Source organism: Neisseria sp. Marseille-Q1983, assembly GCF_018224585.1.
Lineage (GTDB): Bacteria > Pseudomonadota > Gammaproteobacteria > Burkholderiales > Neisseriaceae > Neisseria > Neisseria polysaccharea.
The window spans coordinates 1-55898 of sequence record NZ_JAGTUI010000008.1 but is presented as its reverse complement, the minus strand read 5'-3'; the positions used below and the strand labels follow the sequence as shown (position 1 = coordinate 55898).

Genomic DNA, 55898 nt, shown 5'->3' with positions numbered 1-55898 from the left:
GGCGGCAAGTGCCGACATCAGCAGGGTGTAAATCAGGCGGATCATAGCGGTTCGGACGGTGTCAGAGTGATTGTTCGGCAAACTTGTCCGGTGGGTTGCCGACGCTGATGCCGTCAAACCGCATATCGGTTTTGTCCCCTTGTTTTTCGTGCAGTTCGATGCGGCGGACGACGCTGTCCCCGCTGATGTCGATATGGTTGAAGATTTGTTTCATCAGCAGGGTTTTCGGTGTGAGTTGCAGCGTCCATTTTTGCGCCGACCCTTCGAGTTTCAGATCAAACTGTTTTTCCAGCCCTTGCGTATCGCCGCCGATCAGGTCGAGAAAGAGTTTGATTTGCCTGCTTTGTCCGGAAAATTTTCCGGTGTCGGGCATCATCCAGCCTTTGCCGTTCCATTGGCTGATGCCGTCTGAACGGACGCGCAGGGTGGCGGCAAACGGTTTCTGCATCTGCCAGAGCAGCCCGCGTTTGGGCATCAGTACGAATTTTCCGGTTGTAGCCATCGGTTTGGATAGGGATTTCAGATGGCGGTATTGGATAAAGCTGCCTTGGATGTTGTCGGGTTTTTGCAGTATCCGGGTCAGTTCGGCAGTGGAAAATGCCGAGGCGGAAAGGGCGGTTGCGGCAAGGAGTGCGGCAAGCAGGTATTTTTTCATGGTTGTCTGTCGGTGTGGTAATAATGGGGCGGAAAATGCCGTCTGAAAGCGGACGGCAGGGCTTATGCGGCTTGAAAAGTCGGATGACTCCGTACGGCTTCGAGCCAGCTTTCCGGCGTTTGGAACTGTGTTTCTCCGGTTTCCAAGGATACTGCCGCCTGCGTGGTCGATGCGCGGGTCAGTTTTTCGCCGGTTTGCTCATCGGACAAAGTGTAGTCGATACGCAGGCAAGTGTCGATTTCGACGATTGCCATATCGATGCGTATGGTTTGTCCGAACCGTGCGGGGCGTATGTATTTCAAGTCCATTTTGACGATGGGCCAGCCGAAGCTGAGCCGTCCCATTTCATCGTAGCCGTAGCCTATGCTGTCGAGGAAGGCGCAGCGTGCGACTTCGAGGTATTTGACGTAGTTGCCGTGCCAAACGATCCGCATCGGATCGACATCGAAAAACGGGACTCGGATGATGTGGCTGTGGCGGCAGAAAATGTGTTTTTTGTTCATCGGGGATGGTGCTCCGTGTGCCAAAAGTCGTAAAAATTGAACCATTGCAGCGGATTCAGACGGCATTCTTCTTCTAAAATGCGGGCGAAATGTTGCGCGGATTCTTTGATTTTTTGCGTGCGTTCCGCCCGCGTCCAATCCGATGTGTCGGTCATAGGGCGAAGTTTCAGGCGGTAGCGTCCGTCTTGTTTGATGCAAAACAGCGCGTTGACCTTGGTTTTCAGCAGCGATGCCAGAATCCACGCACCTTGCGGTATTTCGGTATGGTGTTGCAAAAAATCGACGGTTACGGTTTTTTCGCCCCGGACGGGAATGCGGTCGGCGGCGATTGCCAACCATTCCCCTGCTTCAATGCGCCGGTTAAGCGTCATCATCAGCGATGCGTCCAAGTCGCTTACCTGTATCAGTTGGATTTTGTCCGCGCCCGCCTGTTGCAGGGCTTCGTTGAACATTTGCGCGTGGCGGCTGTGTACGAGGACGTTGAGTTTGAAATTCCGGTGGTGGGAAACCAGTGCGCGGCAGATTTCCGTATTGCCCAAGTGCGAACAGGCAAAAATCTGTCCGCGCCCGTTTTGATACATGGCGGCGGTCAGGTTGTCGGGGTCTTCGATAATCAGGTCTTCGTAACGTATTTTGCGCTGCCATACGGCAAACCGGTCGCAAACGGCTTCGCCGAATGCCAAAAACTGCGCGAATATGCGGTTTTCAGACGGCATAGCATCAGGAAAGGTATGCCGCAGGCAGTTTTGGTAGGTATGGAGGTTTTTCCGCGCCTGGGGCGAGGTCAGGTAAAAATATAGGACGACAAACCAAATACACGGTTTCATTAAAAAAGGGGGCAGATAACGGACAATCACCGCCGTCAGCTTGAGGAACAGGCGGTTGCCGCGTTCGTTTTGTTCCGCCCAGTGCCGGGATGCGCCGTTCATCAGAATATGCCTTTCAAGATGCGCCAACGCCATTTGAGCATACCGAAAAACAGCCGTGTGTGCATTTGGCTGATAAGGATGTTGTCGGCAAGGGCGCGGAAGTGGGAAATGCCGTCTGCGGCGTAACGGACGGGCGTGGGTATCCACACGGTTTTGATGCCGCGCCAATATAGCCGGATTAGGATTTCGATGTCGAAGTCCATACGGTTGCCGATGTATTCTCCGCGTATGACCGCCAACGCAGGCGGCAACGGATAAAGGCGGAAGCCGCACATACCGTCTTTAATATCGGACGACCAGGTATGGACCATATTCCAAAAGTCGGTAATCTTGCGCCCGTACAATCGTGATTTGGGTGCGTCGCCGCCGTATTGCGGCTGACCGCAGATGAGGGCTTCTGGATTGAGTTGCGCGGCACGGACGAACTTCGGCACGTCGTCCAAACAGTGTTGGCCGTCGGCGTCGATTTGCAGGACGTGGCTGTATCCCAGCTCCGCCGCCGCCTCGAAACCTGTGCGTACTGCCGCGCCTTTGCCGCCGTTGCTTGTGCGGCGGATGACGCGGATGCCGTCTGAAGCCAGATTTTCTAAAACGGGTATGCAGTCGGGGCGGGAGCAGTCGTCCACGACCAACACGTCCAAACCGCAGGCGCGCAGGCCGTGCGCGACCGTGCCGACGGTTGTCGGGTGGTTGTAATGGGGGATGAGGGCGAGGATGTTCATATTTATATTAAGGTAAGGCGGTAATCTTATTTGCCTGTGCGAAGGCGGTTCATCGTTCTTCCCTTGCGGCCGGATCGGGACTGTCCTGCGGCGTGTCGAATACCAGCTTCCCCGAGGCGCAGGCGGCATCCTGTTTTCGGATGGTAAACGACAGTTTGTTTTTATCGGCATCGTATCCGAGTTCTACGGAAATGTCGTCATATGGACGGATAAATTGCTGGTATTTCAGGTTTTCGATACGGATAATGTTTTGCCTGCCGAAGGGGTGCCGTGCGGCAAGCCGACGTACCCATTCCAATTCGACTGCGCCGGGGACGAGTGGGAAGGTGGAAAAATGTCCGCCGAAATAGGGTAAATCTAGCGGTACGCGGGTTTGATAGCGCAACCGGTTTCCTTCGGGCGGCAAGGTGTGCCATTGCGGCGCGGCGGGTTCTGCCAATGCCGTCTGAAAGTCCGCTGCGGTAATTTTCCCTTGTCCGTTGCGCGGCAGACGGTCTGTAAAACGCCAGTAGCGCGGCAGGGCAGCCGTGTCTTGCGTTTGGGCAAGGTGTTGCTTGAGTGCGGCGATAACGGCGGTGCGCCCCTGTCCCAGCCACGCCGTGATGCCTTCCGTATCGAGTGCCGCCCAAACGGCAATGCGCCCGTGTTTCGGATGCAGGGCGCAATGTGCGTCGGCAATCCAAGGGTGTTTCAGTAATTCGTGTTCGATTTGGTTGAGCGAAATGCGTTTGTCTGCTAGTTTGACGATCCTATCCTGCCTGCCCAGCAGGGCAAAACCGTCTTCGTGTGTTTCGATGCAATCGGCAATGTATTGCACGCCGCCTGTCCACGGCGAGGATATTTCCACCGATTTGCCGGTATTGCGGACGGAGACGTTGGGGAACGGTTGCCATAAGGTCTGTTTTTGGCGGGATGCAATGATGCCGGTTTCCGTACTGCCGTAAACTTCATAAGGGCGTACCGCATATTGTTCCAACAGGGCGGCGGTTTCCGGTGGGAGTTCCCCGCCTGCGGAAACGATGCCGTCTATCCTTCCGTTTAACGTCGCCCAATCCCGATTTTCGCCGAAACGGTTGAGCAGGGCGGGGCTGGCAATCCAGACATTTTGATAATCGGACGGCACGTTCAGGCTTGCCGACAGCAGCAGTTCGGGATAGGCGTTTTGCCTGCGGATCATCGCCCACCCCATCAGCAGCGGAAGCGCGAAGCGGAAGGTGAACCCATACATATGTTGCGGCGATACGCTGCCGAGGACGGCGGTTTTGCCGCGTCCGAACGGGATTGTCGCAGCCAGCGCGCGGGCTTCCGATTCGATTTGCGCGGCGGTTTTGACGATTGTTTTGGCTTCCCCGCCGGAGCCTGATGTACGCAAATGCACTTCTGATTCGGGCGGGATGTCCAATGTTTTCGGTATGCGGCTTTCAGACGGCATACCGCCGCAAGGGGTTGGCATTTGCCAAACGCGGATGCCGTCTGAAACAATATCGGTGTCGGTCAGCAGGATTTGTGCGGATTTCGCCCAAGTCAGGTTTCCGGGCGCGGTATTCGGCAGCAGCAGGGCTTTGCCGCCGCTGCGCCAAACGGCAAGCAATGCGGCTGCGAACAGCGCGGCATCGTCAAACCACAATGCCGCCGAACGGATGTTGTTTTGCTTTAATTTTAACGACAGGGCGTGTACCGTGCGTATAAAATCGGCGCGGGTCCACAGCGGGTCGAGGGCAATCGGCGTATTGTCGGAGAAGTTGATGTCAAACATTCGGGTCATATATTCCAAATGGCAGGACGGAGGGTGTCGTGCCGGATAAAAAAACAGTATTGCAGTGCCGCCTTGCCGATGCGTCGGCGGCCGCCGCTTATCGGGAATCCTGTCTGGATGATGCGGACAGGGCACGTTTGCTGCGTGCGCCGAAATTGGCAGGGCGGACAGATTGGCGGGTCAGCCGCTTCCTGAAGCAGCAGGGCGGCAAGATATGTTCGCTTTCGCACAGCAAAGGGCGGGCGGCGGTTTTGGTCTGCGGCGGCGGCACGGTTTGCGGTGTCGATATTGAAACGGTCCGTCCGCGCAATTTTCAGGCACTTGCCGAATGGGTTTGTTCCCCTGAAGAACGGGTTTTTTTGGCACGTTCCGGTTGGCAGGCAGAGGCTTTTTACCGCCTGTGGTGCATTAAGGAAGCACTGCTCAAAGCCTGCGGTTTGGGTTTTCCGCAAGATATGGCGAAAGTCGGTTATCTGACCGACGGTTCGGCGGTTTGCGGCTTGCGTGCGGATGGCGGAACCGGTTGGCACGCCGTCAGCGCAATCTGGTGCGGCGACGCGGTTGTCGCCTGCGTGTGGCGCGGAGCTGCCGAATTGGATTGGCAGTATTGCGGAACGGATGCCGTCCGGACGGTTTGCCATATCGAGCGGATAGGCGGCAAGGAAGTCTGAAAGGGCAGTTTGTTGTTTTATTCCGTTTTAAATCAATATGATGTAATCGGATTGTGCGGCTTTATCCGTTTTTCCAATGTTTGAACACCAGTGAAGTGTTCACGCCGCCGAAGGCGAAATTGTTGCTCATCACATAATCCGTTTCGATTTCACGGCCGCCGCTTAAAATATAGTCTACCTTGCCGCAGCGCGGATCGATGTTGTTTAAATTTAGGGTAGGCGCAAACCAGCCGCCGTTCATCATTTCAATCGAGAACCACGCCTCCAGCGCGCCGCACGCGCCGAGCGTGTGTCCCAAATAGCTTTTTTGCGAACTGATGGGCACAAATCCGAACACGGCTTCAGTCGCCAGCGTTTCGGCGATGTCGCCTTTTTCGGTTGCTGTGCCGTGCCCGTTCACATAACCGATTTTGTCGGGCGTGATGCCCGCGTCTTGCAGCGCGAGTTCCATACATTTCTGCATCGTGTCTTTTTGCGGCTGGGTAACGTGGCTGCCGTCGCTGTTGGCGCCGTAGCCGACGAGTTCGGCGTAAATTTTCGCACCGCGCCGTTTGGCGTGTTCCAATTCTTCCAATACGAAAATCCCCGCGCCTTCTCCGATGACCAGCCCGTCGCGGTTCACGTCGTATGGGCGCGGGGTTTTTTCCGGTTCGCCGTTGCGGCGGCTGGCGGCATAAAGCGAGTCGAAAACATACACTTCGGACGGGCAAAATTCTTCGCCTCCGCCCGCCAGCATCATATCGGTCAGACCGTATTTGATGGCTTCGTAGGCATAACCTATGCCTTGGCTGCCGGACGAACACGCGCTCGATGTCGGGATGATGCGCCCTTTCAGCCCGAAAAAGATGCCGATATTGGCGGCGGTGGTGTGCGGCATCATACGTACATAGGTGTTGGCACTGAAGTTGCGCGACGTGCCGGTCAGCAATAATTCGCCCACATCGCCGATGTCTTTGGTGCTGCCGCTGGAAGAGCCGCAGGCAACGCCCATCCGCCCGTCGGTAATGCTTTCGTCTCCGAGCAAACCGGCATCCGCCAGCGCCTGCTCCGCCGCATCGACGCACAAATACGACACGCGCCCCATACTTCTGAGCTGCTTGCGCGTCCAATGTTTCGGCGGTGCGTAATCCTCAATCGGCGCACCCAGTTGCGCTTCCAATTCGGGGAAACGTTCGCGCCAATCCATATATTTGACGGCGTTTTTTTCGGCTTTGAATGCTGCCTGTATGCTTTGCCAATCCCGGCCGAAGGCGGTAATGCCGCCTATGCCTGTTACTGCGACCCTTCTGGTATTCAACACAAACCTCCGTTCACCGCAATCACCTGGCGCGTGATGTACGCCGCTTTTTCATCCATCAGGAAACGCACCGCGTGCGCCACTTCTTCCGGCAGCCCCATACGCGCGGCGGGGATGACCTTTAAGATTTCTTCGACAGGTACGTTCTCATCGATAATATCGGTATCGATGAGACCCGGCGCGACACAGTTGACGGTGATTTTGCGTTTCGCCAGTTCGACCGCCAAGGCCTTTGCCGCGCCGATAATGCCCGCTTTGGACGCGCTGTAATTGACCTGACCGCGGTTGCCCGTCAAACCGGACACCGATGCCATGCACACAATCCGTCCGGCTTTGCGGCGGCGTATCATCGGCATAACCAGCGGATGCAATACATTGTAAAAACCGTCCAAATTAGTCCGCAGCACCACATCCCAATCGTCGTCTGAAAACGCGGGGAAGGCATTGTCGCGCGTCAGTCCGGCGTTCAACACCACGCCGTAATACGCGCCGTTTGCTTCGATGTCGGCGGTCAAAATCTTGCGGCAGGCTTCGCGGTCGGACACGTCAAACTGCAACACGCGCGCATTTCTGCCCAAAGCGCGGATTTCTTCCGCTACGGCTTCGGCTTCGTCGCGGCGGCTGCGGCAGTGGACGGCGATATCAAAGCCGTCTTCCGCCAAGCCGAGTGCGGCGGCTTTGCCTATGCCCCTGTTGGAGCCGGTAATCAGGACGGTTTCGGTCATCGTTGTTCTCCGTATGTGTGTGCCTGTTCAGACGGCATCGGTTGTTCCGGCAGGGTGTTCGGGGCTGTACACGTTGAGTGAGGCGCGTGCCAAAATGCCGTCTGAAGGGAGTGTTTCGGACGAAGTTTCCGGCGCATCCGTCCAACGCAGTTCGCAGTCGAACACGCCCATTCCCCCGGCATCCTGAATAGACATATGCGCCGTTGCCAGCAGATGCGTGCCGACAGGGACGGATTGGGCGAAGATTTCAAGTTTGCGCGTGCCGAGCAGGAAGCCGAGCCGAACCGGTTGCGCGTTTTTTCGGGCTTGGATGCCGGCATATGCGCCGACAGCCTGCGCCATCAGTTCGATAAATGCCGTGTAGGGCAGTATGCCGCCGGCCAGCAGGATGTGGTCGGGTTTTATCTGCGCCCCTGCTTCGACAAAATCATCGCCGTATCGGGTAATGCGGTCTATCAGAACCATACGCCCGCTGTGCGGCAGCAGGGAGGCGGTGTCGGTAATCGGGCATTCTGGCAGTGTGTCCATATATTGCGGCGGCAGGCTGGCAAATACGGGCATTATAATGATAAATGTAAATTCAGGCTAATTCCGGCGGTTTGCCGAGAGGCAGCGTTGTCGGAGAAAATGGCGTGGATGCGTTTGAATTTCGGCATTGTCAGGGGAATGGGCTTTGGTTAGAATGCGGCACAGTGTAAATTTTTGAAAGAAACTATGCCGCCGATTATTTGCCGGTTTCACTTCGACATCGCCGACTGGCGGGTTTCGGGCAGCAAAATGCGCGATATGGCGCAGTGGGCAAAATGGGCGGAATGTCCGGATTTTGCCGACGGTTTGCCCGATGTCAGGCCGGAATTGCCGTTCCTGCCCGCTATGCAGCGCCGCCGTTTGAGTAAGGCGGCGCGTTTGGTATGCGACGCGGCTTGGGACATTGCCTCCGCCTATCCCGGCAGTCCGGTAGTTTATGCCTCGCACGACGGGGAAATGGCGCGCAGTTTCGATTTGTGGTTGGAACTGTTGAAATCGCATACCGTGTCGCCGACTTCGTTCGGTTTGTCGGTGCACAATGCAACGGCGGGGCAGTGGTCGATATTGCGTCAGGATATGAGCGAGCAGACGGCATTGGCCGTGTGTGCCGACGGTGTGGAGACGGCTTTGGCGGAAGCGGCATCACTGTTGAAAGAGGGATGCGGGTCGGTTTTGGTTTTGGTGGCGGACGATCCGCTGCCGGAAGGATATGCCGTATCGGCGACTCGCGCGCCGTTTGCTTATGCTTTGGCGATGGTTCTGACCAAAGGGACGCGTTACAGCCTGACTCTGTCTGCTTCGGACGATATGCCGTCTGAAGCCGGTATGCTGCCCGAGGCATATTGGAGCGGTTTGGAATGGGTGCGTTTTCTGCTGAACGGCAGTCGGGAATGCCGCCGGGTATATCGCAATCGTGAATGGCTGTGGCAGCGGAATGGATAAATTGGATTATTGCCGCCGTTTTTTGGCGACTTGGTTAGGATTTGTGATTTTCGGTGTCGGCGGCATTATGATGAAATTGGTTTTGCTGCCTTACACTTTGAACGGTACTTCAAGGTCTGTCGCCCGCCAATTGGCGGCGCGCCGGATTATCGGAACATCTTGGCGTTTGTTTGTCGCTTATCTGAAATGGTCGGGCGTGTTGGAGGTATCGTTCAAGGGTGTTGAAAAACTCAACCGCCCGGGACAGTTGATTTTGGCAAACCATCCGTCTTTGCTGGATGTGGTGCTGCTTGTTGGCTATGTGCCCGAAATGAACTGCATCGTGAAAAAAGATTTGCAGCACAATCCTGCAATGAGCAGCCAGATTAAAGGTGCGGGCTATATTCCGAACGAAGAGTCGGAAGCAATGCTGGAAACGGTAAAGGCGGTTTTTGACAGCGGGCAGAGCCTGCTGGTGTTCCCCGAAGGAACGAGAACAGGGTGGGACGGACGGGTAAAAATGCACCGAGGCGCGGTTTCTTTGGGGCTGCGCTATGCCGAAGTGATTACACCTGTATGTATCAAAATGAATCCGCCCAATTTTAAAAAGGGGCAGCCGTGGTACCGCATCCCCCCGAAAAGGATACGGTATGAAATTACCGTCGGAGACGACATCCTCCCCCAAGACTGGCTCGCCGAGAAACCGTTGCCGATTGCGGCGCGGCGGCTGAATGAATATCTGCAGGACTATTTTACAAGGAAAACCATATGAACGACTTGGAAAACCAAATCAAACAACTGATTATCGACAGTTTGGCTTTGGAGGATATAACCGCCGCCGACATCGGCAGCGAAGACGCGTTGTTCGGCGACGAAGGGCTGGGCTTGGATTCCGTCGATGCGCTGGAATTGGGCTTGGCGGTGCAAAAACATTTCGGTTTCCGATTGGACGGCGAGCAGGAGAACTTGCGCGAACATTTTGCCAATGTCAAAACACTCGCCGCCTTTGTCAAAAGCCGTCAAGCATAAGGATGAAACATATGACCGAACAAGAAATCTACCGGTTGTTGAGCGATACCCTGACCGAGTTGTTTGAAATCGAACCGGAACGGATTACGCCCGATACCAACCTTTACGAAGATTTGGAAATCGACAGTATCGATGCCATCGACCTGATCGACCGCATCAAGCGCGAAACCGGCCGCAAGCTGCAGGCTGAAGATTTCCGCAATGTCCGCACCGTCAACGACGTGGTACAGGCGGTATTGAAGATTCAGGCGGGATAGGCGGGTATTTCTGATTATTTTTCAGACGGCATATTATTATCGGATGCCGTCTGAAAACATTTGTGCGGATTCAAAATGAAACCCGGTTTTTTCGGACATATTTTTCTGACCGTATCGAGTATTGCCTATCCCGTTTTGTGGTATTACGGCAGGGAGGCGGGGTGGTTTGTCTGGCTGGCGGCGGCGATGTGCGGGTTGTGGCTGCTGCGCGCCCTGACTGCCAAACTGCCCCAACAGCGTTATGCGGCTTTGTTTATTACACTGTTTTTTGCCGCAGTATTGGTGTTCGGGCGGCGCGACTCAATGTATTGGTATCCCGTCCTCGTCAATCTGATGATGTTGGCGGTGTTCGGGGGAAGCCTGTTTGCCGGGCAGACGGTGATTGAAAAACTTGCGCGGCTGCAACAGCCCGACCTGCCTGAAAAAGCCGTGCGCTATACCCGCAGGGTAACGCAGGTTTGGTGCGTATTTTTTATAATCAACGGGACGCTTGCCGCTTTGTTGGTTTGGTTGGGGCGATATGACTGGTGGGCGGTTTATACCGGCGTGATTGCCTATGTATTGATGGGGATGCTGTTTGCCGGCGAATGGCTTTACCGCAAACTCGTTTTGAAAGTCTGAAACCTTATGTACACTTGCACTTCCTGCGGCGAAAACCACGAAGAAATGCCCGCAATCGGCTTTACCGCTCCCGATCCCTATAACCAACTCAGTGAAGAAGAACGCATTGCTTATCAAGCGGAATGCGATTCTGATTTCTGCATCATCCGCTATCCCGACCAAACCGACCGCTTTATCCGCGCGGTGCTGCCGATTCCGATTATCGGGCATCAGGAAACGCTGGAATACGGCGTGTGGGTATCTGTCAGCGAAAAGAGTTTTAACGACTATCAAAGCCGCTTTTACGACAACCCTGAAAACGCCGTTTATTTCGGTATGATCTGCAACCGGCTGCCCCCTTACGAATCCGACACCTTCGGTTTGCATTGTAATGTCATTACCCAATCCGATGGTCAACGTCCTTTGCTGCAACTCCATCAAGGCAGCGGACATCCGCTGGTACGCGACTTTTATCACGGCATAGGATATGCCGAAGCGCAGGCAAGGATAGGGGCGGTATCCGAATCAGATTGTTCAGGACAAAAAGGATAAATATGAAATACAAAGACCTGCGCGACTTCATCGCTATGCTCGAGCAGCAGGGCAAACTCAAACGCATCGCGCACCCCGTTTCCCCGCATTTGGAAATGACCGAAATCGCCGACCGCGTGCTGCGTGCCGAAGGGCCGGCGTTGCTGTTTGAACACCCGATTAAGCCCGACGGTACGCGCTACGGTTATCCCGTGTTGGCAAACCTGTTCGGCACGCCCGAACGCGTGGCGATGGGTATGGGCGCGGACAGCGTGTCCAAGCTGCGCGAAATCGGGCAGACGCTGGCGTATCTGAAAGAACCCGAACCGCCCAAAGGCATCAAAGACGCGTTTTCCAAACTGCCGCTGCTGAAAGACATTTGGAGCATGGCGCCGAACGTAGTGAAAAACGCGCCGTGTCAGGAAATTGTGTGGGAAGGTGAAGACGTTGATTTGTATAAACTTCCGATTCAACATTGCTGGCCGGAAGACGTTGCGCCGCTGGTAACGTGGGGCTTGACCGTCACGCGCGGGCCGCACAAAAAACGCCAAAACTTAGGCATTTACCGCCAACAATTAATCGGCAAAAACAAGCTGATTATGCGCTGGCTGTCGCATCGCGGCGGCGCGCTGGATTATCAGGAATTCCGCAAACTCAATCCCGATACGCCGTATCCCGTCGCCGTCGTACTCGGCTGCGACCCCGCCACCATTTTGGGCGCGGTAACGCCTGTTCCCGATACCTTGAGCGAATACCAGTTTGCCGGACTGCTGCGCGGTTCGCGGACGGAGCTGGTGAAATGTATCGGCAACGATTTGCAAGTGCCTGCACGCGCAGAAATCGTGTTGGAAGGTGTGATTCATCCGAACGAAACCGCGTTGGAAGGTCCATACGGCGACCACACGGGCTATTACAACGAGCAGGATTATTTCCCTGTGTTCACGGTCGAACGCATCACCATGCGCGAAAATCCGATTTACCATTCGACCTACACGGGCAAACCGCCCGATGAGCCTGCCGTTTTGGGCGTGGCGTTGAACGAAGTGTTCGTACCGCTTTTGCAAAAACAGTTCCCTGAAATCACTGATTTCTACCTACCGCCCGAAGGCTGCTCCTACCGCATGGCGGTGGTCAGCATGAAAAAACAATACGCCGGACACGCCAAGCGCGTGATGATGGGTTGCTGGTCGTTCCTGCGCCAGTTTATGTACACCAAATTCATCATCGTGGTCGATGACGATGTGAACGTGCGCGACTGGAAAGAAGTCATCTGGGCGGTAACCACGCGCATGGACCCAGTACGCGATACCGTGTTGGTGGAAAACACGCCCATCGACTATCTCGACTTCGCCAGCCCCGTCAGCGGACTCGGCGGCAAAATGGGTTTGGACGCAACCAACAAATGGCCGGGAGAAACCGACCGCGAATGGGGGCGGGTCATCAAAAAAGACCCTGCGGTTACGGCTAAGATTGATGGGATTTGGGAGGAATTGGGGTTGTAGGTTTTACGGTCTGCCGTCTGAAGCGCGGGGGCGTTTCAGACGGCATTTTTGTACGCAGGGTGTTTACGGTTCTTTAGGTTTGAGCCACTGCCATTGTTCCAGCAGGGTGTCTTCGAGGATTTTCTGTTTCTCTTTGCGCGAATTGATGCCGCCGGTCAGCCTGCCGTAATCGACGGTAATGGACGGTTTGTCCACCGTACCGGTGATTTTCAGGGGAATCGGTTTGTTTTTCGGATGGACGGCGTTGCGGATAAGGACATCTTCAGACAATTCCTGCGTATCCAGATTGGTATAGCCGTTGCTGGTAACATAGAGGCTGTCGGAGAAGAGTTCGGTATCGATGTGGCGGCTGATGCCGTCTGAAATTTCGCTGTTGAGCGTGAATCGGTGGAAGGGTGTGCTGGGTGCGGCATTGTCGGCAGTTTTGCCCGAAATGCCGTTTTTCAGGATATTGTCCATGTCGATACCGTGCCACGCGCCGTTGGAAATGTTCAGCGACAGGCTGCCCTGAAGCGAGCGGATAAGCTCTTTTCGGGTTTCGCCGCTCGCGGTCAGGTCGATGACCGCATCGCCGTTGCCGCTGAAGCTGTGGAAGCCGAACAGGTCTTGCAGCAGCGGTTGGATTTGGATGTTGCTTGCATTCTGTTGCAGGCGGTAAGTGGCGGGGCGAGTGTTGGCGATGCTGATGCCGCCTTCGGTATGGCCGCCGTAAAGCCCTGACTTGAAACGGCTGAGCGCGATATGGCCTTTGTCGGCATGGAGATAGGTTTCCATATCGTCCAGTTGCAGGCCGGGAAGTTGGACATTGCCGATTTTAAGGTGGGCCTCGATATCTCCGGACAGCCTGCCGAGGGTGTCGGGAAATATTTTGCCGTTTTGTTGCCGCACGTCGTCAAGATAGGGGGTCAGGTTCAATTTTTGCAGTGCGACGGCGGCTTCCAGGTGCGGTGCATCTTCATGTGTGTATCTGAATTTCGCGGCAACGGTTTGGCGGTCGAACGAACCGTTGAGTTCGGCATGCCACTGATGAAGGTTTTTTATGGACATCGAACCGTCGAGCTGGCTGATGAAACGGGGTTGCGGCAGGCGGTTGACGGTATCCTGAAGGGTCGATACATGCAGGCGCGGCGCCTCCAGACCGTTGTTCCGGCTCCAAACCAATGGCGAGCCGAGGGAAAAGTTGGTTTGAAGGCGGGGTGTTTTGACGTTGCCGGAGATTTCGGCGTTGCCGATGTTGCCGATGCCGGAGTGCAGGTTGGCCTTATCGAGTTTGAACGATCCGCCCCATTGGAAATTCCCGCCGTCGGCGGTAGCGGTAAATGTCCCGTTGACGGTTTCAATTTTAATGTTGTTGTTCCTGAGTGCCAGCGTAGGGATTTGGGCGGTCAGGTGGAGGTTGTGGAAGGCGGTGTCGGCACGCAGGCCGAGGTTGGCCGCATCCGCTCCGCCAGCGTTAAAACGGATAGTGGGGTTGCCGGTGGTGGAAACGGTAATGCCATGCCCGTTTAGGGCGGTCTCGGCTTCGAAATGGAACGGTGAGATTTCGGGTGGATTGATGCCGTCTGAAATGAAAAGCCCCCTGCTTTTCCACGGGACGGACAGCTTCCCCCAAACCAGTATGCCCGAACTTTCAAACTGCTGCCCCGACGAATCGGGGGATTGCAGGTTGAGGTTAACTTCCTTCAGGGTAAGCCGGTCTTGCGGCAAGTCGAGGCGGACGGTGCTGTTTTCGATAATGATGCGGTTTACCGAGGCTTTGCGTTTTGGGTTGTCGATCAGGTCTTGGATGTTCCAAACGCCTTTCTCGTCGCGCGTCAGAGCAAGTTCCGCACCCGAAACCACCCATTTTTCAACCTGTATCTGATCCGACCACAGATTTTTCCAGCTCAATCCGATTTTGGTTTCTTTGATGGAAACGGCAGTCCGGTTGCTGCCGGGTTCGGTAATGGTCAGGTTTTTCAGGATGACGGTCGGCCGGGGCAGAAGCCTGCGCTGTATATCCGCATCAAACGAGATTTTCCGGTGCGTATGAGCAATGCTTTGTTGGAGGCGGCTTCGGATGTTTTCAGGTGTGAAGATGCGATATACGGAAGCGTGCAGCCCGATTGCCGCCAAAAGCAGTATCGTCAGTACGGCTACCGCATATTTCAGACGGTATTTGTGGAAGACCGATAATAAATCCATAGCCTGAAAAGTCTGTAAAACACGCCACAGTATAACACGGCTTGTAGAAATCCTATTTTGTGCGGGCGGATTATCTTGTATAAAGGGGTAATGTCCATAAGCAGGCATACCGCCGGATCAGGTATCGCGGGTGTTGCCGCGTTTGCAGGGGCAGTGTATGTTTCATACGGCGGCGGATTCTGCAAGATACTTTTTTGAAATACCGATACCGTCTGAAATGGACAAGTTTTGTTCAGACGGCATATAATTTGCTTTTTATTCCGGAGGCGCAGATATGGTCGGATGCGTTTGGCAGGCAGGACGGTTTGAAATCGGTTTGGACAAACCGAAAATCATGGGTATCGTGAATCTCACGCCCAATTCTTTTTCCGACGGCGGCGCGTATTCGCAAAACGCCCAAACAGCTTTGGCGCATGCCGAACGGCTTTTGAAAGAGGGTGCGGACATTCTCGACATCGGCGGCGAATCGACGCGGTTGGGTGCGGATTATGTTTCGCCTGAAGAAGAATGGGCGCGGGTTGAGCCTGTATTGGCGGAAGTGGTTGGATGGGGCGTTCCCATCAGTTTGGACACGCGCCGCACGGTGGTTATGGAAAAAGCATTGGCACTCGGCGGCATCGATATTATTAACGATGTGGCGGCGTTGACCGACGAAGGCGCGGTCGAATTGCTGGCGTGTCAGGCGGATACGGGCATTTGCCTGATGCACATGCAGGGTTTGCCTGAAAACATGCAGATTAATCCGAAATATCAAGATGTTGTCGGTGAAGTAGCGCGGTATTTGAAAGCGCGCTCAGCGGAATGTATCGCGGCAGGCATCGCACCGCAACGCATCATACTCGACCCCGGCTTCGGCTCCGGCTTCGGCAAAACCTTGCAACACAATATCGCGCTGATGCGGCATTTGCCCGAATTGATGGCGGAAACAGGTTTTCCGCTGCTCATCGGCGTATCGCGCAAAAGCACGATAGGCGAGCTGACCGGCGAGGCAGACGCGGCGGCACGCGTACACGGCAGCGTGGCGGCAGCGTTGGCTTCCGTGGCGCGCGGCGCACAAATCGTGCGGGTGCATGATGTGAAGGCGACGGCGGACGCGTTGAAGGTGTGGGAAGCGTTGGGCATCAATCTGTAAACAGCGGTTCGCATACTTTATGCCGTCTGAAAAGGGCGGGGCGGCTTCAGACGGCATCAACGGTGCAGACAGCAAGGCACAAACTGACTGTATAATCTCGGACAACGGTTCACATGCTCGGAGCAAATGATGGCAAAAAAATATTTCGGCACGGACGGCGTGCGCGGCGAAGTCGGGCAGTTTCCGATTACGCCCGATTTTGTATTGAAACTCGGCTATGCGGCGGGTCAGGTGCTGGTGCAGCACGACACTGACCAGAAACCGACCATTTTAATCGGCAAGGATACGCGTATTTCCGGTTATATGCTGGAAGCCGCTTTGGTGGCAGGTTTTACCGCCGCAGGTGTCAACGTTATCCAAACCGGTCCGCTGCCTACGCCCGGCGTGGCTTATCTGACCCGTGCGCTGCGTTTATCCGCCGGTGTGATGATTTCCGCGTCGCACAATGCCTATTCCGACAACGGCATTAAATTCTTTGCCGAGGGCGGCGTGAAGCTTTCCGATGAAATCGAGTTGGAAATCGAAGCCAAAATCGACGAAGAAATGAAAACCCAGCCTTCTGCACGCCTCGGGCGCGCACGCCGTATCAGCGGTGCGGACGAACGCTATATCGAATTTTGCAAATCCACCTTTCCCAGCCATTCCGACCTTCGGGGTTTGAAGTTGGTTATCGATACCGCCAACGGCGCGGGGTACGGTGTCGCACCCAAAGTGTTTCACGAATTGGGCGCACAAGTTGTCAGCATCGGCGACGAACCCAACGGCTACAATATCAATGAAAAATGCGGTGCGACTTATACCAAGACACTCCAGGCCGCCGTTTTACAGCATGAAGCCGACTACGGCATCGCCTTGGACGGTGACGGCGACCGCCTGATGATGGTCGATAAAAACGGGCAGGTTTACGACGGCGACAGCCTGATTTACGTCATCGCCAAAGCCCGCGCCGGCGAAGGTGTCAACATCGGCGGCGTGGTCGGCACGGTGATGACCAATATGGCGATGGAAATCGCCCTGAAAGAGCAGGGCGTCGATTTCTGCCGCGCCAAAGTCGGCGACCGCTATGTGTTGGAACAGCTGAACCAACGCGGCTGGCTCATCGGCGGCGAAGCCAGCGGCCATATTTTGTGCATGGACAAACACAACACCGGCGACGGCATTATTTCCGCGCTGCAAGTTTTGGCGGCACTGCAAATCCTGAACCAAGACCTCGCCACCGTTTGCGCCGACTGGCAGCCGTATCCGCAAACGATGATTAACGTGCGCATCCAAAAAGGTCAGAAATGGCAGGAAGCTTCGAAAGACGTGTTGGCGGAAGTGGAAAAAGAACTCGAAGGCAAAGGAAGGGTTGTGTTGCGCGCTTCGGGAACTGAACCCGTCGTGCGCGTGATGGTTGAGGCGCGACAGGCGGATTGGGCGCGCGAAGGGGCGGAACGTATTGCTTCCGCCATCGGCAGCATTTAGGCAAAATCAGGAAAAATCGTTTCAACAGCGGCGGTTTTCCTGTTTAAATGCCGTCTGAACGTCCGGCGGGGGAGCGAATCTGCCCCCTGCCGCTTTCAGACGGCATAATCTTTGATAGAATGCCGTTTCGCGCAGAAAATGTTTCGGCTTGTTCTGACTTTTTATCTCCGACAATGGAATATCCGCTATGTTTGCCCTTTTGGAAGCCTTTTTTGTCGAATACGGCTATGCGGCCGTGTTTTTCGTTTTGGTCATCTGTGGTTTCGGCGTGCCGATTCCCGAAGATTTGACCTTGGTAACGGGCGGCGTGATTTCGGGTATGGGTTATACCAATCCGCATATTATGTTTGCGGTCGGTATGCTCGGCGTGTTGGCGGGCGACGGCGTGATGTTTGCCGCCGGACGAATCTGGGGGCAGAAAATCCTAAGGTTCAAACCTATTGCGCGCATCATGACGCCGAAACGTTACGCGCAGGTTCAGGAAAAATTCGATAAATACGGCAACTGGGTTCTGTTCGTCGCCCGCTTCCTGCCGGGTTTGCGGACTGCCGTTTTCGTTACCGCCGGCATCAGCCGCAAAGTATCGTATCTGCGCTTTCTGATTATGGACGGGCTGGCCGCGCTGATTTCCGTGCCCGTTTGGATTTACTTGGGCGAGTACGGCGCGCACAACATCGATTGGCTGATGGCGAAAATGCACAGCCTGCAATCGGGTATTTTTGTTATCTTGGGTATAGGTGCGGCCGTTGTCGCTTGGATTTGGTGGAAAAAACGCCAACGTATCCAGTTTTACCGCAGCAAATTGAAAGAAAAGCGGGCGCAACGCAAAGCCGCCAAGGCAGCCAAAAAAGCCGCGCGGAACAGGCAATAAGGCAGGGCCGCCGGTATTCGGCGGCTGCCGCGCCTTTTTGAGTTTGCCGGTTTTCAAATGCAAATCGCCGGGAAGGAGGAATATCGGCAGCTTCGGTGTTTTTTCATTTCAATGCCGTCTGAAAGCTGCTTCCGCCGCCAAATTGCCGGACGGTGCGAAATATAGTTAAATAAGCCGCATCATTAATGTTCAGACGGTACGACAACGCTATGAAACAAAAAATCTTCGTCCTTTACACGGGCGGCACAATCGGTATGACCCAAAGCAGCGAAGGCCTGCGCCCCGATACCGCGCTGGTCAGCCAAGCCCTTTCCCCTTTTTCAGACGGCCTCGACTTCGAGTGGCACGTCTGCAATCCCTTGATTGATTCCTCTTCCGTTACGCTGCAACACTGGTGCGATTGGCTGAACATCATTGCCGCCAAACTCTCTTCATGCGACGGCATCCTGGTGCTGCACGGCACGGACACGCTCGCCTATACCGCCAATCTGTTTGCGCTCGCCCTGCAAGGTTTGGACAAACCGATCGTCCTGACCGGTTCCCAATGGCCTTACGCCGCTGAAAACAGCGATGCCCCGCGCAATCTCTCCACCGCTGTTGCCGCTTTCAGCCTCAAGCTCAAACAAACCGTCATCGCGTTTGATGGCAAACTGTATCCCGCCGTTGGCAGCAGCAAAGTCAGCACCGAAACCGCCGCAGGCTTCGACAATCCGCATTTCGGCGCACTTGCCGAATGGGACGAAACCCGGGGTTGGCACAATCTCCGCATCCCGAACCAAGACGCGGCGGATGTTTCAGACGGCCTCAAAATCCGCTATCCCGACCCGCAGACAAAAATCGCCGTCCGTACGCTTATCCCCGGCTTTGCCGTCCAAGAACTTGCCGACGGACTCGGACAGCTTTCCGCCCACGCCCTTATCCTGCAAAGCTACGGACACGGCAACACGCCCGCAGACGAAGGTTTCATCCGCGCCGTCCGAGACTTCGCGCGGCAGGGCAAACTGCTGCTCAACATCAGCCAAGTCCGACAAGGCAAAACCGCCGCCGTTTACGCGCAAGGCAACGCGTTCCGCAACTCGGGCATCATCAACGGCGGCAAATGTAACCTCGAAACCGCCACCGCGCTGATGACCCTCGCCGTATCGCAAGGCTGGGGTAAGGAAGAGGTGGAAAAAGAGTTGGCAAGACTGCAATTATTGTGAAATCGAAATGAACTTCACCGACACCCACTGCCATCTCGCCGATCCCGCCTTACGCGAAAACCTGCCGCACATCCTGACCGCCGCGCGAAAAGTCGGGGTGAAGCGGTTTATCGTTCCCGCGACCCGGTCGCAGGATTGGCAGGACGTGGCGGATTTGGCGGAAATGCCGTCCGAACACGGCATCCGGGTTGCCTTCGGTATCCATCCTTGGTTTTCAGACGGCATTGCGGAACAGGATTTTGCCGGTTTGGCAGCCGTATTGGCGCGTTATCCCGGCGCGTGGGTCGGCGAAATCGGCTTGGATTTTTACGACAAAACCCAAACGCCGCAGCAGCGCGAACGGCAAATCCAAGTCTTCAGCCGCCAGCTTGAAATCGCGCAAACCCTGCGCCGCCGCGTGATTATCCACAATCTCAAAGCCGCCGCCGACATCGCCGCCGCCGTCAAACAGACGGGCTTTACCCGAGGCGGCATCGTTCACGCCTTCTCAGGCAGTGCGGAAGAAGCGTGCGTGTTGACGAAACTGGGTTTCAAAATCGGCATCGGTTCGCTGTTGCTCAATCCGAACGCGCGAAAAATACGCGATACGCTTAAAGCCTTGAACGACGGGGATTTCGTATTGGAAACGGATAGCCCGTTTATGCTGAAAAAGGAGATTAATACGCCTGCCAATATTCCGGGTATTGCAAAGATTGCTGCGGAAATCCGCGGAACCTGTGTAGAAGAAATTGCCAAGGTAACGGAGCGCAATGCCGATGCCCTGTTGGAACGGTAGGTTATCCATCTAAGATTATCTTTTTGAATATTCAGAAAATATATTATAATGACCGCGTTTTGATGCCGTCTGAATTTCAGGCGGCGTTTGTTATGGAAGAATTATGAAGCCGTCTATCTTAGAAAAACTGCAACAACTCGGCGACCGGTTGGAAGAAGTCACCCACTTGCTCGGACAACCCGAAGCCACGTCCGATATAGACAACTACCGCAAACTCACGCGCGAACACGCCGAACTGTCCCCCGTCGTCGAAGTATTCCAAAACTATCGGCTTGCCCAAAGCGACTTGGCGGATGCCGAAGAAATGTTGTCCGACCCCGAAATGAAAGACTTTGCCGCCGAAGAAATCGAAGCGGTAAAAGCCAAAATCGACGCGCTCGATACCGAACTGCAAAAACTGCTGCTGCCCAAAGATGCCGACGACGATAAAAACATCTTTATCGAAGTGCGCGCCGGAACGGGCGGCGACGAAGCCGCGCTGTTTGCCGGCGATTTGCTGCGTATGTACAGCCGCTACGCCGAACGCAACCGCTGGCAGGTTGAAATCGTGTCCGCCAACGAAAGCGAGTTGGGCGGCTATAAAGAAGTTATCGCACGTATTGTCGGACTCGGGGCGTACAGCCGTCTGAAATTTGAATCGGGCGGCCACCGCGTGCAGCGCGTCCCCGCCACCGAAAGCCAAGGCCGCATCCACACCTCCGCCTGCACCGTCGCCGTGATGCCCGAAGCGGACGAACTGGAAGACATCGAACTGAACCCCGCCGACCTGCGCATCGATACCTTCCGCGCATCCGGCGCCGGCGGTCAGCACATCAACAAAACCGATTCCGCCGTCCGCATCACCCACCTGCCCACCGGTATGGTGGTCGAATGCCAAGACGGTCGCAGCCAACACGCCAACAAAGCACAGGCGATGAAAGTCCTCGCCGCCCGCTTAAACGACGCACAAAAACGCGAAGCCCAAGCCAAAGAAGCCGCCGAACGCAAATCCCTGATCGGCAGCGGCGACCGCAGCGAACGCATCCGTACCTACAACTACCCCCAAGGCCGCGTTACCGACCACCGCATCAACCTCACCCTGCACAAGCTGGATTTTGTGATGGACGGTGACTTGGAAGAAATCACCGATGCCCTGATTGCCGAACATCAGGCCGAGCTTCTGGCGGCAATGGGCGATTGAGTTTTGTGTCCGGATAAAAAAATCGGTGTTTGAACAAGGGGCGGTTTTGCCTGTTTGCAAGAGTAAGACGGTTTCATTTGTTCGGATGGCGGGCGGTTTTGCCGGATAAAAAGAAATTTTTAAAACAAAACCGTATCTTTAATGGCTCTGTTGCAAGTGTAACAATCTCCACACTCCGCATCATTTGCATGATGCGGGATATTTTTTAAGGAAATTTTATGGAGTTTTTTTTAGCGGTTTGGCATTCAATATTTGATTTCATAACCGGTCTATTTATATTTAAACCATGGGAAGAAGATACGGCAGAAAATAAAATAAAAAGTTTAGCTTTACTTTTCTTTCTGACAATTTGCGGCTTTATTTTTTATATTTCAGTCTTTTAAGGCAAAGCACATAAAAAACATGAAAATAATGAAAAATCAATAGCAAAACCGGCGGCATATGGCGGACAGTCTGAAAAATGCCGTCTGAAAAAGAAATGCTTTTTCAGACGGCATTTTTCCGCAGATCGGATGATAAGCGGAAGGGATGCGCCCGCATATTCCCGGCTTTTTTGTTCGGAAATAAGGAAAAAAGGGGATTTGAACGTGCGCCCTCTTTCGGAAACATAAGGTGCAAACGGCGTTCGGACGGCATTTTGACGTGCCGGGCGGTCGGGCAGGGCGCGCCTGCGGCGCAAAACCGCGAAAACAAGCCGCCGGCTCTGCCCGAATCCAGTGTATGATGCCGTTTTCGACAACGGACAAGGGATAGGAATCTGGATGAAGATTGCGATTTACGGTACGAAAAGCTATGACCGCGAACATTTTGCCCGCGCCAACCGGCATTTCGGCTTCGAGCTGGAGTTTTTTGATTTCATGCTGGATGCGAAAACGGCGAAAATGGCGGAAGGTGCGGAGGCGGTCTGTATTTTTGTAAACGACGACGGCAGCCGGCCCGTGTTGGAAAAATTGGCGCAAATTGGCGTGAAAACTGTGGCGTTGCGTTGTGCCGGCTTCAATAATGTGGATTTGAAGACGGCTGAAGAGTTGGGTTTGAAGGTCGTGCGCGTGCCAGCCTATTCGCCCGAATCGGTTGCGGAACATACGGTCGGTCTGATGCTGACTTTGAACCGCCGTATCCACAAAGCCTATCAGCGTACCCGCGATGCGAATTTTTCGCTGGAAGGTCTGACCGGTTTCAATATGTACGGCAAAACGGCGGGCGTTATCGGCACGGGGAAAATCGGTATTGCAACCATGCGGATTTTAAAGGGTTTCGGCATGAACCTGCTGGCTTACGATCCGTTTTGCAACCCCGAAGTGGAAAAACTCGGCGGCAGGTATGTGGATTTGGACGAGCTGTATGCCCAGTCGGACATCATCACGCTGCATTGCCCCGCCACGCCGGAGAACCACTATATGCTGAACGAAGCGGCGTTCGATAAAATGAAAGACGGTGTGATGATTATCAACACCAGCCGTGGCGGTCTGATTGACAGTTCTGCCGCGATTGAGGCGTTGAAACGCCGGAAAATCGGCGCATTGGGCATGGATGTGTACGAGAACGAGCGCGAGCTGTTTTTTGAAGACAAATCCAACGATGTGATTACCGACGACGTGTTCCGCCGCCTGTCGTCCTGCCATAACGTGCTGTTTACCGGCCATCAGGCATTTTTGACGGAAGAGGCGTTGGGTAATATTTCGGAAGTTACGCTGTCCAATATCCGCGAGGTCGGACAGACCGGCGATTGCGGCAATGCGGTTCGTGCCGACGGCTGATGTGTTTTAAGAGTTTAAAGGAAATGCCGTCTGAAACAGGTTTCAGACGGCATTTATGTTCAGGGTTAAGGCTTATTTCACTTCCAACTTGGCAACGCCACCCATATAAGGCTGCAAAGCGGCTGGGATATTGATACTGCCGTCGGCGTTTTGATGGTTTTCCAATACGGCGACCAGCGTTCTGCCGACTGCCAAGCCGGAGCCGTTCAAAGTATGTACCAAGCGGTTTTTGCCGTTTTCGTCTTTGAAACGCGCCTTCATGCGGCGGGCTTGGAAATCTTCGCAGTTGGAGCAGCTTGAGATTTCGCGGTAGGTATTTTGCGCCGGCACCCAAACTTCCAAGTCATACGTTTTTGCCGCGCCGAAGCCCATGTCGCCGGTACACAGGGTAATCACGCGGTAGGGCAGTTCCAAAGCCTTCAGGATATTTTCGGCATGGCCGATCATTTCTTCCAGCGCTTCGTATGATTTGTCGGGATGAACGATTTGCACCATTTCCACTTTGTCGAACTGGTGTTGGCGGATCAGACCGCGCGTGTCTTTGCCGTACGAACCCGCCTCGCTGCGGAAGCAGGGCGAGTGGGCGGTCAGTTTCAGCGGCAGTCCTCCTTCGTCCAAAATACTGCCTGCAACGGTGTTGGTCAGGGTAACTTCGGCTGTCGGAATCAGATATTGCGTGGTTTTGGTTTCGTCGCCGCCACGGGTAACGTGGAACAAATCTTCTGCAAATTTAGGCAGTTGGCCCGTGCCTTGCAGCGTCGTATCGTCAACGATATAAGGCGTGTAATGCTCGGTGTAGCCGTGTTTCAGCGTGTGCGTATCGAGCATGAATTGCGCCAGCGCGCGGTGCAGGCGGGCGATTTGTCCGCGCATCACGGTAAATCGTGCGCCGGAAAGTTTCGCACCGCCTTCGAAATCCAAGCCCAAAGGCTCGCCCAAATCGACATGGTCTTTGATTTCAAAGTCAAATTCGCGTGGCGTGCCGACTTTGCGGACTTCGACGTTTTCGGTTTCGTCTTTACCGGCGGGTACGCTTTCGTGCGGCAGGTTGGGTATGCTCAACAACCATGCGTCCAATTCTTTTTGAACGGCATCCAAATCGGCGGCAGCCTGTTCCAAATCGGTTTTGATTTGGGCGACTTGATCCATGGCCGCCTGCGCCTCTTCATGTTTACCCTGACCTTTCAGTGCGCCGATTTGTTTAGAAATGCTGTTACGCGAGGCTTGTAGTTCTTCGGTTTTCACCTGAACGGACTTGCGTCGTTCTTCCAGTGCGTCAAAACGTGCGGTATCAAAGTCATAACCGCGCCGTGCAAGCCGTTCGGCAACGGCGGCGGTGTTGCTGCGGAGCAATTGGATATCTAACATGGTCTGATTCCCGAATAATTTGAAATACATTATTGTAAACCAAATTTAAGATATTTTCCCAAATCCCCCCATGTTTCGGCACGCGTACCGCCATGCCGTCTGATTTGTCAAAACCGTCCGATTTGTGGGAAAATCCTAAGATTGAATTTAACGGAGGGCGACACCGTGTTGGACAGAGAAGGCTATCGCCCCAATGTCGGTATCATCTTAATCAACAACCGCAACGAGGTCTTTTGGGGCAAGCGCGTACGCGAACATTCATGGCAGTTTCCGCAAGGCGGCATCAAGCCGGGCGAAAGTCCCGAAACCGCGATGTACCGCGAGTTGTACGAAGAAGTCGGGCTTTTGCCGCAACACATCAAAATCGTCGGGCGGACGCGCGACTGGCTGCGTTACGACGTGCCGAACAACTGGGTGCGCCGCGAATGGCGCGGCTCTTATCGCGGGCAGAAGCAGATTTGGTATCTCCTGCGCCTGACCGGCCGGGATTGCGATGTCAACCTGCGCGCCACCCGCCACCCCGAATTTGACGGCTGGCGTTGGCATCAATATTGGGCACCCGTTGACGAAGTGATTGATTTCAAACGCGACGTTTACTTGGGGGCATTAAAAGAACTCTCCGCCCGCTTCCTGCGCGGTATGGAAAGTTATGAAGACTTTGCCGCCCGCCAACCTTCCGACAACCGCTAAAACAACGGAACGCAACGCTTTCAGGCCGTCTGAAAGCGTTGTTTTTCTTACTTTCAGATTATTCCTATGGCTAAAAACAACCAATACAGCGAATCCAGCATCACCGTCCTCAAAGGCTTGGAGCCGGTCAAAGAACGTCCCGGCATGTACACCCGCACTGACAGCCCGACCCATATCTGCCAAGAAGTCATCGACAACGCGGCGGATGAAGCGTTGGGCGGTTTCGCTACGGCAATCGACGTGCAAATTCATGAAGACGGTTCGCTTTCCGTACGCGACAACGGCCGCGGCATTCCCGTCGGTCTGCACCCTGAAGAAGGCGTACCCGTGGTCGAACTCGTGTTTACCCGTCTGCACGCGGGCGGCAAGTTCAACAAAAAAGACGGCGGCAGCGCGTATGCCTTTTCAGGCGGCCTGCACGGCGTGGGCGTATCCGTCACCAACGCCCTTTCCACCCGCCTTGAAGTAACGGTCAAACGCGAAGGCAAAATTCACCGCATCGTGTTTGCCGGCGGCGACGTGGTCGAACCGTTGGCACAAGTGGGCAAATGCGCCGTCAAAGACAGCGGTACAGAAGTGCGCGTCTGGCCGGACGGCAAATATTTTGAAAGCCCGAATTACAGCATTCCCGAACTCGAACGCCTGCTGCGTGCCAAAGCCGTGCTGCTGCCGGGTGTGCGCGTTTCCCTGACCCGTCCGGTCAAAGGCGAAGACGAAGCGCGCACTCAAACCTGGCATTACCCCGACGGTCTGAAAAGCTACCTGACCGACCTGATTGCCGACGCGCAGGAAGCCGTACCGCTGTTCTCTTGCGAAAACTACATTTCAGACGACCACAACGGCGATTTCAGCATCGGCGAAGGCGCCGCCTTTGCCCTGACCTGGCTGGAAGAAGGCTCGTGCGCCAACGAAAGCTACGTCAACCTCATCCCCACCCCGCTGGGTGGCACGCACGAAGCGGGCTTGAAACAAGCCGTGTTCAATGCCGTCAACAACTTCATCAACCTGCACAACCTTTTACCGCGCGGCGTGAAAGTACAAAGCGACGACGTGTTCGGCAAAACCGCCTTCGTCCTCTCCGCCCGTGTCCTCGACCCGCAATTTCAAGGTCAGACCAAAGACAAACTGACCAACCGCGACGCGTTGAAACTCGTCGCCGCCGTATCGGGCGACCCTTTGGAATTGTGGCTGAACCAAAACGTGGACTTCGGCAAAAAAATCGCCGAACTCGCCATCCGTCAGGCGCAGGCGCGGATGCGTTCGGTTAAGAAAATCGAAAAGAAAAAAGGCAGCGGCGTTGCCGTCCTGCCCGGCAAACTGACCGACTGCGAAAGCGAAGACATCCGCGAAAACGAACTCTTCCTCGTCGAAGGCGATTCCGCCGGCGGCTCCGCCAAACTCGCCCGCGACAAAGCCACCCAAGCCATCCTGCCCCTGCGCGGCAAAGTGCTCAACAGTTTTGAAGTCCATCCCGACCAACTCTTCGGCAACGCTGAAATCCACGACATTTCCGTCGCCATCGGCGTCGATCCGCACGGCATCAACGACCATCCCGACTTAAGCGGCTTGCGCTACGGCAAAATTGCTATCCTGTCCGATGCCGACGTGGACGGCTCTCATATTCAAGTTTTGCTGCTGACCCTGTTCTACCGCCACTTCCCGAAACTGGTCGCCGACGGACACATCTACGTCGCCCAGCCGCCGCTGTTCCGCGTCGATGTCAACGCACAAGGCAAAAGCAAACCCGCCCGCAAATTCTACGCCCTCGACCAAAACGAACTCGACAGTATTTTAGAACGGCTGCAAAAAGAAGGCGTCAAAGAAACCGCCTATTCCATCAGCCGTTTCAAGGGCTTGGGCGAAATGAACCCCGACCAGCTCAAAGACACCACCATGCACCCCGACACCCGCCGCCTGTTGCAGGTACAAATCCCCGAGGGCGCGGATGACGAAACACGCGAAATCTTCGTCAAACTGATGGGCAAAGGCGAAGCCGCCGCCCGCCGCGCATGGATGGAACGCGAAGGCGATACGGCGGAACTCGATATTTGAACCGTGATTGCCGCATACGAAAAAATGCCGTCTGAAACCAAATCGGTTTTCAGACGGCATTTCGTTTGGGGATTTATTCTGCTGCGGAAGATTCGGCTGCTTCGGCTTCAACAGACGGCGTTTCAGCGGCAGCTTGGGCGTACTGCTGTTGCAAAGCCTGCTGCACGAAAGGATGGTTTTGCGCGATCGCCTGTTCTTCGGGGGTAACTTCGCCTTTGAAACGGTTGTTCAAATCGAAACGTTTGCCGCCGCGCGCCAAGGCTTTCAGATAACGCGGACGGCGGCAGTGGTTGGCGAGGACGCGTGCAATAAGTGTAGGATCGTATTGGGGCAGCGCGGTAATCAAGTCTTGGTCGATACCGAGTGCCAACGGTTTAAATCGTTTGAATACATCGTATTTGCCGTAGATGTGGTCGGCAATCATTTCGGTCTGTTTCTTTTTGCTCATAGTTTGGACGGCGGATTTCAGTGCCGCACCCAAAGCGGTTTCTTGTGTCATTTCGGTTGTATTCCTCTAAACAAACCCGTGCGTCAAGGCGGCACGGCAATGCTGGGTATTCTATTATAAAGTCTGTGTTTTGGCTAAGTTTTTATTTGTTTGAAAGGGTAATGTCGGGCGTATTAACCCGAACGTCGGCATTTTGCGCGCGATGGCGTAAGGCGTGGTCGATTAAAACCAATGCCAGCATAGCTTCGGCAATCGGAGCGGCGCGTAATCCGACACAGGGGTCGTGTCTGCCGTGGGTGGCGAGTTCGACGGGGTCGCCGTTGATGTCGATACTGCGGCGCGGAGTGGCGATGGAGCTGGTGGGTTTGATGGCGATATTGACGCAGATGTCTTGCCCCGTGCTGATGCCGCCGAGGATGCCGCCTGAGTGGTTGGACAGGAAGCCTTGCGGGGTGAGTTCGTCGCCGTGTTTGCTGCCGCGTTGCGTTACGCTGTCAAAACCTGCGCCGATTTCCACGCCTTTGACGGCGTTGATGCCCATCATGGCGTAGGCGATTTCGGCATCGAGGCGGTCGAAAACGGGTTCGCCCAAGCCGACAGGGACATTGGCTGCTTCGATATGCAGTTTCGCGCCGACGGAATCCAACGATTTGCGCACGCTGTCCATATAGTTTTCCAGCTCGGAAATTTGGCTTTGGTTGGCGGCGAAGAAGGGATTTTGGGAAATGTGTTCGCAGCCTTCAAACTGAATTTCTTTTTCGCCGACTTGGGTAACGTAGGCGGTGATTTCCGTGCCGAATTTTTCTTTCAGCCATTTTTTGGCAACGGCTCCGGCGGCAACGCGGGCGGCGGTTTCGCGGGCGGAGCTTCTGCCGCCGCCCCGGTAGTCGCGCGTGCCGTATTTGTGCCAGTAGGTATAGTCGGCGTGGCCGGGGCGGAAACTTTGGGCGATGTTGCCATAGTCTTTGCTGCGTTGGTCGGTATTGCGGATTAAGAGGGCGATGGGTGTGCCGGTGGTTTTGCCTTCGAAGACGCCGGAGAGGATTTCGACTTGGTCGGCTTCGCGGCGTTGGGTAACGTGGCGGCTGGTGCCGGGTTTGCGCCGGTCGAGGTCAAATTGGATATCCGCTTCGCTTAATTCCAAGCCGGGCGGGCAGCCGTCGATGATGCAGCCCAAACCCGCGCCGTGGCTTTCACCGAAGGTGGTCACGGTGAAGAGTTGTCCGAAAGTGTTGCCTGCCATGATTTTTCCCTTTATCGGTATAGTGTGGAAAGATGGCGGATTTTAGCACAAAAGCCCGTTCGCCATTGAAGGGGCGGCAGTCAAAGAGTTTGCGTGCGGCGAGGAAAATCGGCTTATAATCCGGTCTGATTTTTCAGGATAGCGATATGAATGACTACACGCAGCAGCTTCAAGGTAAAAAAGACTGCCTTAAAACTCTTTTTGCAGGTTTGGATGTTCCTGAGTGGGAAGTGTACGAATCTCCGGACAAACATTACCGTATGCGTGCCGAGTTCCGTATTTGGCACGAAGGCGGTGAAATGTTTTATGCCATGTTTGAAAAAGGACAAAAGGCTGGCGGGGCAAGCCTGATCCGTTGCGACCGTTTTGAAGCGGCTTCCGAAGCCGTCAACCGCCTGATGCCCGAGCTGATCGTCGCTGCCGCGCAATCCCCCGAACTCAAAAAACGCTGGTATGCCGTCGAATTTCTGTCCACGCTCAGTGGCGAAATGCTGGTTACCATGATTTACCACAAAAAACTCGGCGACGCATGGCAACAGGCGGCGCAAGCATTACAGCAACAGTTGGGCATTGCCGTTATCGGACGGAGCAGGGGGCAGAAAATCGTTTTAAAACAGGACTATGTAACGGAAACTTTAAAGGTCGGCAACCGGGATTTCCGTTATCGGCAAATTGAAGGCGGTTTTACCCAACCGAATGCTGCCGTGTGTCAAAAAATGCTTGAGTGGGCGTGCCGCGCGGCGGAAGGTTTGGGCGGCGACCTGCTCGAACTATATTGTGGAAACGGCAACTTTACGCTTCCTTTATCTGAAAAGTTTGAACGTGTTTTGGCAACCGAGATTTCCAAAACTTCAGTAGGCGCGGCGCAATGGAATATTGAGGCAAACGGGATAGGCAACATCAAAATCGCCCGTCTGTCTGCCGAAGAATTTACCGAAGCCTATACCGGCAAACGTGAGTTTAAACGCCTTAAGGATGGTGGTATTGCTTTGACGGATTACGCATTTTCCACTATTTTCGTCGATCCGCCGCGTGCCGGTATCGATGAGGAAACTTTGAAGCTGGTGTCGCAGTTCGACAACATCATCTACATTTCCTGCAATCCCGAAACCCTGCGCGCCAATTTGGACACCTTGGTGGAAACCCATACGGTTGAACGTGCCGCCTTGTTCGACCAATTTCCGTTTACGCACCATATTGAAAGCGGTGTGCTGTTGAAAAAGAAAATCCTTGGAAAAAGCAAGAGGTAAGGACTATGTACCGACACATCGAATACTATCCCGGCGATCCGATTTTGAGTTTGGTCGAAACCTTCAAAAACGACCCGCTCCCCGAAAAAGTCAATTTGAGCATAGGCATTTATTTCGACGACGAAGGCAAAATGCCCGTGTTGGAATCCGTGAGCCGCGCCGAAACCGTCCGCGCCGCCGCGCCTGCGCCGTCGCCCTACCTGCCGATGGAAGGTTTGGATGCTTACCGCAGCGCGGTGCAGCATTTATTGTTCGGCAAAGACAACCCCGCGCTCGCGCAAGGGCACATCGTTACCGTACAGACTCTGGGCGGCTCGGGCGCGCTCAAAGTCGGGGCGGATTTCCTGCACCGCTGGTTCCCCGCAGCGCGCGCCTACGTCAGCGACCCGACTTGGGACAACCATCGCGGCATTTTTGAAGGCGCAGGTTTCGAGGTCGGCACTTACCCATATTACGACCCTGCCACTGTCGGCGTGAAATTCGACGAAATGACCGCGTTTTTCAACACCCTGCCTGAAAACAGCGTCTTAATCCTACACCCCTGCTGCCACAACCCGACCGGCGTGGATATGTCGGAACAGCAATGGGACGAAGTGTTGCACATCATCAAAACGCGCAAACTGATTCCGTTTATGGACATCGCCTACCAAGGATTCGGCGGCGATTTGGACAGCGATGCCTACGCCGTCCGCAAAGCGGTGGAAATGGAATTGCCCTTGTTCGTCAGCAATTCCTTCTCGAAAAACCTGTCGCTCTACGGCGAGCGCGTCGGAGGCCTGAGCGTGGTTTGCCCGAATAAAGAAGAAGCGGAATTGGTGTTCGGACAGCTCAAATTCACTGTCCGCTGCATCTACTCCAGCCCGCCCGCGCACGGTGCGTATATTGCCGCCGACGTGATGAACAGCCCCGAACTTTACGCTTTGTGGCAAAACGAAGTTTATATGATGCGCGACCGCATCCGCGCCATGCGACAGAAACTTTATGATGTCTTAACTGCGCAAATCCCCGACCGCGATTTCACTTATTTCATTAAACAGCGCGGAATGTTCGGCTACACGGGGTTGAGCGTAGGGCAGGTCCGCAGGCTGCGCGACGAATTTGCCGTTTACCTGCTGGATTCCGGCAGGATGTGCGTCGCCGGACTGAATACATCAAATATCGCCTATGTCGCCGATGCGTTTGCCGAAGTGTTGGAATAAGAATTTGAAGTAAGTCAAAAGGCCGTCTGAAAAGTATTTATCTTTCAGACGGCCTCTTTATAATTGGCGCACCCAACAGGGATCGAACCTGTGACCTCCAGCTTCGGAAACTGACACTCTTCCAACTGAGCTATGGGTGCGGAAAACGTAAGGTTAACGTAAATTCTGCAAATTGGCAAAGGTTATCTTGCGCCGGCAGGCGGCGTATGGCGGCATAAGGGAAGTTTTCTTGGAGGTAATCCAGTATTTTCAACGGATTATTTGTTTTATACAGATACCGTTGGCAAATTTTTTCATATTTTCAATGATAGTGATTGGAAAGACCCTGTGAATTCAGTATAATCCAGCAAAATATTGTTAATTGCGTTTAACATACCAAACTATAATTTACAGCACAACCTAACCTGACGGCGAGGCCTACCAAATGAAACAACTCCGCGACAATAAAGCCCAAGGCTCTGCATTGTTCACCCTTGTGAGCGGTATCGTTATTGTTATTGCAGTTCTTTATTTCCTGATTAAGCTGGCGGGCAGTGGCTCGTTCGGCGATGTCGATGCCACTACGGAGGTGGCGACGCAGACCCGTATCCAGCCCGTCGGACAATTGACGATGGGCGACGGTATTCCTGTCGGCGAACGCCAGGGCGAACAGATTTTCAATAAAATCTGTATCCAATGCCACGCGGCGGACAGCAATGTGCCGAACGCTCCGAAACTGGAACACAACGGCGACTGGGCACCGCGTATCGCGCAAGGCTTCGATACTTTGTTCCAACACGCGCTGAACGGCTTTAACGCCATGCCTGCCAAAGGCGGTGCGGCAGACCTGACCGATCAGGAACTCAAACGGGCGATTACCTACATGGCGAACAAAAGTGGAGGTTCTTTCCCGAATCCGGATGAGGCAGTGCCTGCCGACAGTGCCGCTTCAGGAACAGCTTCTGCTCCTGCCGATAATGCAGCTCCGGCGGAAGCGAAGGCAGAAGACAAAGGTGCTGCCGCACCTGCAGCCGGTGCAGACGGCAAGAAAGTTTTTGAAGCAAACTGTCAGGCATGCCATGGCGGGGCGATTCCAGGTATCCCCGGCATAGGTAAAAAAGACGATTGGGCTCCCCGCATCAAACAAGGTAAAGAAACCTTGCACAAACATGCACTCGAAGGTTTCAATGCTATGCCGGCAAAAGGCGGTAATGCAGGTTTGAGCGATGACGAAGTCAAAGCGGCGGTTGACTATATGGCCAACCAATCCGGTGCGAAATTCTAAATTCGGATTAAAATTTCGGATTAAATAAAAACGGGGCAGGTATCTGCTCCGTTTTTTTATGGGAATTTATTTGTTTGCCCGTGTGGGAATGACATTAAAGGGTGTGAATAGATTTTTTATCTTCGAAATCTGTTTGTCCGATCGGATGAATAAAAAGTAGGATGATAAAAAAGCTGGTGTATGGATACTGGTTTAACCCATTTGTTTTAAAGTTATAGTCGAGATACGTGTATCGGTGCAACTGGTTTGCCGTTGATGAAAATGCCGTCTGAAAATGTTTCAGACGGCATTTTTTAAGATATTAACAGTCAGTCTTCATAATTTTCTGTCGGCAAGCAGGAGCAAACCAGATTGCGGTCGCCATACACTTCATCTACTCGTTTGACGCTCGGCCAGAATTTGTGTTCGAGCACGAAGGGCAGCGGGAAGACGGCTTCTTCGCGAGAGTACGGATGCACCCATTCGCCGGTTATATCTGCGGCGGTGTGCGGCGCGTTGACCAGTGGGTTGTCGTCTTTCGGCCATTCGCCGTCGATGACTTTCTGCACTTCGCGGCGAATGGATTTCAGGGCGGCGATAAAGCGGTCGAGTTCGGCTTTGCTTTCACTCTCGGTCGGCTCGATCATCAGCGTACCGGCAACAGGGAAGGAAACCGTCGGCGCGTGGAAGCCGTAGTCCATCAGGCGTTTGGCGATGTCGGTTTCGGTAATGCCACTTTCGGCTTTGAGCGGACGCAAATCAACAATACATTCGTGCGCGACACGGCCGTTTTTGCCTGTATACAGAATCGGATAGTCTTCGCTCAGACGTTTGGCGACGTAGTTGGCGTTGAGCAATGCCCAGCGTGTCGCCTGTTCCATGCCTTGTTTGCCCATCATGGTCAGGTACATCCAAGTAATCGGCAGGATGGACGCAGAACCATATGCTGCGGCAGCCACGGCAGTTTGCCCGGCACTTGCGCTGTGGGTGTCGGTCAAAGTGTGTCCCGGTGCAAACGGGGCAAGGTGGGCTTTCAAACCAATCGGACCCATGCCCGGACCGCCGCCGCCGTGAGGGATACAGAAGGTTTTGTGCAGGTTCATGTGCAACACGTCCGCGCCGACTTCGGCAGGCTGCATGATGCCGATTTGGGCGTTGAGGTTGGCACCGTCCATGTAAACCTGTCCGCCGTTTTCATGGATGATGCGGCAGATGTCGCGGATGCCTTCTTCGTACACGCCGTGGGTAGACGGATAGGTAATCATGATGGCGGACAAAGCGTCGCGGTGTTGCTCGGCTTTGGCTTTCAAATCGTCGATGTTGACGTTGCCGTGTTCGTCGGTATCGACAACGACGACTTTCAAGCCCAGCATGGCCGCAGTCGCAGGGTTGGTACCGTGGGCGGATTTGGGAATCAGGCAGATGTTGCGGTGTCCCTCGCCGTTGGCTTCCTGATAGCGGCGGATGGCGAGCATACCGCTGTATTCGCCCTGCGCACCGGAGTTGGGTTGCAGGGAAACCGCGTCAAAGCCGGTGATGGCTTTCAGGCTGTTTTCCATATCGGCGAGCAATTCGCGGTAGCCGGCGGTTTGCGCTTCGGGGGCGTAGGGGTGGATGTCGGAGAACTCAGCCCAAGTAACCGGCAGCATTTCCGCAGTCGCGTTGAGTTTCATGGTGCAGCTGCCCAATGAAATCATACTGCGGTTCATCGCCAAGTCGCGGTCTTCGAGTTTTTTCAGATAGCGCAACATTTCGTGTTCGGTGTGGTAACTGTTGAACACAGGATGTTGAAGAATGTCGTCCTGACGCAGCAATTCGGCGTTCAGACGGCCTTTAACATCATCGGCAAATGCGAACGTATCTTTGCCGGTAAACGCACGGTACAAATCGACCAAATCTTCGTATGCCGACGTTTCATGGAATGCAGCCGCAACTTGAGTATCGTTGACGCGGCGCAGGTTGTAACCCGATTCCAGAGCAGCGGCAAACACTTGGTCTGCTTTCTCTTTGCTGCCGAAATCGACGGTAACGGTATCGAAGAAGACTTCGTGAACCACTTTAATGCCGTCTGAAACCAGCGCGTCAGCAAAGGCAGAAGCCAGCGCGTGAATGCGGTTGGCAATGCGTTTCACACCTTCAGGGCCGTGGTAAACGGCATACATACCCGCCAAGTTCGCCAGCAATGCCTGTGCGGTACAAATATTGGATGTCGCTTTTTCGCGGCGGATGTGTTGCTCGCGGGTGGACAGAGCCATACGCAGCGCGGGTTTGCCCGATGCATCTTTGGATACGCCGATGATGCGGCCCGGAGCGGAACGTTTGAACTCGTCTTTAAACGCAAAATAAGCGGCGTGCGGCCCGCCGAAGCCCATCGGTACGCCGAAGCGTTGAGTGTTGCCCAATGCGATGTCCGCGCCCAACTCGGCAGGCGATTTCAGCAAGACCAAGCTCATGATGTCGGCGGCAACAGCAACAATCGTGCCTTTGGCTTTCAGACGGCCTATGACGCTTTGCAAGTCTTGTACGTCGCCGTCTTTGCCGACGTATTGGAACAGCGCGCCGAAGTATTCGCCTTCATCCGCTTGGGCAAAATCGCCGACCACCAGCTCGAAGCCAAAATATTTGGCACGGGTTTTCATCACGTCCAAAGTTTGCGGATAGACGCGCTCGTCCACAAAGAAACGTTCGGATTTCACTTTACCCACGCGGTGTGTCATCGCCATCGCTTCAGCGGCGGCAGTTGCCTCGTCCAACAAAGACGCGCCTGCCACAGGAAAACCGGTCAAATCGATACACACTTGTTGGAAGTTTAACAAGGCTTCCAAACGTCCCTGCGCGATTTCCGCCTGATACGGCGTGTAGGCGGTGTACCAGCCCGGGTTTTCCAATACGTTGCGCAAAATCACGTTCGGCACGCGGGTCGGGTAATAGCCCAAACCGATATAGGACTTGTTGATTACGTTTTTCGACGCGATGCCTTTCAATTTCGCCAACGCGTCCGCCTCGGTCAAAGCCTCGGGCAAATCGAGTTCGGACGGCATACGGATGCTTTGCGGCACGGTATTGCCGACAAAATCGTCCATGCTCTTCTCGCCGAGCGCTTTCAAAAGCGCGACCTCGTCGCCAAAGCTCAAATGGCGCGCGGCAAATTCGTTGGGGTTGAACAGTTCGGATAGTTTCATTTCTGCTCCTTCGGTGTTGTAGGGCTGCCATCAGGCAGAATTTTTAGACATCGGATGATTCGGGTAAGGGTAGCACAAAAGACGGGATAATGGCGGACAATGCGCCAGAATGCAGCAGGTCAGGACAAGCAGCGCCACAAGCGGCAGCGATAAGGGAAAGCCGCCGACCAAAACCATGAAACCTGCAGGCACCAGCCAAGCCAAGGGATGCGCCAGAAGCGGAAAAACAATATTGAGCAGAACCAAAATCACGACAAACAGCGGCAGCATCGCCATCAGGCTGGCACGCCTGTATGTTGCGTACGGGTCGGATGCTTCTTCAGGTTCGCAATATTCCATAATTTCAGCCTGTCCGGGCTTTATCCACAGCAGGTTCGGACGGTCGGTCATGCCGTCTGAACCGGCAGACCGTCTTTTTCAAAAAACGCCATACCGCTGCAACTTCATGCGGCTGTATGGCGTAGGTTTTGCACTTCAGACGGCATATGCGTCCCGAAGCAGTTTGGTGTTCCAGTCGGTTCATGATTATATAAACAACTTGGGTTTAGATAAACCTTTGTTTATCTAAACCCCTGTTTCCTCAAAAATTGATTCAAATCTTCGGCAAATTTCCGATAGCCTTTGCCGTTGGCGTGGATTTGGTCGGATTTCAGATTATTATCGCTCAAAATTTCCGCCCACGCGCCGCCGAACAGCGGAATGCCGTATTCCTTGGACAAATCCTCATACAGCGGATGGTCGCTCAAATGCCCGAACAATGCGCCCAGTGTGATGTGCGGCACGCCGACGAGGACGGCGGGGATGTTTTCCTTTTGCACGGTTTCGATGATTTTCGCGATATTGGCGCGGGTCTGCTCCTCGGGAACTTTGCGCAGAAAGTCGTTGCCGCCTATGCCGACAATCACAAGCTTGGGTTTGCGTGCCAACAGCGCGGGCAGGCGCGACAGGGCTTGCGCGGACGTGTCGCCCGATACGCCGCCGTTGACAATATTCCAACCCGTCAGTTTTTGCAGTTGCGCGGGGTAGGATTCGCCGGGGTTTGCGCCGTAGCCGAAGGTGAGCGAATCGCCCAAGGCAAGTACGGTGCTTCCTTCGGGAATTTTGGCGTGGGTTCGGGTGGATTTTCTGCCGCAGGCGGTAAGGAGCAACGCGCCTGCGCCGAGGAGGAAGGTTCTTCTGTTCATTGGTTTTTCAGACGGCATCGAGCCATTTCGGTTGGTATTTCAGGGTTTTACGGTAAATAGGACAGCTTTCGGCGTGCGCGCCTTTGAGGTAGCCGGTACTTATCAGAAATTCACCGACGATTTCGCCGCCAACAAATTTGAAATGTTTTTTAAAGAGTTTAACCCATTCGTCTTTGCTTCGCGGATGGTGCGCGTCGAGCCAGTTCTTGAACGAGCCGTATTCTTGTTGCAACGCTTGGATTTGCCGTGCATTGAAAATGGCGGCATCGATTTTCAGGCGGTTGCGGACGATGCCAGCATCGGTAAGCAGCCGTTCAATATCGGCTTCGCCAAATGCGGCGACCGTATCGATGTCGAAACCTTCAAATGCCGTCTGAAATGCCTGCCGCTTCTTCAGCATCAGCGTCCAGCTTAATCCTGCCTGATTGATTTCCAACACCAGCCGCTCAAACAATTCATTGTCGTCCTCAATCGGAAAACCGTATTGGGTGTCGTGGTAATGTTTGTTCGGGTTATCGGTGTTTTCGGGAAGTGAGGCGGCAAATTCGCAATAGTTCACGGTTTACTCGACCATCTGTTGCGCCGCCTGTTTCAGTCCCTGTTCGAGTGCGGCAGTCATGGCGGCGTAGCCGTCACCCTGCTGTTCGGTTTCGATATGGAAGGGTCTGTTCGTACCGTCGGGTAGGACGGCGTAGCCGCTGATGAGGGTTTTGCCCGTGTAGCTGCCTTGGAATGCGTCGATATAGACCGTCCATTTTTCGGTACTGCCGCTGCGTGAGGCAGGAACAAAGATGCGTGTGCTGTCCAAACGGTTGAATGCATTGCTCAACGCCGCTTCGAGCATATCGTCCAAGGTGTCTGCCCAAACGTGGTTTTGTGCGGTGTTGATGCGGTAGGGGTCGGTTTGATAGACCAGTCCGCCGCGTTTGAGCGGTTCGGCAAGACGGACTTCGACGGCGGTTTCGCCGCCTTGCGTTGCAGGACGGATGTAGCGGCTGTCGGGCAACACGAAATATTGTGTGCTTTGCACAGTACCGCAGGCGGCAAGCGTCAGGGCGGCGGCAATCGGGAAAAGGCGCATTATCGGCTTCCTTTCGGGATAGGGTCTTTGCTGCTGCTGTTGAAAATCAGCGCGTTGGGTTTTTCTTTCAAAGTGTTAATGACGGGTTGAACGTCTTTTAAGGTTTTGTCCAAACTTTGCAGCGTATTTTGTATGTCGCCGTAGATAGGCGATTGAGGCGATACGCCTTGCAGGGTTTGACGTAACTCTTTCAGGGTTTGGTTCAGTTCGTTCGGAATGTTTTGCGTCTGTGGATTGCCGGCCAGTTTGTCGATGGAGCTTAGGGCGGCATTGGCAGATTTGAGTGTGGACTTAAGCTCGGCAAGCGAACCGTTCAATTCAGCAACCGTCTTATCCAAAGGCAGTTTGTTGAACTTGTCCAGCAAATCCGCCAATTTGGTCTGCAAATCGTCCAAACCGCCACCTTGGGTCGCGATAACGGTATCGCCTGCATAAACGGTATGCGGTCGCAGCTTGGGCGAGGCGGAAGGCTGATCGTTCAATTCAATCATTTTGCTGCCGGTCAGCAGGTTGTTGCTGGAGATGGTGGCGGTCAGACCTTTGTTTAAAGCCGTCTGAAATTGTTGTTTCCAATGCTCTTTGCTTTGTTCGTCGGCATTGATTTCCAAACGGGAAGGCTCAATGCGGATGCGCACGGGAATCCAACCGTTTTCAAACAAATGCAGGCTGTCGTTGCGGTCGAAATAAGGAACGTCGGAAACCACGCCGACATTCAGTCCTTTGTATTCGACAGGCGAACCGACGGTCAGTCCGCGCACGGATTGTTTGAAAAACGCGGTGTAGTATAGCGAGCGGTCGTCAGGCAGGTTGGCAACTTCGCTGCGGCTGTCGTAAAGCGTGAAGCTGTCTTCGCTTTTGACGTTTTTACTGTTTTTGGTTTTCGGCGAATCAAATGAAATCGCACCTGACAGCAATGCGGGCAGAGGGACGGAATTGAGTTTGACACCGCTGCCTGTGGTTTCGATATTAATGCCGCTTTCCAACCAAAAACGGCTGGCGGAATGAATCAGTTTGTCGTTGGGGCTTTGGATGAAGATAGTGTAATGCACGCTTTGGTCGGACGGGTCGAAATGCGCGCTTTCTACTTGGCCGACCATAAAGTTTTCATACAAAACGGGGCTGCTGACGTTGAGGATGCGGTCGTTTTTGCCGATCAAATTCAGGCGCAGGCCGCTTTGACCGATAGCGGCAATCGGAGGAATGTCCTGCACTTGGAACACGTCTTTTGCCTCGTCGCTTTTGCCGGGTGTAAAAGCGATGTACGAACCTGAAAGCAGCGTACTCAAACCGGTTACGCCGCTTTGGTCGATACGCGGTTTGACCACCCAAAACTGGGTATCGCTGCGGATGAGGTCGGATACGTCCGCATTGAGTTGGGCAGTAACTTCCACACCTTTTTGATCGTCGCGCAGTTTGATTCGGGTAACGCGTCCGACATCGATGCTCAATACCTTAATGACCGTATTGTTGACCTCAATGCCTTCCGCGCTGTCCATCAAGAGCGTAACCACAGGCCCCCTGTTGCGGATTTCCTTAACCCAAAGCCAGCCGCCGGCAATCAGCGCGATCAGCGGAACCAGCCAGACGGCGGAGAGCAAGGTGTTGTTTTTGCGGACGCGTGCTTGGGCGTGTCCGTTTGGAGGGGGGCTGTTGTCAGTCATATTTTTCCGTTTCGTTGAAAGCAATGCCGTCTGAAGCGCGTTTGTCCCAAAGCAGGCGCGGGTCGAAATAATAGGCGGACAGCATCGTCAGAATCACGACCAGGCAGAAATAGACTGCCGCACTGCCCGGAATGACGCGCGCGGCATAAGTGTGGAACGAACACATCAAAATAATAATCACAAAAATATCAATCATCGACCAGCGACCGACCGCTTCGGTGATGCGGTAGAGGTGCGACAATTTCTTTGCGCCTGTCGGCAAAGCGAACCGTGCCGCCGCAATCAGAACCGCCATCGCCGCAATCTTCAGCACCGGCACCAAAATACTCGCGCTGAAAATAACCGCCGCAATCAGCCTGTCGCCCTCGTCCCACATATAAGCGATGCCGCTAAGGATGGTGTTGGCCTCCGTGGCGGCAGGATTGGACGAAATCATAATCGGCAGGATATTGGCAGGGAAATACAAAATAACCGCCGCCGTCAGAAACGCCGACGAAATACTCAGACTTTTCGGCCGTCGGCGGTACAGTTCCGCACCGCACACGCCGCAGGGGAATTCGGCACTGTCGCGGAAATACAGGCAGCGGCTGCAACAGGTTTTGCCTTCTGATGCCGTCTGAACCGCATTATCCCCCGTCAGCTGCCCGATTTGAAAATACACCCAATGCTGGGGAATCGATACCGAAGTCCGAATCAGCATAACCGACAGCGCGAACATCAGATAAAACGCCGACCCGAAGCGAACCTCTGCCACAGACGAGAGCTTGATATACGACACCAGAGTGGAAACAAAAAACACATCCACCATCATCGCCTGCCTCAAGCGCACCATCACACGCGTTGCCAAACGCAGCGCAGGATACGCCCGTTTCCGTATCAGCGCGGCATAGACATACAGGCACAGCAGCAGAAACAGAACCGGCGCGCCGAAGGTCAGCACAAACATCACTTCGGCCAAAAAACCATAATCCTGAAACACCATCAGGCGTACCATTTCAGGCAGCGAAAGGACGGATGCCGCACCCGGTATCCCGACCTCGATATACGTCATACCGTAAGCAAACGCCATCAAAATCAGCGAAGCCGCCGCATAAGCGGGCGGGCCGGAAAAAGGATGCCTGCCCACCCTGAAGAGTTTGTGTCCGCAACGGGGACAGAACGCCGCCTCTCCCCTGTCCAACTGAGGCACATCCGCGCGGCAACCGCATTCCGGGCAATCTACCGTATGCGGCGGCAGGGCTTCGTCGCGGCAGTTGCCGCGAAGGCTGTAGGGGATATTTTCGGCAAACGGCTTCATCGGGAAAGTGGCAAATATAAGTGTCGGCATTATAAAGGAAAAAAGGCGATACACCCAATCAGGATGCAAAACCGGCAGGTTCGGCAGTATGAACAAACCCTTGTCGTCCGGCAAAAATATTTTTTGAGCGTCTGTCCGCCGACTGCCGAACCCATTTGATAAAATCCCGATTCTGTAAAGAATAGTAAAATACCTGCTTAAAAACATCACGCAAATGATATTTTTTCCAAAAATATGTGATAATAAATTTCGTTTATGATTCTTTATTATTTTTATAGTGGATTAACAAAAATCAGGACAAGGCGGCGAAGCCGCAGACAGTACAAATAGTACGGAACCGATTCACTTGGTGCTTCAGCACCTTAGAGAATCGTTTTCTTTGAGCTAAGGCGAGGCAACGCCGTACTGGTTTTTGTTAATCCACTATATATGCGGGCAAGTGCGGATTTTGCCCGCCCCGCATCCTTATCCCTTACCGACAAAGGAAAAGCTATGAGCGAAACTGAAAATCAAGCCCTGACGTTTGCCAAACGTCTGAAGGCGGATACCACGGCGGTTCACGACAGCGTGGACAATCTCGTTATGTCTGTCCAACCGTTTGTCAGCAAAGAAAACTACATTAAATTTTTGAAACTCCAATCCGTTTTCCACAAGGCCGTCGACCACATCTATAAAGATGCCGAATTAAACAAAGCCATTCCCGAGCTGGAATATATGGCGCGATACGATGCCGTAACGCAAGACTTGAAAGACTTGGGCGAAGAGCCTTACAAATTCGACAAAGAATTGCCACACGAAACCGGCAATAAAGCCATCGGCTGGCTGTATTGCGCAGAAGGATCCAATTTGGGCGCGGCATTTTTGTTCAAACACGCTCAAAAACTCGAATACACCGGTGAATTCGGCGCACGCCACCTGGCTCCCCATCCGGACGGTCGCGGCAAACACTGGCGCGCTTTTGTCGAGCATCTGAACGCATTGGGCTTAAGCCCCGAAGCCGAAGCGGAAGCCATCCAAGGCGCGCGCGAAGCCTTTGCATTCTACAAAGTCGTGTTGCGCGAAACTTTCGGCTTGGCAGCAGATGCCGAAGCGCCCGAAGGTATGATGCCGCACAGGCATTGATATATTTTACGGTTTCGCCTCGGCTCGTGAAGCGGAACCGTATTTTCTGCCGCGTATGACGGCATTTTTCAAACCATCAAATATAAATAATTATCATATTTTTTATTAAAAATATGCCATTAGGAGATAATTATGACGATTCCTTTCAAACCAAGCCTGCTTGCAATGGCATCCGTCCTTGCCCTTTCCGCCTGTATTTCAGGAGGAGGGGATGCGCCTGCGGTCAAATCCTCAGAAACACCGTCAAATAAAGTTGCCCCCCCCCCCCCCGCTGATACGGTAAGCCCTGCTACAGGTGCTGATACGGCAAGCCCCTCGGCAGGCACTGATGGCGGGGATTCTAAAACAGAAATACCGCCTAAAGATACGCGAGGGGAAGGGGAAACCGCACAGGCTGGCGCAGATGGCGGAGTGCAAAATGATGCGCCCCAACATAATGATAATGCGCCGGCAGCCGGTACATCCGACACGCAGCCTGAAAACAACCGTGATATGCCCGGCAGTGATGCAGGAAGGGCGGATGGCGGCAATCAAGATACCGATGCGCCGAAAAATGCGGAATCTCAAGATGGTATGGAAGGAAACGCTGTAAGCGAAGGCACAGGGATGCCGGCAAACCCTCCTTCTGAAAACGCCGAACATACTGAGGTTGCGATGAATGCCGACGGGGAAAATCCGCCGGCGGAAGCAGAAGATTCCGATAAGGCGGGGCAAGACGGGATGCAGGCTGATGAGGCGGACGGCAGACAGGATGCGGAAGGGGGATTGCAAGGCGATGACCCGGCCGCTCATTCCCCCCAAGATCAAGACCAACCCCCCAAAAATGCTGCCGATAATCAACCTAAAACAGGCGTGTTTGGCGAGAAATATTTTGACGGTACGGGAGAAATCACGGCGTTGATGATTGGTGGAGAAACCATTGATTTGACGAAAGCCACATACGATGTATCAAAGAAAAATCATCCCGGGCTGCTCTCTAACTGGGATACTGTTATGGTTTCTAAAGGACAATATCAGCATCTGATTTATGGGGCGGCTAAATTAAAAGATGGCTCATATACTCTTTTTGTACAAGGTCAGCCGACAGAAGCCCTGCCGGAAGGTAAGGCTAAATATCAAGGTAAGGTGCTGCATTTCCGTTCCCGCAATGTTACTGATAAAACAGACTGGTTGGATGAAGGAAGTTCATATAGGACGACAGGTGTGTTTACCGCAGAAGTCGATTTCGGTCAGAAGTCTGTAAACGGGACAATCAATAGTGGCGATGGTGTATATATGGGAACAAAGAAATTTACCGCCAAGATTGAGGGAAGCGGCTTTAAAGGCGAATGGGATACGAAAGAACAAGGTAGCGTTGAAGGGAAATTTTACGGTCATCAAGCAGATGAAATGGCAGGTAGATATGACTTCAATAAAACCCCTGGTAAAAATAATGCTTCGAGCGACAACGGCTTCGGCGTATTTGCAGGCAAAAAAGAAGTAAGCACCCGTTGATATTTATCCTGTGTTTCACAGTCGGAAACAGTGGCGTTTCCTTCCGACAGGGCATCGGGCAACACCTTGATGTGTTGTCCCACCTGCAGAAGCAATCCTAATTGAACCATCATCTGTATTACTGATTTGATTTATGGACTATGCCGTCTGAAAAATGTTTCAGACGGCATTTTTTGATTGCCGATATGTTAACGGACGACATTGGCGCACATGACCACGCGGACGTGGAACGAGCCTGCCTGACAGTCGTATTGCCCGCCTTGCAGCGGCTGCTTGTCGAAGTAGCTCTGGAAGCCGGTAATACTGCATCGGCAAGGGTGGCGGCAGATGCCGCATTGTGTTTATAATGCCGTGTCAGACGTTTGATTTATGGGAAAATAATAATGCTTGCCGATCAAGAAGTAATTGGCTGTGTTTTAACGATCCGTTGATTACTTAAGATAAATTTACACTAAACAAAACAGCTCTCTATTCCCTCTATTGCGGAGGTTGTTTTGTTTAGTGCTAATCTACAGATTGTTACTAAATAGCAAGGTGTGAATAAAACGGCGGATATAATCAAATATATGTAATGAGATTCCCAAAATCTTGGTAATGATGTATATTAGTTAAGTTAGCTAATCGTGAGAAGTGTTATGTTTCAAGCAAATATTCATCAGGCAAAAACCAATTTGAGTCAATTGATTCAAAGAGCAGAAGCAGGGGAAATCGTTATTATTGCGAAGGCAGGTAAGCCTTGCGTCCAACTAACCGGTATTGAAAAACCGGCACGAAATGCAGGAAGGTTGAAAAAATTCAGTCATATGGAAAATACGGATATTTCACGTATTCTTGAGAATGACAATGAAACGGCAGCTTTATTTGAGGAGTCGGCTCTGTGAGAAAGATTCTGCTTGATACCCATGCTTTGCTGTGGTGGTTGTTGGATGACAAGAAACTGGGGACATCTGCACGCAAACTGATAGAAAATCCGAGAAATGCGATCTTTGTCAGTGCGGCAAGTATTTGGGAAATTTCCATCAAGCAGAACAAGGGGTTGTTGAAATTACCGGAAGAGTTTTTTGATGTGCTTCAAGAAGAGGATTTTGAAATGCTGCCTATAGGTCTGTTTCATGCAAAACAGGCTGGAAGCCTTCCGGAAATACACAAAGACCCTTTCGATAGGATGTTGATTGCACAAACCCAAGCGGAAGGCTTTGAACTGATGACTGTCGATGAATATATTCCGCAATATGGAATTAGAGTTGTCAACGCATCAAGCTGACAAATATAGAAACTGTGTACACAAGAAAGACCGCCGAGGCGGTCTTTTCGGTTATTGTCTTCGCTTAAAAGCCAGACTTCCGTCGTGGACTATAGGTGTGCCCCGATCTGAATCTGCCGCACAATCAGGCAAGGGGATTAAAAATGCCGTCTGAAAAAATGTTTCAGACGGCATTTTTGGTTGCCGATATGTTAACGGACGACATTGGCGCGCATGACCACGCGGACGTGGAACGAGCCTGCCTGACAGTCGTATTGTCCGCCTTGCAGCGGCTGCTTGTCGAAGTAGCTGTGGAAGCCGGTAATACTGCGTCCGCCGAGTTTGCCTGCGGTCTGTTGGAATTTGCGGGCGGCATTGATTAGGGCGCGTTCGCAGGCCTCTGAGTCGGATTTGCCAACGCCGTTTGCTGCTTGCCGTGTAACCAGATTCCTGCCGTTTGCAACCGGTACGCCCCCGCCGCCGAAGCTGACGGGAATCCCGGATTCCAATACGCCGTCTGCAATGGCTGCATTTATTGCCGCCTGACCGTTGCTGCAACGGTAAATGATGTTTTTGCCTCCTCCTGCGGTGTCGCCCCGGATGACTTTGCATGATTCTCCGGCCGGTGTGCCGGCGGATGCCGTGTGTACGTTTTTAGGCGCGCGGCCGGATTGGCAGGCTGCCAGCATCAGGGCGGCGGCGGAGAGTATGAGGATTTTTTTCATGTCGGATGTCCTTGTTTGCTGTGGGAAATCATTAGCATTGTACCGTAAGATTCAACAAAATGCCGTCTGAAAACAGGTTTCAGACGGCATTGTGGCTCAGGGGTTCAATACGCGTGCGATGAGGGCTTTTTCTTTGCTCTGCATATTGGGGATTTTGACTTGGATGCCGTTGCCGGGTGCGACATCGACAGGTTGGCCTTTGCGGGTCATTTGTTCCAATTTGATGGTTTGGTTGCCGCTCGGGTGGATGATTTCGAGTGAATCGCCGACGGCAAAGCGGTTTTTAACTTCCACCGTTGCCCAACCTTCAGCGTCGATTTCGGTAACGTGGCCGACATATTGGCTTTGTTTGGCGATGGAGTGGCCGGTCAGGTAGTTTTGGTAATCCTGAGTTTGGTGGCGTTCGAGGAAGCCGCTGGTGTAGCCCCGGTTGGCGAGACCTTCGAGTTCGCTCAACAGGCTGTAATCAAACGGACGGCCTGCGACGGCATCATCAATCGCTTTGCGGTAGGACTGGGCGACGCGTGCGACATAATAAAGCGACTTAGTACGGCCTTCGACTTTGAGGCTGTCCACGCCGATTTTGGCGAGTTTCTCAACCACTTCGATACCGCGAAGGTCTTTGGAGTTCATGATATAGGTGCCGTGTTCGTCTTCCATAATCGGCATCATTTCGCCCGGGCGGTTGGACTCTTCAATCAGGAAAACTTTGTCAGCGTATGGGTGGCGTTTTTGACCGTTGATGCCTTCAAAGTTTTGGTTGGCTTCTTCTTGGGCTTTTTCAAAGTTGAAACCTTGCAGAAGTTGGGCGTCGCCCGCATCACTTTCAGTGGCGTTGTGGACTTTGTAGTCCCAACGGCAGGAGTTGGTGCAGGTGCCTTGGTTGGGGTCGCGGTGGTTGAAATAACCCGACAATAAGCAACGGCCGGAGTAGGCGATACACAATGCGCCGTGGATGAAGACTTCGAGTTCGATGTCGGGGCATTCTTGGCGGATTTCGGCGATTTCTTCCATACTCAATTCGCGCGACAGGATGATGCGTTCGACGCCGATATTCTGCCAGAATTTCACGCCCCAGTAGTTGGTGGTGTTGGCTTGTACGGACAGGTGGATCGGCATTTCCGGCCATTTTTCGCGCACGGTCATAATCAAGCCCGGATCCGCCATAATCAGCGCGTCAGGTTTCATGGCAATCAAGGGCTCCATATCCGAAACGAAGGTTTTGAGTTTGGAGTTGTGCGGCAGCGTATTGACGGTCAAAAAGAATTTTTTGTTGCGCTCGTGCGCTTCTTTAATGCCTTGCTCGAGAACGTCGAGTTTGGCAAATTCGTTGTTGCGGGCGCGCAGGGAGTAACGCGGACTGCCGGCGTAAACGGCATCTGCGCCGTAATCGTAGGCGGCGCGCATTCTTTCCAATCCGCCGGCGGGCAATAAGAGTTCGGGTGCTTTCATATGCGTTTCTTTGTTATCAAAATGGTTTCAGACGGCATCGGGAAGAATGCCGTCTGAAGGGTATGGGAAGATGGGGGATTATCCGCCTTTTTGTATTTTCGGTCAATTTTGACGGGAAATTTATAAGGATTTATCAAGTATTTGCCTGCTTGGGATACAATGCGGCAGTTTGAATGCGAGAGAGAATATGATGAATCCCAAAATCGTGTTTTTCGATATTGACGATACGCTGTACCGAAAATATACGGATACCTTGCGCCCTTCCGTGAAAACGGCGGTGGCGGCTTTGCGCGGCAAAGGTATATTGACGGCGTTGGCAACGGGGCGGTCTTTGGCGACGATTCCCGAAAAGGTCAGGGACATGATGGCGGAAACGGGTATGGATGCCGTGGTAACGATAAACGGGCAGTTTGCGCTGCTGCACGGTAAAACTGTGTGCGAAGTACCGATGGATGCCGGTTTGATGGGCAGGGTTTGCGCGTATTTGGATGACTTGGGTATGGATTATGCGTTTGTCGGCGGAGAGGGGATTGCCGTGTCCGCGCTGTCGGAATGCGTGTGCCGCGCCTTGAAGCATATCGCCAGCGATTTTTTTGCCGATAAGGATTATTTTTCAAGCAAACCGGTGTATCAGATGCTGGTGTTTGCGGAGGAAAACGAAATGCCGCTCTGGTCGGATATTGTGGAACGGGAAGGCTTGAAAACGGTGCGCTGGCACGAGGAAGCGGTCGATCTGCTGCCTGCGGGTGCGTCGAAAACAGACGGCATCAGAAGCGTGGTTGAAGCATTGGGTTTGGAAATGGCAGACGTGATGGCGTTCGGCGACGGTTTGAACGATGTGGAAATGCTGTCTGAAGTCGGGTTCGGTGTGGCAATGGGCAACGGGGAACAGGCGGCGAAAGAAGCGGCGAAATATGTTTGCCCCGGCGTTGATGAAGACGGCGTGTTGAGGGGCTTGCAAGATTTGGGCGTGATTTGAACGCATCATAACAACCCTGCCGGTTTCAGACGGCAGGGTCGGTTTTCAGCCCTTCATGCAGCCTTCGTTTTGAAGCAGGGTAAATAAGGGCGCACCGCTTGCACGGATATTCTTGCCGCCTTGAAGGTCGGTAAATTCCAAAATGGCGGCGGCTTCGACAATTTCTCCGCCGAGTTTGCGGATCAGTTCCAGCCCGGCAAGCATTGTGCCGCCCGTGGCAACCAAATCATCGACCAGCAGCACGCGCGAACCGGGTTTGACGGCATCGGTGTGGATTTCCACCGCAGCTTCCCCGTATTCGAGCGCGTAGCTTTGCGATACGGTTTCAAAAGGCAGCTTGCCTTTTTTGCGGATGGGGACGAAGCCGACGTTGAGCTGGTAGGCGAGTGCCGCGCCGATAATGAAGCCGCGCGCGTCCAAACCGGCAACGATGTCGATTTTCTGATCCATATAGCGGTAAACCAGCAGATCGACCAAAAGTCGGAAGTATTCCGCGCTTTGCAGGACGGGCGTGATGTCGTGGAATAAGATGCCTTTTTGCGGCCAGTTTTCGATTTTGCGGATTTTGTCGGCAAGCACGCCGACACTCATAGCTTCGGGATGAACCAGCATTGCGTGTTCCAAGTTTGATGTTTTTAACGCCATATTGTAGCCGTCAGCCTGCCGCTTGCCAAATCAATCAAAACAATAGCGGCAAAATATGGGCATCGGCAAATAGGAAACCGGGTGTCCGTTGTGATACAATCGGCTGGAAAATATACAGGTAAAAAATATGTCCGCTTATCGAAAAGGCAACATCTTTATCATTTCGGCCGCTTCCGGCACGGGCAAAACCACGCTGGTGTCGCGGCTGTTGGCAAACCATAACGGTTTGCGCGTTTCCGTGTCGCACACGACGCGCCCGCCGCGTGAAGGCGAAGCAAACGGCGTACATTATCACTTTGTTTCCAAAGAAGAGTTTGAGTCGCTTATCGCGCAGGAGGCTTTTTTGGAATACGCAGACGTATTCGGCAACTATTACGGCACAAGCGCGGAGGGCGTGAATGCGTTGGCGGCGGCAGGCTATGATGTGATTTTGGAAATCGACGTTCAGGGCGCGGCGCAGGTTCGCGACGCGCTGCCCGAAGCCGTCGGCATCTTTATCCTGCCGCCTTCTTTCGACGTACTTGCCGCGCGCCTCAACGGACGCGGGACGGACAGTCGGGAAGTTATCCAAAGGAGGCTGTTGAAGGCAAGGCATGAAATCGAACAGTCCGTATTGTTCGACTTTGTCGTGGTCAATGACGACTTGGCGCGGGCGGAGGAGGATTTGCTCCATATTGTGAATGCCTGCCGTCTGAAAAGGTCGCGGCAACTGGGATTTATTGCAGATTTGTTGGAAAATTCCTAAAAAACCGCGAAAATACTCGGTTTCCCAATTTAAATATTTTTGAAAGAAAGCAAATAATATGGCACGTATTACCACCGAAGACTGTACCGGAAAAATTTCCAACCATTTTGACCTGACATTGGTAGCGGCCCGCCGCGCCCGCCAGCTTGAGAACGGCAACACGCCGCTTGTGGACGATGTCCGCAATAACAAACCGACCGTTACCGCCTTAAGGGAAATCGCCGCCGGGCATATCGGTACGGAACTGCTGACACGCAATAAATAAATCCTGCCGGAAACGCACGCCGGCATATTCTGCCGCCGTGCAGTCCGACGGTTTGAAATGAAAAAACACATACATCCCGAAAGCCGTCTGAAATGCCCGCCCCCCAACCTTCCGCCCCTTATGATCCCCTGACCGCCGAAGCGCGTGCCCTGCTTTTCCATACCGCCTCCTACCTCAAGCCCGAGGAACAGGCGGAGCTTGAAAAAGCCGTCGCCTATGCGTTTCGCGCCCACGACGGGCAAACCCGCAAAAGCGGGGAGCCCTACATCACGCATCCGATTGCCGTTGCGACGCAGCTTGCCCTTTGGCATATGGATATACAGGGTCTTTGTGCAGGTGTAATGCACGACGTATTGGAAGATACGGGCGTAACAAAAGGGGAAATGGCGGCGGTGTTCGGCAATACGGTTGCCGAGATGGTGGACGGGCTATCCAAACTCGAAAAACTCAAATTTGAAGATCATGCGGAGCATCAGGCGGAGAGTTTCCGCAAACTGATTTTGGCAATGACCAAAGATGTGCGCGTGATTGTCGTCAAACTTGCCGACCGCCTGCACAATATGCGGACGCTAGGTTCGATGCGCCCGGACAAACGCCGCCGGATTGCAAGGGAAACCCTTGAAATCTACGCGCAAATTGCCAACCGTATAGGTTTGAATAATGCGTATCGGGAGCTTCAGGATTTATCGTTCCAAAACCTTCATCCCAACCGTTACGAGACTTTAAAAAAAGCAATGGACAAGAGCCGGAAGAACCGGCAGGACGTTGTCGGCAAAGTCTTGCGCGCATTCGGTCAGAGGCTGGTAGGCGCGAATATAGAGGCCAAAATCAAAGGCAGGGAAAAAAACCTGTACGGCATCCATCAGAAAATGATGGCGAAAAAGCTGCGCTTTGCCGAGGTTATGGATATTTACGGTTTCCGCGTCATTGTCAACAGCATTCCCGCCTGTTATGCCGCACTCGGCGCATTGCACACCCTTTATCAGCCCAAGCCCGGGCGGTTCAAAGACTACATCGCTATTCCGAAAAGCAACGGTTATCAAAGTCTGCATACGACTTTGGTCGGCCCTTACGGCTTGCCGATTGAAGTTCAGATACGCACGCGGGAAATGGATGCTGTTGCCGAAGGCGGTATCGCCGGACATTGGAGCTATAAATCAGATTCTAAGACGGTCGATCAGGCGGTGCTTCACACAAACCGGTGGCTGAAAAATATCTTAGATTTGCAGGCCAGCAGTGCCAATGCTATTGAGTTTCTTGAACACGTCAAGGTAGATTTGTTTCCAAACGAAATCTATATCCTTACGCCAAAAGGAAAAATCCTAACATTGCCCAAGGGTGCAACACCTATCGATTTTGCTTATGCGGTGCATACTGATATTGGGCACAAAACCGTTGCCGCACGTATCAACAATATCATGATGCCGTTGCGTACGAAGCTCAAAACCGGCGATTCCGTCGAAATTATTACATCCGAACATGCCAAACCAAATCCTGCATGGTTGAATTTCGCCGTGTCCGGCAGGGCGCGCAGTGCCATACGCCAATATATTAAAAACCTTAACCAGCACGATGCGGTCGTTTTGGGAGAGAGCCTCTTACAAAAAGCCCTGTCCAGTTTGCTGCCCAAAGATGTCCTGCTTTCAGACGGCATCAAAGAAAAATACCTTGCCGATCTCAACGACAAACAGACTTCATTTGAGGAAGTGCTGTACAACGTCGGTATGGGGCATACCCTGCCTGTTTATGTCGCCATGCATATCGCTGAATTGGCAGGGGAGCATTTCGGCAGCGAGGTCAGGCTCAGTTCCATTAAAGTTGATGGTCAGGAAAGCGGACATATTCATTTTGCAGAGTGTTGCCATCCGGTTCCCGGTGATTCTATCCGTTTGTTGTTGGTTAAGGGAAAAGGCATGATTATCCATAGGGATACATGCCCAACGTTGTTAAAGTCCGATCCCGAACAGCAGCTGGATGCAGACTGGGAAAATATGAACGGGCAGAACTATCGTATCGGGCTGCATGTTCAATCGGAAGACAGTCACGGATTGCTGGCATTAATGGCGCAAGCTATTTCCGATTCCGGTGCGGACATCGAGTCGGTCGAAACACCGTCTAAATCCCAGTCGGGAACGGAAGGTTTTGTCGAATTCAAATTCTTATTGAAAGTCAAAAATTTGGATCAGTTGAATCAGATTATTCAAAATCTGCATAGTATTCCATATATCCGCAAAGTCATCAGAAGTTGAAGCAGGTAAAACGGGTTGCCTTTTGATTAACAGGCAACCCGTTTTATGGTTTATCCGTTCAATTACTTATCTGCCTGTATGCTTTTGACGATAAGCTGCGCACCTTTGAGGGTGGTATCTCCGCCGCTTCGGATAATCGTTTTGCCGACCGTGCTGCTGATATGGGTGCGGCGGTAGGCTGCTTTTGTCTGATTGCTGTTACGATTTGTTAAAAGAAAGGTCGTCTGAAACTGTAACTGTATTTGTTGTTTCAGACGGCCTCTTAGCTCAAACCTTGAGAAGCGCATACGTGTGTTCCGCACACATCCTACTTGTTGAGTTTAGGTTTCATATGGACTACGGCTTGCTGATTTCAGACGATCTTTTTAATTTAGTTGGGTTTTCAATTCAACCCACACACTTAATCTGAAAGTTCATATAGCATATCCAAAAAGGCATCAAAACTATCTGCAATATGGCTAGTTACCATTTTCGTATCTCCATTCTCATCTTCATAAAAATCATCATGTTTTGCATACCCATATTCATCATCAATACATGAATAGCTATAAATATCTTTAGAAATGTGTAAAATTTTTATATATAAAAAACTTCTAGCTAAAACTAGAAGTTTAGAGGAACTAACATCAGCTATTTCACAGAAATTTATATTTTAAAGATAAGCTAGAATCATGATGTATAATCTAGGATATGCTTTGAAACAGATTCCTTTCCCATCTAAACCCTTATCTTCCTCATTTATTCCATAGCTTTTATCAATTTATACGTCTCCATAAAACGAAGACCTCGGGCTCTCTTACTCGCTGTGATTTCTTCATAGATATCACCCAAGGTGCAGGCAGGTGCTAAAGTCCACAGAGCATAATCTTCTAATATGACCTTACCAATCTTCTCAAATTTACCTAGTAAAAGCCCCAAATCCTTGTGATTAAACCAACAGTCAGTATCAATAGCATACTGTCTATTATTCATCTTGCAAGCAATCTCGCTATTCAAAAAATCCGTCATAGTGGACTTATTCTTTTGTAGCAACCTTGTAAAGGCTAGGTGATATTCTATTTTTCTCGTACTTTGGTCGAGAGCTGAAACAAAACCGACTCCGTATTCATTTTCAAATTGAACCACAAGCACATCTCCTACTTTAAAGTACGGCTCCCTCTTTGTTTTTGCTTTTGGAACTTTAAGAGGTTTCGGATTGACACTTTGTAGCTGAATAGCTAGTTTATCAAGTACTTTCTGTCTTTGTTTCAATGCTTTGCTGTCAATTTCAAGCCAGAACTTATCCGCTCCTTTTTCGATAATTTTGAGAGTTTTATTTTTTATGTCTTCTGGTAAATGTCCAATCTTCCACAAGGAGTAGGCAAAGGCTGTCCAATAAATCTCAGTATAAAAATCATCTATACAAAAATTATTTTCATCATTTAAAATATCTTCGATTATCTTAGCAATATTTTCGCCGTTTTTATATCTTCCCACTATGGTGTTATAGATATCGTAAGCATCATCGCTGTCTATAATCTTTACTCCGTCTATTGCCATTGCAACCTCCAGTCTAGTCTCGGACAGTCATTTTACAAAGGGCGAGATTCTCCAGTCCATCACTACCACCGATATAATTGTTTCAACACTTATTGTTTATATACATTTATGTATCTCTATCCGAATCTTGATGCGATTACTATCTGTACTCTTTATCGTAAATCGGAGGAAGAGTAAAATACCTGTCTTCAATCTTGATTCGGGCACAGAGTAAGCCATCTTGATAGACATAGCCTTCAAATGGAGGGTATTTGTCTAAGCTTTATAGCCTAAATTTTGCTTATACCCTAAAAATGAAATGTCCCTTTCATCATTTTCACCGTAGTGATTGACAAAATTGAAAATATTTTCTTTAGGGTATAAATGATCATGTTTGCTAAGAAGTGATACATATGAAACAGGAAAAACAACCCCTATATCTTCAGCAAATTGTTGAATTGTTCTTATTAGAACCAATCCCTCATCTGATGATATTGATAGTTTGCTCATTTTTACTGACCTTTCTTTAAGGATTTTTGACCAGTATGCCTAACAGCTTTATGAATACTATTAGGAATTAACTGCATATTATTAGGAGAGCTTTGCGCATTATGATGCCATGTATAACCAGGAATTTTTTCATTTCCTGCTTTAATCTTCATTAGTTGTTCATTAGTAAATTGATTTTTGGGCACTTGTTCACGTTCAATGGTTTTCCATAAATCTTTAGTGGCTGTCCTCATCTGTCCCGTATTTGTTCAAATATACGGCAAGCCTTTCAACAATTCGCATTGCTGCTTCATCTTTACTTGTTTCGGGAAAAGACAGTTCCCCGTCGTCCCCGATAATGGTAATCCGGTTGGTCGGTTTGCCCATCGCGATTGAAACATCATTGGCAACTATCACCGGTATTTTTTTCTTAATGCGTTTTTCTCGTGCATATGTCAATACATTCTCCGTTTCAGCGGCAAAACCGATACAGAAAGGAGGGTTCGGTAATGAGGCAATGGACGCCAAAATATCAGGGTTTTCATCTAATTCGATAGATAACGGATTGGCATTTTTATCTTTTTTGAATTTTTGAGTACTCCTGTTTTTAACCCTATAGTCTGAGACGGCGGCAACAGAAATAAAAGCATCTTGTTTGTCGATTAAACGATGCACTGCGCGATGCATATCTTCGGCACTGACGGCTTGAACCGTATCGGATATGCCGAAAGGCAGCGCGGTTTGAAGCTGTCCGTGAATCAGGCTGACTTCCGCACCGGCGGCACGGCACGCCCGCGCCAAAGCCACGCCCATTTTCCCGCTGGAAATATTTGTGATACCCCTGACAGGGTCAATGGCTTCAAATGTCGCACCTGCGGTAATCAAGATTTTCTTGTCCTTTAAAATTTTCGGTGTCCATAAATCCGGAAGCAGGTCCAGCAATTCGGCAGGTTCCGGCATCCTTCCCATACCATTTTCTCCACAAGCCTGTTCGCCCAAGCCCGGCATATAGACAGTAATGCCGTCTGAAACCAGTTGTGCGATATTCCGTTGGTTGGCAGGGTTGAGCCACATTTCCACATTCATGGCAGGAGCGATGGCAAGAGGACATTTCCGTGCGGCTGCCAGATTGGTCAGTAGGTTATCTGCCACGCCGTTACAGATTTTTGCCACGGTATTCATACTTGCCGGCGCAATCAGAAAAACATCCGCATTCCGGGTCAGGTTGATATGGTCCATACCGTTTGAACCGTTGCCGCCGTGCGTGTCGGTCAGAACGGGATTGCCGCTCAAAGCCTGAAAAGTCAGCGGAGAAACAAATTCAGTTGCCGAGCGGCTCATAACCACCGTAACCGAATGCCCCTGTTTTTTCAGCAGTCGCACCAACTCGCAAGACTTATACGCCGCAATACTGCCCGTTACACCTAAAAGAATATGTTTGCCCATTTTGACAATTTCTAATTACGAAGAAAAAACAGCATCCATTCTATAACAAAGTACGGATACATTAGTTACCGTTTTGGATACAAAATGCCGTCTGAGTCCCCGAGTTTCAGACGGCATATTCACAAAGGCGCACCAGTCAGAGGAGGGGGATTGTTGGGGGTGGTGCAGCGTTTGGTGGAAATAAAAAACCTTATCTGACAGCGACATGACGAATTTCCCAAAAAAAATCCCGCTGAAAGCATTGACCGTTTTCCCCTTCGGGCGTATAGTTCGGTTCTTCGCTGCTGCTGAAGCGGCGGACGAATTGAAAAGTATAGCACAGAATGTCGGGGATATCGAGAGATATCTTGACAGACGGAAGAAATACTTTATAATTCGCAACGCTCTTTAACAAAACAGATTACCGATAAGTGTGAGTGCCTTGAGCCTCACAC

55 protein-coding genes, 1 tRNA gene and 4 pseudogenes (1 of these 60 running past the window's edge) are annotated in these 55898 nt (G+C 52.5%); 29 read left to right on the top strand and 31 right to left on the bottom strand.

All coding sequences use genetic code 11. From position 1 onward, the window contains the following. The 6 genes from KEM39_RS03180 to KEM39_RS03155 all read right to left on the bottom strand — a co-directional run. A protein-coding gene (locus tag KEM39_RS03180; RefSeq protein WP_118997604.1) for a hypothetical protein crosses the window boundary here: on the bottom strand, positions 1-45 show its 5' end (the start). Its footprint begins 2301 nt before the window's first position; the window shows 45 of its 2346 coding nt (coding positions 1-45); its start codon is at positions 43-45; the stop codon falls past the left edge of the window. A gap of 16 nt (positions 46-61) precedes the next feature. After that, a complete protein-coding gene (locus tag KEM39_RS03175) occupies positions 62-655 on the bottom strand; it encodes an outer membrane lipoprotein carrier protein LolA (RefSeq protein WP_118997603.1) in 594 nt (197 codons plus the stop codon). 62 nt (positions 656-717) lie between these two features. Continuing rightward, positions 718-1158, bottom strand: a complete 441-nt coding sequence (locus tag KEM39_RS03170) for an acyl-CoA thioesterase (RefSeq protein ID WP_211709578.1) — start codon at positions 1156-1158, stop codon at positions 718-720. Continuing rightward, positions 1155-2087, bottom strand: a complete 933-nt coding sequence (locus KEM39_RS03165) for a glycosyl transferase family 2 (RefSeq protein WP_118997601.1) — start codon at positions 2085-2087, stop codon at positions 1155-1157. The genes KEM39_RS03170 and KEM39_RS03165 overlap by 4 nt, the downstream gene beginning before the upstream one ends. Beyond that, positions 2087-2809, bottom strand: a complete 723-nt coding sequence (locus KEM39_RS03160) for a glycosyltransferase family 2 protein (RefSeq protein WP_118802142.1) — start codon at positions 2807-2809, stop codon at positions 2087-2089. The genes KEM39_RS03165 and KEM39_RS03160 overlap by 1 nt, the downstream gene beginning before the upstream one ends. A gap of 49 nt (positions 2810-2858) precedes the next feature. Beyond that, a complete protein-coding gene (locus KEM39_RS03155) occupies positions 2859-4574 on the bottom strand; it encodes an AMP-binding protein (RefSeq protein WP_118997600.1) in 1716 nt (571 codons plus the stop codon). A 29-nt stretch (positions 4575-4603) separates the two neighbouring features. Here KEM39_RS03155 and KEM39_RS03150 point away from each other — a divergent pair, with 29 nt between their 5' ends. Then, a complete protein-coding gene (locus tag KEM39_RS03150; RefSeq protein WP_118997599.1) occupies positions 4604-5236 on the top strand; it encodes a 4'-phosphopantetheinyl transferase superfamily protein in 633 nt (210 codons plus the stop codon). Between the two features lie 61 nt (positions 5237-5297). On the opposite strand, the gene KEM39_RS03145 is transcribed toward KEM39_RS03150, so the two are convergent. The 3 genes from KEM39_RS03145 to KEM39_RS03135 are packed head-to-tail and all read right to left on the bottom strand — an operon-like array spanning position 5298 to position 7819. Continuing rightward, on the bottom strand, positions 5298-6536 hold the full coding sequence (locus KEM39_RS03145; RefSeq protein WP_118997598.1) for a beta-ketoacyl-ACP synthase: 1239 nt from the start codon (positions 6534-6536) through the stop codon (positions 5298-5300). Next, positions 6530-7258, bottom strand: a complete 729-nt coding sequence (fabG, locus tag KEM39_RS03140; protein ID WP_118997597.1) for a 3-oxoacyl-ACP reductase FabG — start codon at positions 7256-7258, stop codon at positions 6530-6532. The genes KEM39_RS03145 and fabG overlap by 7 nt, the downstream gene beginning before the upstream one ends. Positions 7259-7285: 27 nt before the next feature. After that, complete coding sequence (locus KEM39_RS03135; RefSeq protein WP_192886323.1) at positions 7286-7819, bottom strand: thioester dehydrase; 534 nt, start codon at positions 7817-7819, stop codon at positions 7286-7288. Between the two features lie 153 nt (positions 7820-7972). Between KEM39_RS03135 and KEM39_RS03130 the strand changes: the two genes are divergently transcribed. The 7 genes from KEM39_RS03130 to ubiD all read left to right on the top strand — a co-directional run bounded on the left by KEM39_RS03130 (position 7973) and on the right by ubiD (position 12626). Continuing rightward, positions 7973-8728, top strand: a complete 756-nt coding sequence (locus KEM39_RS03130) for a beta-ketoacyl synthase chain length factor (RefSeq protein ID WP_211709577.1) — start codon at positions 7973-7975, stop codon at positions 8726-8728. Further along, a complete protein-coding gene (locus KEM39_RS03125) occupies positions 8721-9479 on the top strand; it encodes a lysophospholipid acyltransferase family protein (protein ID WP_211709576.1) in 759 nt (252 codons plus the stop codon). Before KEM39_RS03130 ends, KEM39_RS03125 begins: the two co-directional genes overlap by 8 nt. Next, positions 9476-9736, top strand: coding sequence for a phosphopantetheine-binding protein (locus KEM39_RS03120; protein ID WP_003750043.1), 261 nt, complete (start codon positions 9476-9478; stop codon positions 9734-9736). The genes KEM39_RS03125 and KEM39_RS03120 overlap by 4 nt, the downstream gene beginning before the upstream one ends. Before the next feature lie 11 nt (positions 9737-9747). Continuing rightward, positions 9748-9993 (top strand): acyl carrier protein, encoded by a 246-nt coding sequence (locus KEM39_RS03115; protein ID WP_003714692.1) that lies wholly within the window; start codon positions 9748-9750, stop codon positions 9991-9993. A 75-nt stretch (positions 9994-10068) separates the two neighbouring features. Beyond that, complete coding sequence (locus tag KEM39_RS03110; RefSeq protein WP_192880056.1) at positions 10069-10614, top strand: hypothetical protein; 546 nt, start codon at positions 10069-10071, stop codon at positions 10612-10614. 6 nt (positions 10615-10620) lie between these two features. Continuing rightward, positions 10621-11145 carry a DUF2199 domain-containing protein gene (locus tag KEM39_RS03105; protein ID WP_211709575.1) on the top strand — a complete coding sequence of 175 codons (525 nt, stop codon included), beginning with the start codon at positions 10621-10623 and terminating at the stop codon, positions 11143-11145. 2 nt (positions 11146-11147) lie between these two features. After that, positions 11148-12626, top strand: coding sequence for a 4-hydroxy-3-polyprenylbenzoate decarboxylase (ubiD, locus tag KEM39_RS03100; RefSeq protein ID WP_211709574.1), 1479 nt, complete (start codon positions 11148-11150; stop codon positions 12624-12626). A 63-nt stretch (positions 12627-12689) separates the two neighbouring features. Here the strand turns inward: ubiD and KEM39_RS03095 are convergent, their stop codons facing one another. Further along, on the bottom strand, positions 12690-14810 hold the full coding sequence (locus tag KEM39_RS03095; RefSeq protein WP_211709573.1) for an AsmA family protein: 2121 nt from the start codon (positions 14808-14810) through the stop codon (positions 12690-12692). Between the two features lie 274 nt (positions 14811-15084). Between KEM39_RS03095 and folP the strand changes: the two genes are divergently transcribed. The 7 genes from folP (at position 15085) to KEM39_RS03060 (ending at position 23194) form a co-directional block, all read left to right on the top strand. Further along, the gene (gene folP, locus KEM39_RS03090) at positions 15085-15942 is read left to right on the top strand and encodes a dihydropteroate synthase (protein ID WP_118997592.1); all 858 of its coding nucleotides are present in this window, start codon (positions 15085-15087) and stop codon (positions 15940-15942) included. A 129-nt stretch (positions 15943-16071) separates the two neighbouring features. Next, a complete protein-coding gene (gene glmM, locus KEM39_RS03085) occupies positions 16072-17406 on the top strand; it encodes a phosphoglucosamine mutase (RefSeq protein WP_118997591.1) in 1335 nt (444 codons plus the stop codon). A 187-nt stretch (positions 17407-17593) separates the two neighbouring features. Then, complete coding sequence (locus KEM39_RS03080) at positions 17594-18277, top strand: DedA family protein (RefSeq protein WP_118997590.1); 684 nt, start codon at positions 17594-17596, stop codon at positions 18275-18277. A gap of 209 nt (positions 18278-18486) precedes the next feature. Next, a complete protein-coding gene (locus tag KEM39_RS03075) occupies positions 18487-19479 on the top strand; it encodes an asparaginase (protein ID WP_036469023.1) in 993 nt (330 codons plus the stop codon). 7 nt (positions 19480-19486) lie between these two features. After that, positions 19487-20254 carry a TatD family hydrolase gene (locus KEM39_RS03070; protein ID WP_118997589.1) on the top strand — a complete coding sequence of 256 codons (768 nt, stop codon included), beginning with the start codon at positions 19487-19489 and terminating at the stop codon, positions 20252-20254. 103 nt (positions 20255-20357) lie between these two features. After that, positions 20358-21434 carry a peptide chain release factor 1 gene (gene prfA, locus KEM39_RS03065; protein WP_118898560.1) on the top strand — a complete coding sequence of 359 codons (1077 nt, stop codon included), beginning with the start codon at positions 20358-20360 and terminating at the stop codon, positions 21432-21434. 761 nt (positions 21435-22195) lie between these two features. Then, the gene (locus KEM39_RS03060) at positions 22196-23194 is read left to right on the top strand and encodes a 2-hydroxyacid dehydrogenase (RefSeq protein ID WP_118997587.1); all 999 of its coding nucleotides are present in this window, start codon (positions 22196-22198) and stop codon (positions 23192-23194) included. Positions 23195-23266: 72 nt separating this feature from the next. On the opposite strand, the gene serS is transcribed toward KEM39_RS03060, so the two are convergent. After that, a complete protein-coding gene (gene serS, locus KEM39_RS03055) occupies positions 23267-24562 on the bottom strand; it encodes a serine--tRNA ligase (protein ID WP_118997586.1) in 1296 nt (431 codons plus the stop codon). A 165-nt stretch (positions 24563-24727) separates the two neighbouring features. On the opposite strand from serS, the gene KEM39_RS03050 reads away from it, so the two are divergent. Continuing rightward, positions 24728-25252, top strand: coding sequence for an RNA pyrophosphohydrolase (locus tag KEM39_RS03050; protein WP_036469015.1), 525 nt, complete (start codon positions 24728-24730; stop codon positions 25250-25252). A 66-nt stretch (positions 25253-25318) separates the two neighbouring features. Beyond that, on the top strand, positions 25319-27304 hold the full coding sequence (gene parE, locus KEM39_RS03045; RefSeq protein WP_118997585.1) for a DNA topoisomerase IV subunit B: 1986 nt from the start codon (positions 25319-25321) through the stop codon (positions 27302-27304). Between the two features lie 73 nt (positions 27305-27377). Here the strand turns inward: parE and KEM39_RS03040 are convergent, their stop codons facing one another. Beyond that, positions 27378-27803 (bottom strand): ProQ/FINO family protein, encoded by a 426-nt coding sequence (locus KEM39_RS03040; protein WP_025458184.1) that lies wholly within the window; start codon positions 27801-27803, stop codon positions 27378-27380. A 91-nt stretch (positions 27804-27894) separates the two neighbouring features. After that, positions 27895-28995 carry a chorismate synthase gene (gene aroC / locus KEM39_RS03035; protein ID WP_118997584.1) on the bottom strand — a complete coding sequence of 367 codons (1101 nt, stop codon included), beginning with the start codon at positions 28993-28995 and terminating at the stop codon, positions 27895-27897. A 146-nt stretch (positions 28996-29141) separates the two neighbouring features. On the opposite strand from aroC, the gene trmA reads away from it, so the two are divergent. Together trmA and KEM39_RS03025 are read left to right on the top strand one after the other, a co-directional pair. Further along, positions 29142-30245: a tRNA (uridine(54)-C5)-methyltransferase TrmA gene (trmA, locus tag KEM39_RS03030; RefSeq protein ID WP_118997583.1), complete on the top strand. Its 1104-nt coding sequence runs from the start codon at positions 29142-29144 to the stop codon at positions 30243-30245. Positions 30246-30250: 5 nt separating this feature from the next. Next, on the top strand, positions 30251-31444 hold the full coding sequence (locus tag KEM39_RS03025; protein WP_118997582.1) for an amino acid aminotransferase: 1194 nt from the start codon (positions 30251-30253) through the stop codon (positions 31442-31444). A gap of 64 nt (positions 31445-31508) precedes the next feature. On the opposite strand, the gene KEM39_RS03020 is transcribed toward KEM39_RS03025, so the two are convergent. Then, positions 31509-31584, bottom strand: a tRNA-Arg gene (locus KEM39_RS03020). Positions 31585-31868: 284 nt separating this feature from the next. Here KEM39_RS03020 and KEM39_RS03015 point away from each other — a divergent pair. Next, complete coding sequence (locus KEM39_RS03015; protein ID WP_118997581.1) at positions 31869-32708, top strand: c-type cytochrome; 840 nt, start codon at positions 31869-31871, stop codon at positions 32706-32708. Positions 32709-33016: 308 nt separating this feature from the next. Here the strand turns inward: KEM39_RS03015 and gcvP are convergent, their stop codons facing one another. Beyond that, positions 33017-35869, bottom strand: a complete 2853-nt coding sequence (gcvP, locus tag KEM39_RS03010) for an aminomethyl-transferring glycine dehydrogenase (protein ID WP_118997580.1) — start codon at positions 35867-35869, stop codon at positions 33017-33019. A 30-nt stretch (positions 35870-35899) separates the two neighbouring features. Further along, entirely contained in the window at positions 35900-36259 is a 360-nt protein-coding gene (locus KEM39_RS03005) for a hypothetical protein (protein WP_118997579.1), read from the bottom strand. On the opposite strand from KEM39_RS03005, the gene KEM39_RS03000 reads away from it, so the two are divergent. Further along, positions 36258-36437: a hypothetical protein gene (locus KEM39_RS03000; protein WP_025458177.1), complete on the top strand. Its 180-nt coding sequence runs from the start codon at positions 36258-36260 to the stop codon at positions 36435-36437. The genes KEM39_RS03005 and KEM39_RS03000 overlap by 2 nt on opposite strands. On the opposite strand, the gene KEM39_RS02995 is transcribed toward KEM39_RS03000, so the two are convergent. The 5 genes from KEM39_RS02995 to KEM39_RS02975 are packed head-to-tail and all read right to left on the bottom strand — an operon-like array spanning position 36430 to position 41122. Further along, a complete protein-coding gene (locus tag KEM39_RS02995) occupies positions 36430-37071 on the bottom strand; it encodes an arylesterase (protein ID WP_118997578.1) in 642 nt (213 codons plus the stop codon). The two genes, KEM39_RS03000 and KEM39_RS02995, sit on opposite strands and share 8 nt — an antisense overlap. Continuing rightward, a complete protein-coding gene (locus KEM39_RS02990; protein WP_118997577.1) occupies positions 37061-37612 on the bottom strand; it encodes a DNA-3-methyladenine glycosylase I in 552 nt (183 codons plus the stop codon). Before KEM39_RS02990 ends, KEM39_RS02995 begins: the two co-directional genes overlap by 11 nt. A gap of 3 nt (positions 37613-37615) precedes the next feature. Further along, the gene (locus KEM39_RS02985) at positions 37616-38134 is read right to left on the bottom strand and encodes a PqiC family protein (protein WP_002242959.1); all 519 of its coding nucleotides are present in this window, start codon (positions 38132-38134) and stop codon (positions 37616-37618) included. Then, positions 38134-39795 carry an intermembrane transport protein PqiB gene (pqiB, locus tag KEM39_RS02980; RefSeq protein WP_101119913.1) on the bottom strand — a complete coding sequence of 554 codons (1662 nt, stop codon included), beginning with the start codon at positions 39793-39795 and terminating at the stop codon, positions 38134-38136. Before pqiB ends, KEM39_RS02985 begins: the two co-directional genes overlap by 1 nt. After that, a complete protein-coding gene (locus KEM39_RS02975; protein ID WP_240002747.1) occupies positions 39788-41122 on the bottom strand; it encodes a paraquat-inducible protein A in 1335 nt (444 codons plus the stop codon). Before KEM39_RS02975 ends, pqiB begins: the two co-directional genes overlap by 8 nt. Positions 41123-41584: 462 nt before the next feature. On the opposite strand from KEM39_RS02975, the gene KEM39_RS02970 reads away from it, so the two are divergent. Both KEM39_RS02970 and KEM39_RS02965 read left to right on the top strand, forming a co-directional pair. Then, complete coding sequence (locus KEM39_RS02970) at positions 41585-42214, top strand: biliverdin-producing heme oxygenase (protein WP_025458171.1); 630 nt, start codon at positions 41585-41587, stop codon at positions 42212-42214. Between the two features lie 132 nt (positions 42215-42346). Continuing rightward, positions 42347-43708, top strand: a complete 1362-nt coding sequence (locus KEM39_RS02965) for a transferrin-binding protein-like solute binding protein (protein WP_211709572.1) — start codon at positions 42347-42349, stop codon at positions 43706-43708. Between the two features lie 188 nt (positions 43709-43896). Here KEM39_RS02965 and KEM39_RS02960 read toward each other — a convergent pair. Next, positions 43897-44010 (bottom strand): annotated as a pseudogene (locus tag KEM39_RS02960) (excinuclease); the annotation flags it as partial. A gap of 333 nt (positions 44011-44343) precedes the next feature. Between KEM39_RS02960 and KEM39_RS02955 the strand changes: the two are divergent. Beyond that, positions 44344-44589, top strand: a complete 246-nt coding sequence (locus tag KEM39_RS02955; protein WP_003706842.1) for a type II toxin-antitoxin system Phd/YefM family antitoxin — start codon at positions 44344-44346, stop codon at positions 44587-44589. Next, on the top strand, positions 44586-44972 hold the full coding sequence (locus tag KEM39_RS02950) for a type II toxin-antitoxin system VapC family toxin (protein ID WP_002218920.1): 387 nt from the start codon (positions 44586-44588) through the stop codon (positions 44970-44972). The genes KEM39_RS02955 and KEM39_RS02950 overlap by 4 nt, the downstream gene beginning before the upstream one ends. 191 nt (positions 44973-45163) lie before the next feature. Here KEM39_RS02950 and KEM39_RS02945 read toward each other — a convergent pair whose 3' ends face one another. Together KEM39_RS02945 and yegQ are read right to left on the bottom strand one after the other, a co-directional pair. After that, entirely contained in the window at positions 45164-45676 is a 513-nt protein-coding gene (locus tag KEM39_RS02945; protein ID WP_003714353.1) for a hypothetical protein, read from the bottom strand. Between the two features lie 96 nt (positions 45677-45772). Then, complete coding sequence (gene yegQ / locus KEM39_RS02940) at positions 45773-47128, bottom strand: tRNA 5-hydroxyuridine modification protein YegQ (protein ID WP_211709571.1); 1356 nt, start codon at positions 47126-47128, stop codon at positions 45773-45775. A gap of 190 nt (positions 47129-47318) precedes the next feature. Here yegQ and KEM39_RS02935 point away from each other — a divergent pair, with 190 nt between their 5' ends. Continuing rightward, on the top strand, positions 47319-48107 hold the full coding sequence (locus tag KEM39_RS02935; protein WP_211709579.1) for a Cof-type HAD-IIB family hydrolase: 789 nt from the start codon (positions 47319-47321) through the stop codon (positions 48105-48107). A 45-nt stretch (positions 48108-48152) separates the two neighbouring features. On the opposite strand, the gene KEM39_RS02930 is transcribed toward KEM39_RS02935, so the two are convergent. After that, a complete protein-coding gene (locus KEM39_RS02930) occupies positions 48153-48752 on the bottom strand; it encodes an adenine phosphoribosyltransferase (protein WP_118817988.1) in 600 nt (199 codons plus the stop codon). A 127-nt stretch (positions 48753-48879) separates the two neighbouring features. Here KEM39_RS02930 and gmk point away from each other — a divergent pair, with 127 nt between their 5' ends. From gmk to KEM39_RS02915, 3 genes are all read left to right on the top strand, one after another. Further along, positions 48880-49497, top strand: a complete 618-nt coding sequence (gene gmk / locus KEM39_RS02925) for a guanylate kinase (RefSeq protein WP_118997574.1) — start codon at positions 48880-48882, stop codon at positions 49495-49497. Between the two features lie 58 nt (positions 49498-49555). Beyond that, complete coding sequence (rpoZ, locus tag KEM39_RS02920; RefSeq protein ID WP_002212665.1) at positions 49556-49762, top strand: DNA-directed RNA polymerase subunit omega; 207 nt, start codon at positions 49556-49558, stop codon at positions 49760-49762. Between the two features lie 92 nt (positions 49763-49854). Continuing rightward, on the top strand, positions 49855-52011 hold the full coding sequence (locus KEM39_RS02915; RefSeq protein ID WP_118997573.1) for a RelA/SpoT family protein: 2157 nt from the start codon (positions 49855-49857) through the stop codon (positions 52009-52011). A gap of 68 nt (positions 52012-52079) precedes the next feature. Here KEM39_RS02915 and KEM39_RS02910 read toward each other — a convergent pair. The 6 genes and pseudogenes from KEM39_RS02910 to coaBC form a co-directional block, all read right to left on the bottom strand. Then, positions 52080-52298, bottom strand: a pseudogene (locus tag KEM39_RS02910) (hemagglutinin repeat-containing protein); the annotation flags it as partial. Between the two features lie 113 nt (positions 52299-52411). Next, positions 52412-52570: pseudogene (locus tag KEM39_RS11475) on the bottom strand (SMI1/KNR4 family protein); the annotation flags it as partial. Between the two features lie 179 nt (positions 52571-52749). Further along, positions 52750-53550, bottom strand: coding sequence for a hypothetical protein (locus KEM39_RS02905; protein ID WP_118997570.1), 801 nt, complete (start codon positions 53548-53550; stop codon positions 52750-52752). Positions 53551-53811: 261 nt separating this feature from the next. Beyond that, positions 53812-54039: pseudogene (locus tag KEM39_RS02900) on the bottom strand (SMI1/KNR4 family protein); the annotation flags it as partial. A gap of 2 nt (positions 54040-54041) precedes the next feature. Further along, positions 54042-54272 carry an HNH endonuclease gene (locus KEM39_RS02895; protein WP_118997569.1) on the bottom strand — a complete coding sequence of 77 codons (231 nt, stop codon included), beginning with the start codon at positions 54270-54272 and terminating at the stop codon, positions 54042-54044. After that, positions 54256-55464 carry a bifunctional phosphopantothenoylcysteine decarboxylase/phosphopantothenate--cysteine ligase CoaBC gene (coaBC, locus tag KEM39_RS02890; protein WP_118997568.1) on the bottom strand — a complete coding sequence of 403 codons (1209 nt, stop codon included), beginning with the start codon at positions 55462-55464 and terminating at the stop codon, positions 54256-54258. Before coaBC ends, KEM39_RS02895 begins: the two co-directional genes overlap by 17 nt. Positions 55465-55898: the final 434 nt, after the last annotated feature.

What these genes read in the sequence shown, in the direction of transcription:
- KEM39_RS03175 (WP_118997603.1), bottom strand. Translation starts at nt 655, where the DNA reads ATGAAAAAATACCTGCTTGCCGCACTCCTTGCCGCAACCGCCCTTTCC.
- KEM39_RS03170 (WP_211709578.1), bottom strand. Translation starts at nt 1,158, where the DNA reads ATGAACAAAAAACACATTTTCTGCCGCCACAGCCACATCATCCGAGTC.
- KEM39_RS03165 (WP_118997601.1), bottom strand. Translation starts at nt 2,087, where the DNA reads ATGAACGGCGCATCCCGGCACTGGGCGGAACAAAACGAACGCGGCAAC.
- KEM39_RS03160 (WP_118802142.1), bottom strand. Translation starts at nt 2,809, where the DNA reads ATGAACATCCTCGCCCTCATCCCCCATTACAACCACCCGACAACCGTC.
- KEM39_RS03155 (WP_118997600.1), bottom strand. Translation starts at nt 4,574, where the DNA reads ATGACCCGAATGTTTGACATCAACTTCTCCGACAATACGCCGATTGCC.
- fabG (WP_118997597.1), bottom strand. Translation starts at nt 7,258, where the DNA reads ATGACCGAAACCGTCCTGATTACCGGCTCCAACAGGGGCATAGGCAAA.
- KEM39_RS03135 (WP_192886323.1), bottom strand. Translation starts at nt 7,819, where the DNA reads ATGCCCGTATTTGCCAGCCTGCCGCCGCAATATATGGACACACTGCCA.
- KEM39_RS03130 (WP_211709577.1), top strand. Translation starts at nt 7,973, where the DNA reads ATGCCGCCGATTATTTGCCGGTTTCACTTCGACATCGCCGACTGGCGG.
- KEM39_RS03125 (WP_211709576.1), top strand. Translation starts at nt 8,721, where the DNA reads ATGGATAAATTGGATTATTGCCGCCGTTTTTTGGCGACTTGGTTAGGA.
- KEM39_RS03120 (WP_003750043.1), top strand. Translation starts at nt 9,476, where the DNA reads ATGAACGACTTGGAAAACCAAATCAAACAACTGATTATCGACAGTTTG.
- KEM39_RS03115 (WP_003714692.1), top strand. Translation starts at nt 9,748, where the DNA reads ATGACCGAACAAGAAATCTACCGGTTGTTGAGCGATACCCTGACCGAG.
- KEM39_RS03110 (WP_192880056.1), top strand. Translation starts at nt 10,069, where the DNA reads ATGAAACCCGGTTTTTTCGGACATATTTTTCTGACCGTATCGAGTATT.
- KEM39_RS03105 (WP_211709575.1), top strand. Translation starts at nt 10,621, where the DNA reads ATGTACACTTGCACTTCCTGCGGCGAAAACCACGAAGAAATGCCCGCA.
- ubiD (WP_211709574.1), top strand. Translation starts at nt 11,148, where the DNA reads ATGAAATACAAAGACCTGCGCGACTTCATCGCTATGCTCGAGCAGCAG.
- KEM39_RS03095 (WP_211709573.1), bottom strand. Translation starts at nt 14,810, where the DNA reads ATGGATTTATTATCGGTCTTCCACAAATACCGTCTGAAATATGCGGTA.
- folP (WP_118997592.1), top strand. Translation starts at nt 15,085, where the DNA reads ATGGTCGGATGCGTTTGGCAGGCAGGACGGTTTGAAATCGGTTTGGAC.
- glmM (WP_118997591.1), top strand. Translation starts at nt 16,072, where the DNA reads ATGGCAAAAAAATATTTCGGCACGGACGGCGTGCGCGGCGAAGTCGGG.
- KEM39_RS03080 (WP_118997590.1), top strand. Translation starts at nt 17,594, where the DNA reads ATGTTTGCCCTTTTGGAAGCCTTTTTTGTCGAATACGGCTATGCGGCC.
- KEM39_RS03075 (WP_036469023.1), top strand. Translation starts at nt 18,487, where the DNA reads ATGAAACAAAAAATCTTCGTCCTTTACACGGGCGGCACAATCGGTATG.
- KEM39_RS03070 (WP_118997589.1), top strand. Translation starts at nt 19,487, where the DNA reads ATGAACTTCACCGACACCCACTGCCATCTCGCCGATCCCGCCTTACGC.
- prfA (WP_118898560.1), top strand. Translation starts at nt 20,358, where the DNA reads ATGAAGCCGTCTATCTTAGAAAAACTGCAACAACTCGGCGACCGGTTG.
- KEM39_RS03060 (WP_118997587.1), top strand. Translation starts at nt 22,196, where the DNA reads ATGAAGATTGCGATTTACGGTACGAAAAGCTATGACCGCGAACATTTT.
- serS (WP_118997586.1), bottom strand. Translation starts at nt 24,562, where the DNA reads ATGTTAGATATCCAATTGCTCCGCAGCAACACCGCCGCCGTTGCCGAA.
- parE (WP_118997585.1), top strand. Translation starts at nt 25,319, where the DNA reads ATGGCTAAAAACAACCAATACAGCGAATCCAGCATCACCGTCCTCAAA.
- KEM39_RS03040 (WP_025458184.1), bottom strand. Translation starts at nt 27,803, where the DNA reads ATGACACAAGAAACCGCTTTGGGTGCGGCACTGAAATCCGCCGTCCAA.
- aroC (WP_118997584.1), bottom strand. Translation starts at nt 28,995, where the DNA reads ATGGCAGGCAACACTTTCGGACAACTCTTCACCGTGACCACCTTCGGT.
- trmA (WP_118997583.1), top strand. Translation starts at nt 29,142, where the DNA reads ATGAATGACTACACGCAGCAGCTTCAAGGTAAAAAAGACTGCCTTAAA.
- KEM39_RS03025 (WP_118997582.1), top strand. Translation starts at nt 30,251, where the DNA reads ATGTACCGACACATCGAATACTATCCCGGCGATCCGATTTTGAGTTTG.
- KEM39_RS03015 (WP_118997581.1), top strand. Translation starts at nt 31,869, where the DNA reads ATGAAACAACTCCGCGACAATAAAGCCCAAGGCTCTGCATTGTTCACC.
- gcvP (WP_118997580.1), bottom strand. Translation starts at nt 35,869, where the DNA reads ATGAAACTATCCGAACTGTTCAACCCCAACGAATTTGCCGCGCGCCAT.
- KEM39_RS03000 (WP_025458177.1), top strand. Translation starts at nt 36,258, where the DNA reads ATGCCGTCTGAACCGGCAGACCGTCTTTTTCAAAAAACGCCATACCGC.
- KEM39_RS03005 (WP_118997579.1), bottom strand. Translation starts at nt 36,259, where the DNA reads ATGACCGACCGTCCGAACCTGCTGTGGATAAAGCCCGGACAGGCTGAA.
- KEM39_RS02995 (WP_118997578.1), bottom strand. Translation starts at nt 37,071, where the DNA reads ATGCCGTCTGAAAAACCAATGAACAGAAGAACCTTCCTCCTCGGCGCA.
- KEM39_RS02985 (WP_002242959.1), bottom strand. Translation starts at nt 38,134, where the DNA reads ATGCGCCTTTTCCCGATTGCCGCCGCCCTGACGCTTGCCGCCTGCGGT.
- pqiB (WP_101119913.1), bottom strand. Translation starts at nt 39,795, where the DNA reads ATGACTGACAACAGCCCCCCTCCAAACGGACACGCCCAAGCACGCGTC.
- KEM39_RS02975 (WP_240002747.1), bottom strand. Translation starts at nt 41,122, where the DNA reads ATGCCGACACTTATATTTGCCACTTTCCCGATGAAGCCGTTTGCCGAA.
- KEM39_RS02970 (WP_025458171.1), top strand. Translation starts at nt 41,585, where the DNA reads ATGAGCGAAACTGAAAATCAAGCCCTGACGTTTGCCAAACGTCTGAAG.
- KEM39_RS02965 (WP_211709572.1), top strand. Translation starts at nt 42,347, where the DNA reads ATGACGATTCCTTTCAAACCAAGCCTGCTTGCAATGGCATCCGTCCTT.
- KEM39_RS02955 (WP_003706842.1), top strand. Translation starts at nt 44,344, where the DNA reads ATGTTTCAAGCAAATATTCATCAGGCAAAAACCAATTTGAGTCAATTG.
- KEM39_RS02945 (WP_003714353.1), bottom strand. Translation starts at nt 45,676, where the DNA reads ATGAAAAAAATCCTCATACTCTCCGCCGCCGCCCTGATGCTGGCAGCC.
- yegQ (WP_211709571.1), bottom strand. Translation starts at nt 47,128, where the DNA reads ATGAAAGCACCCGAACTCTTATTGCCCGCCGGCGGATTGGAAAGAATG.
- KEM39_RS02935 (WP_211709579.1), top strand. Translation starts at nt 47,319, where the DNA reads ATGAATCCCAAAATCGTGTTTTTCGATATTGACGATACGCTGTACCGA.
- KEM39_RS02930 (WP_118817988.1), bottom strand. Translation starts at nt 48,752, where the DNA reads ATGGCGTTAAAAACATCAAACTTGGAACACGCAATGCTGGTTCATCCC.
- gmk (WP_118997574.1), top strand. Translation starts at nt 48,880, where the DNA reads ATGTCCGCTTATCGAAAAGGCAACATCTTTATCATTTCGGCCGCTTCC.
- rpoZ (WP_002212665.1), top strand. Translation starts at nt 49,556, where the DNA reads ATGGCACGTATTACCACCGAAGACTGTACCGGAAAAATTTCCAACCAT.
- KEM39_RS02915 (WP_118997573.1), top strand. Translation starts at nt 49,855, where the DNA reads ATGCCCGCCCCCCAACCTTCCGCCCCTTATGATCCCCTGACCGCCGAA.
- KEM39_RS02905 (WP_118997570.1), bottom strand. Translation starts at nt 53,550, where the DNA reads ATGGCAATAGACGGAGTAAAGATTATAGACAGCGATGATGCTTACGAT.
- KEM39_RS02895 (WP_118997569.1), bottom strand. Translation starts at nt 54,272, where the DNA reads ATGAGGACAGCCACTAAAGATTTATGGAAAACCATTGAACGTGAACAA.
- coaBC (WP_118997568.1), bottom strand. Translation starts at nt 55,464, where the DNA reads ATGGGCAAACATATTCTTTTAGGTGTAACGGGCAGTATTGCGGCGTAT.